The organism is Streptomyces sp. NPDC090083 (assembly GCF_044747445.1).
Taxonomy (GTDB): Bacteria; Actinomycetota; Actinomycetes; order Streptomycetales; family Streptomycetaceae; genus Streptomyces.
The window spans coordinates 111,112-168,782 of sequence record NZ_JBIVED010000015.1 but is presented as its reverse complement, the minus strand read 5'-3'; the positions used below and the strand labels follow the sequence as shown (position 1 = coordinate 168,782).

Here is a 57,671-nt window from a genome sequence, read left to right as displayed (position 1 = left end):
AGCCAGCCGAGCGCGGCCTCCGCCTGGAAGCGACTGCCGCGCGCCACAAGGAAGTTGGTGGCGCTGGAGCAGATCCAGGACACCCCGATGCCGACGAGGATGATGCGGTAGCCGGTGGCCCCGCCCTTCCACGCCAGCAGGTACACGAGCAGCGCGGTGACGAGCGCGCCGAGCAACCCCAGCGTGGACAGCCCGAGTCCGCCGGTCCAGCCGAGAACCACCGCCGCCACCACGGCGGTTCCGGCGCCCTCGGTGAGACCGATCATGTCGGGGCTGGCCAGCGGATTGCGGGTCATCGTCTGGAACACCGCCCCGGAGACCCCGAACGCGACGCCGACCAGCAGTCCGACCAGGGCGCGGGGCAGCCGCAGATCCTGGACGACGATCACCGTGCCCGCGTCGCCCGAGCCCCACAGGGCCCGGATCACGTCGGTGAAGGCGACCGGATAGTCGCCGAGGGTCAGCCCCCAGCAGAAGAGCAGGAACGCGCCGAGCGCGACCCCGACCCCGGTGAGGAGCAGGCGTGGACGCAGGACGCCGGACACCGGGGGCACGGTCAGCCGGAACGGCCGGTCGGCGAGGGCTGCGCGCGGGGGAGCGACGGATGGGGGCACGCTCATACCTCCGCGAGCTTCCGGCGGCGGACCAGGACGATGAAGAAGGGGCCGCCGAGGAAGGCGACGAGGACACCGGCCTGGATCTCGGTCGGGCGGTCCACCATCCGGCCCAGGATGTCGGCGGACAGCAGCAGGAGGGGCGCCAGCGCGGCCGAAAGGGGCAGCAGCCAGCGGTAGTCGGGGCCGATCCCGGCGTACTGCGCGAGGACTCGCGCGATGTGCGGGACGACCAGACCGAGGAAGACCACCGGACCGATGACGGCGACGGACGCGCCGGTCAACAGCACCACGGCGGTGACCCCTTGGAGCCGTACGAGACCCAACCGCCGTCCCAGGGAGGCGGCCACGTCGTCGCCGAGGGCCATGCTGTTGAGGGCGGGCGCGCTGGCCAGGGCCAGGACCGCGCCCACGACGAGGAACGGCAGGATGCGCACCAGTTCGCCCGAGTCCTGGTCGGCGAGGGTGCCGGCCGACCAGAAGCGGTAACGGTCCAGCGCGTCCTGGTCGGTGAGGACGACGGCGCTGGTGAAGGACTGGAGCAGCGAGGTGATCGCGACCCCGGCGAGCGCCAGTTTGACCGGCGTGGCCCCGGACCTGCCCATCCGCCCCAGGAAGAACACCACGACGCTCGCGACCAGCGCCCCGCCGAACGCGAACCACACATAGCCGTAGAGCGAGACCACCCCGAACACCCCGACCGCCATGACGATCGCGAAGGACGCCCCCGCGCTCACCCCGAGAATTCCCGGGTCGGCGAGGGGATTTCGGGTCAGGGCCTGCATCAGTGCGCCGGACAGTCCGAGCGCGGCGCCGGTCGTCAGACCGAGCAGGGTGCGGGGTACGCGCACCGACCAGATGACGTTGTCGACGAGGCGGCTGGGCGGATGGCCGAGGACCGAGCGCACGACCTGGTCGAGCGGCACGCTGAGTGCGCCCAGGGCGATCGAGAGCAGGGACAGCAGGACGAGGAGGGCGACGATCACCGTCACCAGCACTGTGGTGCGAAGCCTTCTGCCTGAAGCCACGTGCCGGTCTCCATGTCGTGTTCCGGGTCATCTTCCGTGCTCTGGAGCCCTGTTGGCGGACCGTCGGGCAGCCCGGCCAGCAGCTTAGGTGAGCATAACCTCAGTGGCTGTGACATGGACCGGTGGTTCCGGGGGAGGTCTATCAAGTAAGGCAATGCTTACCTTACTATGCGAGCGGTCGCGGCTCCGCTGAGCCGTTCCACACGCATTGGGAGGCACGGGCAGCTGTGGCGGGCAACACGCTTTCTTCCGCACGGGCAACGGCGACGAACGACTTCTGGCGACGGCGGTTCGCGTCACCGGTACCGGAGACGTCCCTGCCACTGGACTTCCCGCGCCCGCCACGCGGCGACGGCGAGGTGCCCCGCGCGCGACGGGTGATCCCCCTCGCCACGACGGCCGACGAGGCCACCCGACTCGGCGCCTTCGTCGCCCTGTTGCACCGCTACGGCGGCACCACGGCCACCGAGACGGCGGTCGCCCACCAGGGCCTCCCGCTCCGCGTCACCATCGACGGCGACACCCCGTTCGCCCAACTCCGCGACCAGGTCACGGCCGTTCGCGAGGAAGCCGCGGCGCACCACCTCCCGACCGCCGACCTGCTCCGGCTGCTCGCCCCCGAACCCTTCCGGGGCGGCGGCCTGTTGTGCGCCACCGGCTTCGGCGCCGACCCCTGGGACGAGACCGGCCCGCTGGACCTGGCGCTCACCGTGACCGACGGAGAGGTGGCCGCCGACTACCGCGCCGACCTCTTCTCACCGGCCGCCGTCGACCTGGTCCTCGGCCACTACGGCACCCTCCTCGCCGACGCCGTCGCCCGCCCGGACACCCCGGTCGCCGACCTCGACCTCCTCGGCGCCGACGAACGGCGGCGCATCCTGCACGGCTGGAACGACACCGGGCACGACGTGCCGGCGCTCACCTGGCCGCGCATGTTCGCCGACCAGGTCGCCGTCCGCCCGGACGAGATCGCCCTCATCCACGAGGATGTCCGCCTCACCTACGCCGAACTCGACGCCCGCGCCTCGAAGTTGGCGCACGCCCTGGTGGCCAGGGGCGCCGGACCCGAGCAGGTCGTCGCGCTCGCCGTGCCGCGCTCGGCGGACATGATCGTCGCCGAGGTCGCCGTCCTGAAGTCGGGCGCCGCCTATCTGCCGGTCGACACCGACTACCCGGCCGACCGCATCGCGTACATGCTCGCCGATGCCCGCCCGGTCTGCCTCGTCACCACCGCCGAGATCGCCCCCGACCTCCCGCCCGACCTCGACCCGCTGGTGCTCGACGCCCCCGGGACGGTCGCCGAGCTGGCCGGCCACCCGGCCCAAGGCCCGTCCACCGCGGCCGAGTTGACGACCGCCCACGCTGCCTACGTGATCTACACCTCGGGCTCCACCGGCCGCCCCAAGGGCACCGTCCTCTCCCACGCGGGCGTCGCGAAACTCGTCGCCACCCAGCAGGAACGCTTCGGCATCGGCCCGCACAGCCGGGTCCTCCAGTTCGCCTCGCCCAGCTTCGACGTCGCGTTCTGGGACCTCTGCCTCGGCCTGCTCTCCGGCGGCCGGCTGGTCGTCGTCCCCGCCGACCGCCGCGTACCCGGCGCCCCCCTCGCGGACTACGCGAACGAGCACGGCATCACCTTCATGATCCTGCCGCCCGCACTCCTCGCCGCCATGCCCGAGGACGTGCAACTCCCGCCCCAGGCAACCCTGTTGGCGGGCACGGAACGCGTCTCACCCGAACTGGTCGGCCGCTACGCCCGCGGCCGCATGATGTTCAACGCGTACGGCCCCACCGAGGCCACCACCAACTCCACCCTCGGCCTGTGCGACCCGGACACCCCGCCCGGCACCATCGTGCCCATCGGCATCCCCGACCCCGGCACCCGCGCGTACGTCCTCGACGACCGGCTGCGCCCCGTCCCCGCCGGAGTCACGGGAGAGCTCTATCTCGGCGGCGCGGGCCTCGCCCGCGGCTACCTCGGCCGCCCCGCCCTCACCGCCGAACGCTTCGTCGCCGCCCCCGCCGACCTCTCCGCCGCCCCCGGCGAACGCCTCTACCGCACCGGCGACCTGGTGCGCTGGAAGGCCGACGGCCGCCTTGAGTTCCACGGCCGCGTGGACACCCAGGTCAAGATCCGCGGCTTCCGCATCGAACCCGGCGAGATCGAATCCGTCCTGCGCTCCCACCCGTCCGTCGACCAGGCCGCCGTGATCGTCCGCGAGGACCGCCCCGGCGAACGCCGTCTCGCCGCCTACGTCGTGCCCTCCCTGGACGCCGAGGCGACCCCGGACGAGGGCGTGGCGGAGTGGAAGGACCTGCACGAACTCCTGTACTCCGCCGCCGGATCGGACGGCTTCGAGGAGAACTTCGCGGGCTGGAACAGCATGTACGACGGGTTGCCCATCCCGCTCGCCGACATGCGCGAGTGGCGCGAGACCACCGTCGACCGCATCCGCGCGCTGCGACCGCGGCGCATCCTGGAGATCGGCGTCGGCTCGGGCCTGCTGCTGTCCCGGCTCGCCCCGGACTGCGCCGAGTACTGGGGCACCGACCTCTCCGAGGAAGCCGTACGCGCCCTCGGCGCCCAGGTGTCCGCCGTCCCCGAACTCGCCGACCGCGTCACCCTCCTGGCCCGCCCCGCGCACGACCTCACCGGCCTGCCCGAGGGCCACTTCGACACGATCGTCGTGAACTCCGTCATCCAGTACTTCCCCGGGGGCGACTACCTCACGGGCGTGCTCCGGAGCGCGGCGGCTCTCCTCGCCCCGGGCGGCGCGGTGTTCGTCGGCGACGTACGCAACCTGCGCCTGCTCCGCACCCTCAGCGCGGCCGTCGAGAGCGGACGCGCGCAGGACACGGCGGACGACGACAAGGAAGCCCTGCGCGCCGCGGTGGACCGGGCCGTCGCCTGGGAGGGCGAACTCCTCGTCGACCCCGACTACTTCACCACCCTCGACGGCCTCAGCGCCGACATCCGGGTCAAGCGCGGCACCCACCACAACGAACTCACCCGCTACCGCTACGACGTCGTCCTCCGCACGGAGCCGGACACGGCCGAGGAGATCCCCGAGTCGCCCTGGCCCACGGTCGGTTCGCTCCAGGCGCTGGACGACCTGCTCGCCGGAAGCCCGGGGCCGCTGCGGATCACCGGCATCCCCAACTCCCGTCTCGCCGAAGACCTCGCCGCTCTCGCCGCCCTCGACGACAGCAGCAGGCCGGCCGCCGGACCGTACGGCGTGGACCCCGAGACCCTGCACGGGATCGCCGCGCGCCACGGTCACCGGGCCGCGCTGACCTGGAACGGGGGAGCGGAGGACGGCAGCCTGGACGCCGTGTTCGCCCCCGACGGCGACCCGCGCGCGCTCGTCCGCTACCGCCCCGGCGGCGGCCACCCGCTCGCCAACCGCCCCGCGCCCTTCCGCAACGTCAACGCCCTGATGGCGACCCTGCGGACGCACGCCACCGAGTACCTGCCCGACTACATGGTCCCGGCCGCCTTCGTCCCGCTGGACCGGCTGCCCGTCACCCCCAGCGGCAAGCTCGACGCCGCCGCACTGCCCGTCCCCGACCTCACCCGCCGGGTCGGCGCGGGCCGGGCACCCGGGACGGCCCGCGAGAAGGTGCTCTGCGACCTGTACGCGCGGGCGCTCAAGGTGCCCTCGGTCGGGGTCGACGACGACTTCTTCGCCCTCGGCGGCGACAGCATCGTCGCCGTCCAACTCCTCATCCTGGCCCGCCGCGCAGGCCTGGAACTCACCCCGCGCGACGTCTTCCGGCACCGCACGGTCGCCGAACTCGCCACGGTCGCCCGCACAGGCACGGCCGACCTCGTGGCGGAGACGCCCTGGCAGACCCTGAGCGACGACGAACTCGCCGCCGTACAGGGCGAGTTCCCCGTCACCGTCGAGGAGGTACTGCCCCTCGGCCCGCTCCAGGAAGGCTTCTTCTTCCACGCGCTCGTCGACGGCGCCGAACACGACGCCTACGTCGTCCAGCAGATCGTCGAACTGTCCGGACCCGTCGACGGCACCCTGCTCCGCCAGGCCGCCCAGCGCCTCGTCGACCGGCACGCCCCGCTGCGCGCCTGCTTCCGGCAGACGCCCGACGGACGGCCCGTCCAGCTCATCGCCACCGGCCTCGAACTCCCCTGGCGCGACGTCGACCTGGCGGCCGAGAGCGACGCCACGGCCCGCCGCACCCTCGCCGAGGCCGTCGCCGGCGAGGAACGCGCCCACCGCTTCGACCTCGCCAGTCCGCCGCTGATCCGCTGCGCGCTCATCCGCCTCGGCGAGGACCGCAGCCGGCTCGTCCTGACCTTCCATCACATCGTCGCGGACGGCTGGTCCCTGCCGGTCCTGCACCGCGAACTCCTCGCCCTCTACGGCGAGAATCCGACGCCCCTTCCGGAAGTCGCCCCGTACCGCGGCTACCTCCGCCGCATCGCCGGCGCCGACCGCGGGGCCGCCCGTGACGCCTGGCGCACCGCGCTCGCCGGCGTCGACGAACCCACCCGGCTCGTCGAGGCCCCCGCACTCCCCGGAGCGATCGAACCCGCCCAGATCCGCGTCGAGTTGACCGAGCGGGTCACCTCACGGCTCGCCGCCCGCGCCCGTGACCGCGGCGTCACCCTCGGCACGCTCGTGCAAGGGGCGTGGGGTCTGCTCGTCGGCCGGATGACGGGCCGCGAGGACGTGCTGTTCGGCACCACGGTCGCCGGACGGGACGCCGCCGTCGACGGCATCGAGTCGATGATCGGCCTCTTCATCAACACCCTGCCCACCCGCCTGCGATGGGCCCCCGGCGACACCCTCGGCGCACTCCTCGACCGGCTCCAGGAGGAGCAGAGCGCGCTCCTCGACCACCAGCACCTCGGCCTCGCCGACATCCAGCGCGCCACCGGCCACGCGGGCGACGGCGAACTCTTCGACACGCTCGTGGTGTTCGAGAACTACCCCGGTGGCGAAGGCGCCCCGGGCATCACCGACCCCACCGGCACCGTCGCGGTCGCCGGGCACGCCTTCCACGACGCCGTGCACTACCCCCTGGCCCTCATCGTCAAGCCCGGCCGCCGCCTCGACCTGCGCCTCAAGCACCACGCCCGGCGCCTGGACGCCGACACCGTCCAGTCCCTTGCCGACCGGCTGACCCTCATCCTCCACGCGCTGGCCGACGACCCCGGCGCCCGCGTGGCGGACCTCGACCTGCTGACCCCGGAGGAGTCGGCCGCGGCCCACCCGGCGGGGGAGACGCGGACGGTCGAGGCCACCACCCTCGCCGCCGCGTTCGCGGAGCGGGCCGCGCGCACGCCGGATGCCACGGCCGTGGTCTCCGACGGCGCGGGGAACCAGGAGAGGACGACTCTCACCTACGCCGAACTCGACCGCCGTGCGGCGGAGTTGGCCGTACGACTGCGGGCCGGGGGTGCCGGAAGGGAGCGGTTCGTCGCCGTCGCCGTGCCCCGCTCGGCGGAGCTGATGGTGGCGCTGCTGGGTGTCCTCAAGTCGGGGGCGGCCTATCTGCCTCTCGACCTGGACTACCCGGCGGAACGGCTCGCGTACATGCTGGCCGACTCGGGGGCGACGACCGTCGTCACGACGGAACGGGACGCGCACCGGCTGCCGCCGGTCGAGGGCCTGGCCGTGGTGCGGGTGAACGCCGCTTCCCCGGAGACGGAGACGGAGCGCGAGGACACCCCGGCCGCCCCCGCCGCCTCGGCCGCCGCTCAACTCCCCGACCCCGCACGCCCGGACGACCCCGCCTACCTGATCTACACCTCCGGCTCCACCGGCCGCCCCAAGGGCGTGGTCGTCACCCACCGGGCCATCGGCAACCGGCTGGCCTGGATGCAGGGAGCCTACGAACTCATCGCCGACGACCGGGTGTTGCAGAAGACCCCGTCCAGCTTCGACGTGAGCGTCTGGGAGTTCTTCTGGGCGCTGCGCGAGGGCGCCGCCGTGGTCCTCGCCGCCCCCGACGGACACCGCGACCCGGCCTACCTGTCCCGGCTGATCCGGTCCGAGGGCATCACGACGATGCACTTCGTGCCCTCGATGCTGGAGGCCTTCCTCGCCTCCGACGAGGTCACCGCCGACCCCGCCTGGGCGGGCAGCCTGCGCCGCGTGTTCAGCAGCGGCGAGGCCCTGTCCGGATCGGCCGCGCACCGCTGGCACGAGCTGACCGGCGTCCCGCTGCACAACCTCTACGGCCCCACCGAGGCCGCCGTCGACGTGACGTACCACGCCTACGACGGCGAGCCCGGCACCACCGTGCCCATCGGCCGACCCGTGTGGAACACCGGCCTGCGTGTCCTCGACGCCTGCCTGCGCCCGGTGCCGGACGGGGTCCCCGGCGAGCTGTACCTGACCGGCGTCCAACTGGCCCGCGGCTACCACCGGCGCCCCGCGCTGACCGCCGACCGCTTCGTCGCCGACCCGTACGCCACCGAACCCGGCGCCCGCATGTACCGCACCGGCGACCTGGTGCGCCGCCGCCCCGACGGTGCGATCGACTACCTCGGCCGCACCGACCGACAGGTCAAGCTCCGCGGCAACCGAGTCGAACTCGGCGAGATCGAGGCCGAGTTGACCCGCCTCCCGGCCGTGGCCCGGGGCGCCGTCGTCATCCGCGACCAGCGGCTCGTCGCCTACGCGGTACCGGCGTCCGGCGCCACCGCCGACCCCGCCGCGCTGCGTGCCGCCCTCGCGGACGCACTGCCCGCACCCCTGGTCCCGGAGGCGTACGTCGTCCTCGACGACCTCCCGCTCACCCCGAGCGGCAAGCTGGACCAGGCCGCGCTGCCCGCGCCCACGGCCGAACGGGCCGAACGCCGTCTGCCCGCGGGCCCGTTGGAGCGGCAGCTCACCGAGATCTTCGCGGCCGTGCTCGGCATCGCGGACGCAGGCCCCGACGACGACTTCTTCCGGCTCGGCGGCGACAGCATCAGCTCGATCGGTGTCGCGAGCCGGGCCCGGGCGGCGGGCCTGGAGCTGAGCCCGCGCGACGTGTTCACGCACCGCACCCCGGCCGCCCTCGCGACGGCGGCCGGCATCGCGACGGCGGCCCCGGTCCACCACGTCGAGGCGTTCACCCTCACCGAGGCCGAGCACGCCCGCGTCCGCGCCGTCGCGGCCCCGGCCGAGGTCGCCGACGTCTGGCCGCTGGCCCCCCTCCAGGAGGGCCTGTTCTTCCACTCGGCCTACGACGAGGCCGCGTTGGACGTCTACACCGTCCACGAGACCTTCGACTTCGCGACCCGCCTCGACACCGCGCGGCTGCGCGCCGCCGTCCGCACCCTGCTCGACCGCAACCCCGGGCTGCGCGCGGGCTTCACCAGCGACGGCCTCGACCAGCCGGTGCAGTTCATCGTCGAGGACCCGGAGATCCCCCTCGAAGAGGTCGACCTCTCCCTGCTCCCCGCGTCCGAACAGGACGCACTCCTGCGGGAGTTGACGGACGCCGAACGCAACCGCCGCTTCGACCTCTCCGCACCCCCGCTCTTCCGGCTGCTGCTGCTCCGGCTCGGTGCGGAACGCGGGGACCGCCTCGTCGTCGGCCGCCACCTGATCCTCTGGGACGGCTGGTCGGCGTGGCTGTTCCTCGACGAACTGTTCGCGCTCTACGAGTCGGGCGGCGACGCCGACGCGCTGCCCGAGCCCGGCAGTTACCGCGACTACCTCACCTGGCTGGAGGAGCAGGACGACTCGGTCGCGACGGCCGCCTGGCGCACCGCGCTGGCCGGTCTGGACGAGCCCACCCTGCTGGCGCCGACCGCGACCGACGGCCTCGAACCGGTCATCCCCGACCAGCTCGACGTACGCCTGACCGCCGAACTGAGCGACCGGCTGCGCGCGTTGGCACCGGCCCACGGACTGACCCTCAACACCCTGCTCAACGCGGCCTGGGGACTCACTCTCGCGTCGGCGACCGGCCGCGCCGACGTCGTGTTCGGCACGACCGTCGCCGGCCGGCCGAGCGAGGTCCCGGACGTCGGCGCCATCATCGGCCTGTTCCTCAACACCGTCCCGACCCGCATCGCCCTCGACCCCGCCGAGCCGGTCCTCGACCTGCTCCGCCGCATCCAGGGCGAACGCCTCGACCTCATGCCCTACGAGCACCTGAGCCTCGGCGTGCTCCAGGCCGAGACCGGCCACCGGAAGCTCTTCGACACGCTGTTCGTGCTGCGCAACAACGACACCGAGGAGCGGCTGGCGGACCTGAAGTCCCGGCACGGCGCCACGGCCGTCGCCAACGTCGACGCCACCCACTACCCGGCCAACCTCGTCATCACCCCGGGCCGCGAGATCGCCGTCACCCTCACCCACCGCCCCGACCTCGTCCCCACCGGCCAAGCGCAGGCCCTCCTCGACCGCTTCGCCCTCCTCGTCGACCGCCTCACCGCCGACCTGACGGCCCCGGTCGGCTCCCTCGACCCCCTCCTGCCCGCCGAACACGCCGCGCTGCGGGAGGAGTCGGCGGCCAGCCGCGTCCCCGACCCCGAGGACACCATCGCCGACCTGCTGGCCGCGCAGGCGGAACGCACCCCGGACGAACGCGCCCTCGTCTTCGGCGAGCGCAGCATGACGTACGCCGAACTCGACTCCGCCGTGGACCGGTTGGCCCGTCTGCTGCTGGACCGGGGCGCGGGCCCCGAGCAGGTCGTCGCCCTCGGTCTGCCGCGCTCCCTGGACATGGTGGTCGCGCTCTTCGCGGTCCTGCGCACGGGATCGGCCTACCTCCCGCTGGAGTTGGACCACCCGGCCGACCGCCTCTCCCTGATGCTGGCCGACGCCCGCCCGCTCCTGCTGCTCAGCACCACGGCCGTATCGGCCACGCTGGACGGCGAGATGGCCCGCGTCCTGCTCGACACCCCCGAGACCAGGGAAGAGCTGGCGGCCCAGCCGGACGCTCCGGTCCGGCTCCACTTCAGCCTCGAACACCCCGCGTACGTCATCTACACCTCCGGCTCCACCGGCCGTCCCAAGGGTGTCGTCACCCCCTACCGGGGCCTGACGAACATGCAGTTGAACCACCAGAAGGAGATCTTCGAACCCGCCATCGCCTCCGCGGGCGGGCGGCGCCTGCGCATCGCGCACACCGTTTCCTTCGCCTTCGACATGTCGTGGGAAGAGCTGCTGTGGCTCGTCGAGGGCCACGAAGTACACGTCTGCGACGAGGAGTTGAGGCGTGACGCCGAGGCGCTGGTCGCCTACTGCGAGCGCCACCGCGTCGACGTCGTCAACGTCACCCCCACCTATGCCCGACTCCTCATCGAGCAGGGCCTGTTGGAGGGCCACGTCCCGCCGCTCGTGCTGCTCGGCGGCGAGGCCGTCCCCGAGACGGTGTGGACGGCACTGCGCGACACCGAGGGAACGTACGGCTACAACCTGTACGGGCCGACCGAGTACACCATCAACACCCTCGGCGGCGGCACGCTCGACAGCGACACCCCGACCGTCGGCAAGCCCATCCGCGGCACCCGCGCCCACATCCTCGACGCCTGGCTGCGCCCCGTGCCCGACGGGGTCCCCGGCGAGCTGTACATCGCCGGAATCGGCCTGGCCCGCGGCTACCTGGACCGCCCCGGGCTGACCGCCGAGCGCTTCGTCGCCGACCCGTTCGGCGAGCACGGCGAACGCATGTACCGCACCGGTGACCTGGTGCGCCGCAACGCCGACGGCAACCTCGACTTCCTCGGCCGCACCGACGACCAGGTCAAGATCCGCGGCTACCGCATCGAACCCGGCGAGATCGAGACCGCCCTCAGCCGCCACCCGGCGGTCGCCCAGGCCGCCGTCGTCGTCCGCGACGAACGCCTCGTCGGCTACGTCGTCCCCTCCGGCGCCGACTCCACCGAACGCACCGCCGCCGAGGCCGCGCAGGTGGGGGAGTGGCAGGAGATCTACTCCGACGAGTACGAGGAGATCGGCACCGCCGTCTTCACCGAGCAGTACGACGGCTGGGACAGCTCCTACGACGGAGCGCCCATCCCCTTCGAGGAGATGCACGAGTGGCGCGAGGCCACCCTCGCCCGCATCGGCGCCCTCAAGCCCCGCCGCATCCTCGAAGTCGGCGTCGGATCGGGCCTGTTGCTGTCCCGCCTCGCCCCCGACGCGGAGGCCTACTGGGCCACCGACTTCGCCGCCCCCGTCATCCGCAAGATCGGCGAGGAGGTCCGGCGCGACCCCGCGCTCGCCGCCAAGGTCGAACTGCGCTGCCGCCCGGCCGAGGACCTGAGCGGCCTGCCCGTCGCCTACTTCGACACCATCGTCATCAACTCCGTCATCCAGTACTTCCCGAGCATCGACCACCTCGGCACCGTCCTGCACGGTCTGATGGGCCTGCTCGCGCCCGGCGGCGCCCTCTTCGTCGGCGACGTCCGCAACCTGCGGCTCGCCGGCACCTTCCACACCGAGATCCAGCGCACCCGGGGCACCGCCGAAGCGGACCTGGCACGCGCGGTGGAACGCGGTCTGCGTCTGGAGAAGGAACTCCTCGTGGACCCCGACTACTTCACCACCCTCGGCTACGGCGTCGACCTGCGCACCAAGCGCGCCCACCACCACAACGAACTGTCCCGCCACCGCTACGACGTCGTCCTCTACGCCGACGAACCGGATGTCCGCCTCGACAACGCCCCGTCCGTCGACTGGGCCACCGGCAACACCATCGGCGAACTCCTGCGCGGCGACTGGACGTCGGCCGAGGCCATCGGCGACCTCCTGCGCGGCAGCTGGTCCGCGACCGGGGCCACCGCCGGACGCCCGCGCGGTGAACGGCCCGAGGCGCTGCGCTTCACCGGCATCCCCGACGGCCGTACGACGGACACGGGGGTCGACCCCGAGCACCTGCACGATCTGGGCACGGCGGCCGGATACCAGGTGCTGACCACCTGGTCCGAGCGGCACGGCACATACGACGCCGTCTTCCTGAAGTCGGCCGAACTCCGCCTGACCGGCGGCCTGTTCAAGCCCGGCGGCGGCACCCACCCCTACGCCAACGACCCCACCGCCGCCCGCGGGGCGAGCGCGCTGGTACGGCGGCTGCGCGACGACCTGGGCCGGGAACTGCCCGACTACATGGTCCCGTCCGCCTTCGTCACCGTCGACGGCCTGCCCATGAACGCCAACGGCAAGCTCGACGTCCGCGCCCTGCCCGATGCCGAACCCGCCGTCGCCCTCGGCGGCGGACGCGGCCCGCGCACACCGCAGGAGGAAGTGCTCTGCCGCCTGTTCGCCGAGGTGCTGGGACTCCCCGAAGTCGGCGCCGAGGACAACTTCTTCGACCTGGGCGGCCATTCGCTCCTCGCCACCCGACTGGTCAGCCGCGCCCGCACGGAACTGGGCGCCGAACTCGCCATCCGCGACCTCTTCGAGGCCCCCACCCCGGCGCTGCTCGCGGGCCGCGCCGACCAGGCGAGCCCGGCCCGCCCGGCGGTCGCCCCGGTCGCCGAACGGCCCGCCCGCATCCCGCTGTCGGCCGCCCAGCGACGGCTGCTGCTCGTCGAGGAGATCACCGGCAGCGGTGTCGCCTACAACTTCCCGCTGGTCTTCCGGCTGCGCGGCGCCCTCGACACCGAGGCCCTGACCGCCGCCCTGCGTGACGTCGCGGGCCGCCACGAGTCCCTGCGGACCGTGTTCCCGACACACGAGGGCGAGCCGTACCAGCGGATCGTCCCGGCCGAGGAAGCGGCCGTGGCCTGCACGGTCCTCGACTGCGCCGAGCCCGAACTGCCCGCGCTGATCGAGTCGGCACAGCGCCGCCCCTTCGACCTCACCACCGAACTCCCGCTGCGCTGCGAGGTGTTCAGGCTCGGCCCGGACGAGCACGTCGTCGCCGTCGTCCTGCACCACATCACCACCGACGAGTGGTCCGACCGCCCCTTCCTCACCGACCTCGACACCGCCTACGCGGCCCGCATCGAGGGGCGGGCGCCCGAGTGGGCTCCGCTGCCGGTGCAGTACGCCGACTACACCCTCTGGCAGGACGACCTCCTCGCCCGCACCGGCGACGCCCAACTCGCGCACTGGACCGAGGCGTTGCGCGGACTGCCCGACGAACTCGCCCTGCCCGCCGACCGGCCCCGCCCCACCGCGCCGACCGGACGCGGCGGCAAGGTCCGCCTGGAACTCCCCACCGCCACCGGCCATGCCCTGCGCGACCTCTCCGGTGCCACCGGCACCAGCATGTTCATGCTGTTCCAGGCAGCCACCGCGGCCCTGCTGAACCGGCTCGGCGCGGGCGAGGACATCCCGCTCGGCGCCCCCATCGCGGGCCGCACCGACGAGGCCCTCGCCGACCTGGTGGGCTTCTTCGTCAACACGCTGGTCCTGCGCACCGATGTGTCCGGCGACGAGCTGACCTTCCGCGAACTCCTGGGCCGCGTACGGGAGTCGTCCCTCGCCGCCTTCGAGTACCAGGATCTGCCCTTCGACCGGGTCGTCGAGGCCCTCAACCCGCCCCGCGTGGCCGGCCGCAACCCTCTCTTCCAGGTGATGCTCGGCTACCACCACCGCCCCGACGGCGACCCGGACGTGCTCGGCCTCACGACCGAGTGGTTCGACATGGACACCGGCATGGCCAAGTTCGACCTGCACTTCACCTTCGTCGACGAGACGGGCAGCGACCGGATCGTCCTGCTCCTGGAGTACGCGACCGACCTCTTCGACGCGCCGACCGCCGAGCGGATCGCCGCCCGCGCGTCCCGCCTGCTGGACCACGCGGCAGCCGAACCCGACCGCCCGGTAAGGGACTTCGACCTCCTCGCGGACACCGAACGCGCCCTCGTCCTGGGCGAGTGGAACGCCACCGGGCACCCCGTCCCGGCCACCACCCTCCCGGAACTCTTCCGCGCCCAGGCGGCCCGGACACCGGACGCGAAGGCCCTGGTCTTCGAAGGGCAGGAGCTGACCTACGCCGAACTGGACACCCGGGTCGAGCACACGGCACGGGTGTTGGCAGGACTCGGCGCGGGCCCGGAGCGGACCGTCGCCGTAGCCCTCCCGCGCTCACTCGACCTCGTCGTCGCCCTGCTCGCCGTCCACCGCGCCGGAGCGGCCTACCTCCCGCTCGACCCCGACTACCCGGAGGACCGCCTCGCCCTCATGGTCGAGGACGCCCGCCCGGTCCACACCATCCGCGACACCCTGCCGACCGGCCCCGAGGGCCGACTCCCCGCGTCCTACGACCCGTCGAGCCCGGCGTACGTCATCTACACCTCCGGCTCGACCGGCCGCCCGAAGGGGGTCGTCGTCCCGCACGAGGGCATCGTCAACCGGCTGCTCTGGATGCAGGACGAGTACGGACTGACCGCCGACGACCGCGTGCTCCAGAAGACGCCGTCCAGCTTCGACGTGTCGGTGTGGGAGTTCTTCTGGCCGCTGATCACCGGCGCGACCCTGGTCGTGGCCAGGCCCGAAGGCCACCGCGACCCGGCCTACCTGGCCGCACTCATCCGCGAACAGGACGTCACCACCGTCCACTTCGTGCCCTCCATGCTCCAGCTCTTCCTGGAGGAACCCGCCGCGGCCGACTGCACCGGCCTGCGGCGCGTGATGTGCAGCGGCGAGGCCCTGCCCCTCGCCCTCACCCACCGCTTCCACGACATCCTGGCCACCACCGGACTCCACAACCTCTACGGCCCCACCGAGGCCTCGGTCGACGTCACGGCCGTCCGGATCGCCCCGGACGCGACCGGCGTCCCGATCGGCCGTCCGGTGTGGAACACCCGCACCTATGTCCTCGACGCCGGACTGCGGCCCGTACCGCCCGGCGTCCCGGGCGAGTTGTACCTCGCGGGCATCCAGCTCGCCCGCGGCTATCTCGACCGCCCCGGACTGACCGCCGAGCGGTTCGTCGCCGACCCGTACGGCGAGCCCGGCACCCGCATGTACCGCACGGGCGACCTGGCCCGCTGGAACGCCGACGGGACCGTCGAGTACCTGGGCCGCACCGACGACCAGGTGAAGGTGCGCGGCTTCCGCGTCGAACCCGGCGAGATCCAGGCCGCGTTGACCACGCACCCGTCCGTCGCGCACGCCGTCGTCGTGGTCCGGGAACAGCGCCTCGTCGCCTACCTGGTCCCGGCCGGCGACACCGGAGCGGTGGACGCGGAGGCGGTCCGCGCGCACACCGCCGCCGCACTCCCCGCCCACATGGTCCCCGCCGTCCTCGTCACCCTCGACGCGCTGCCCCTGACCCCCAACGGCAAGCTCGACCGCGCCGCCCTGCCCGCCCCCGACTTCACGCCCCTCACCGGCACCGCCCCGCGCAGCCCCCGCGAGCAGATCCTCGCCGGGCTCTTCGGCGACGTCCTCGGTCTCGAACAGGTCGGCGCCGACGACGACTTCTTCACCCTCGGCGGTCACTCCCTGCTCGCCATGCGCCTGGTGAGCCGCGTCCGCACGGCGCTCGGCGCCGACCTCACCGTCCGGACCGTCTTCGAGGCCTCCACCCCCGCACTGCTCGCGGCCCGCCTCGACGACCGGATCGGCGGACTGCCCGCCCTCGTCCCGGCCGACCGGCCCGACGAACTCCCGCTCTCCTACGCCCAGCAGCGCCTCTGGCTGCTGCACCGCATCGAGGGCCCGGGTCCGACGTACAACATCCCGGCCGCGTGGCGGCTGACCGGCGCGCTCGACCGGGACGCCCTGTCCGCCGCGCTCGACGACCTCGCCCTGCGGCACGAGAGCCTGCGCACGGTCTACCCCGAGCAGGACGGCCGTCCGCGCCAGGTCGTGCTGGACGAGGCCTCCGTCCCGCTCCACCACAGCCGCGTCACGGAGACCGAACTGCCCGACCGGCTCGCCGGGGCCGCCGCGCGCGGCTTCGACATCGACCGCGAACTCCCGCTGCGCGCCCATGTGTTCGAAGTCGGCGCGGACGAGCACGTACTGCTGCTGGTCCTGCACCACATCGCGGGCGACCAGTGGTCCGACGGCCCGCTGTGGCGGGACCTGGCCACCGCCTACGCGGCCCGCCGCGCCGGCGAGGCCCCCGCATGGGCCCCGCTGCCGGTGCAGTACGCCGACTACGCCCTCTGGCACCGCGAGGCGCTCGGCGACCCCGACGCCCCCGACAGCCGTCAGTCCCGGCAACTCGCCTACTGGCAGGATGCCTTGGCGGGCCTGCCGGACGAACTCGCGCTGCCCACCGACCGGCCCCGGCCGCTGGAGAGCAGTCACCGGGGCGGCGCGGTCGGCCTGACCCTCGACGCGCAAACGGCCGAGCAGCTGCGGGCGCTGGCCCGCCGGCACGGCGTCAGTATGTTCATGGTCACCCAGGCCGCCGTCGCCGCACTGCTGCACCGGCTCGGTGCCGGGGACGACATACCGCTCGGCGCACCCATCTCCGGACGGGGCGACGAACACCTCGAAGACCTGGTTGGCTTCTTCGTCAACACCCTGGTCCTGCGCACCGATCTGACCGGCGATCCCACGTTCGCCGACCTGCTCGCCCGCGTCCGGGACACCGACCTCGCCGCCTATGAGCACCAGGACCTGCCCTTCGAGCGCCTGGTCGAGGCGGTCAACCCGGCCCGCTCACTGGCCCGGCACCCGCTGTTCCAGGTGATGGTCGTCCACCTCGACGACGAGGGCGCCACCCCCGCCCTGCCAGGGCTCACCGCCCGCCGTGAGGAACTCGGCCAGCAGGGAGCCAAGTTCGACCTCAGCTTCGACTTCGTCGAGCAGGGCGAGGACGGCATCCGGTGCTGGATCGAGTACAGCGCCGACCTCTTCGACGAGTCGACCGCCGAACTCCTCGCCCGGCGGCTGGAGTCGCTGCTCGGCCAGATCGCCACGGACCCCGACCGCGGCATCTGCGCCCTCGACGTCCTGCGCGACGACGAACGCGCCCTCGTCCTCACCGACTGGAACGACACCGCCCGCACGATCCCCGACCTCACCCTGCCCGAGCTGTTCCGCGCCCAGGTCGCCCGCACCCCCGAGGCCACGGCGCTCGTCTTCGAGGACACCACCCTCACCTACGCCGAACTCGACCTGCGCGTCGAGCGGCTGGCCCACACGCTCGCCGCGCGCGGAGCACGGCCGGAGGCGGTCGTCGCCGTCGCCCTGCCGCGCTCCCTCGCCCTCGTGACGGCGCTCCTCGCCGTCCACCGCGCGGGTGCCGCCTATCTGCCCCTCGACACCGGCTACCCGGCCCAGCGACTCGCCCACACCCTCGCCGACGCCCGCCCGGTCTGCCTGATCACCACCGAGGGCGTCGCTCTCCCTGAGACGGACGTGCCCACCCTCACGGTCGACGCGGACGGCACCCCCGACCACCCGGCGCACGCACCCCTGCCCACCACCCACGACCCCCGCCACCCCGCCTACGTCATCTACACCTCCGGTTCGACCGGCCGCCCCAAGGGCGTCATCGTCCCCCACCAGGGCATCGCCAACCGCCTGTCGTGGATGCAGGACACCTACCGCCTCGACGCCGACGACCGGGTACTGCAGAAGACGCCGGCCGGGTTCGACGTGTCGGTGTGGGAGTTCTTCTGGCCGCTGATCACCGGCGCCACGCTCGTCGTCGCCCGCCCCGAGGGCCACCAGGACCCCGTCTACCTCGCCGAACTGATCAACCGTCAGCACATCACCACGGCCCACTTCGTGCCGTCGATGCTGCGCGCCTTCCTCGACGAGCCCGCCGCTGCCCGCTGCACCGGACTGCTCAACGTCATGTGCAGCGGCGAGGCGTTGCCCGCCCCGCTGGCCGCCCGCTTCCACCGGATCCTCCCGGGCAGCCGCCTGCACAACCTCTACGGCCCCACCGAGGCCTCCGTCGACGTCACCGCCCACGAGGTCCCCGCCGACCCGGCCATCGTGCCGATCGGCCGCCCGGTGTGGAACACCCGCACCTACGTCCTCGACGCCGGACTGCGGCCCGTGCCGCCCGGGGTGGCCGGCGAACTGTATCTGGCGGGCGCCCAGTTGGCGCGCGGCTACCTCGGCCGCCCCGGGCTGACCGCCGAACGCTTCGTCGCCGACCCGTACGCCACCGGGCCCGGCGCCCGCATGTACCGCACCGGCGACCTGGCCCGCTGGACCCGGGACGGCGCACTCGAGTACCTCGGCCGCGCCGACGACCAGGTCAAGCTGCGCGGCTTCCGCATCGAACTCGGCGAGATCGAGAGCGTGCTGGCCGCCCACGAGAGCGTCGCGCACGCCACCGTCGTCCTGCGGGACGAACGGCTCGTCGCGTACGTCGTGCCGGACGGCACCGCGGACCCGGCCCGACTCCGCGCCCACACGGCCGGATTGCTGCCCGACCACATGGTCCCGGCCGCCGTCGTGATCCTCGACGCCCTTCCGCTCACCCCCAACGGCAAGCTCGACCGCCGCGCCCTGCCCGCCCCCGACTTCGCCGCCGAGGTCACCGACACCCGCCCGCGGACCCCGCTGGAGGAGACCCTCTGCGCCCTCGTCGCGGACGTGCTCGGTCTCGAACGCGTCGGCGTCGAGGACGACTTCTTCTCGCTCGGCGGCGACAGCATCGTCGCCATGCAACTGGTCGCCCGGGCCCGCGCGGCCGGACTCGCCTTCAGCCCGCGTGACGTGTTCCGCCACAAGTCCGCGGCGGGGCTCGCCACGGTGACCGCGACCACGGTCACCACCGGCGACCCCGACGACGACGTCGTCCTGCTCGACCTCACCGACGACGAGCGCGCCGAACTGGCCGCCCTGCCCGCCGGAACCGAGGTCCTGCCCGTCTCCCCGCTCCAGGCCGGCCTGCTCTTCCACGCCGCCCTCGACTCCGGCGACGACGGCCCGGACGTCTACACCGTCCAGGTCTCCTACGACCTCGAAGGCCCCCTGGACGCCGACCGGTTGCGCACTGCCGCACAGTCCGTGCTCGACGCCCACGAGAACCTGCGCAGCGGGTTCCGGCACCTGTCCTCCGGACGGCCCGTCGCCGTCGTACCGCGCACGGCCGTCCTGCCGTGGCGGCAGCTCGACCTCACGGACGGCCCCGAGGAAGCGGAATGGGAGCGGCTGCTCGTCCAGGAACGGCGCCGCTTCGATGCCGAACGGCCGCCGCTGCTCAGGCTGTTGCTGGCCAGGACCGGTCCCGACCGGCACCGGCTCGTCCTCTCGCACCAGCATCTCCTGCTGGACGGCTGGTCGCTGCCGCTGCTCACCGCCGAACTCTGGGCGCGCTACGAGGGCCGCACCCCGGCCGCACCCGCCCCCTACCGCGCGCATCTGCGCCTGCTGGCCGCGCAGGACCCGGCCGTGTCCACCGCCGCGTGGGCGGAGGCCCTCGGCGGACTGGCCGAACCGACCCGGCTCGCGCCCGTCGACCCGGACCGCGCGGCCGTCGTACCGGCCACGCACACCGTCGAGCTGGACCCGGACCGCACGGCGGAGCTGGAGGCGTTCGCGCGTCGCCAGGGCGTCACCGTCAACACCCTCGTCCAGGCCGCGTGGGGCGTACTGCTGGGCCGGCTCACCGGCCGCGACGACGTGGTGTTCGGCGCCACCGTCGCCGGACGCTCGCCCGAACTGCCCGGCGCCGAGGCGATGATCGGCCTGTTCATCAACACCGTCCCCGTCCGGGTGCGGGTCCGCCCGCAGGAGAGCGCCGCCGCCCTCCTCACCCGGCTCCAGGACGAGCAGTCCCGGCTCATCGACCACCAGCACCTCGGCCTCGCGGACATCCAGCGGACCACCGGACTCGGCGAACTCTTCGACACCCTCGTGGTGTTCGAGTCCTACCCGGTGGCCGACGACGACGAGGCCGGCGACGGCCCGCGCGTCACCGTCCGCGACCACGAGGACTCCACCCACTACCCGTTCGCCTGGGCCGTCGAGCCCGCCGAACGCCTGCGCCTCACCGCCGAGTTCAGGCCCGACCTGTTCCGGCCCGCCGTCGTACGGCGGATCACGGACTCCCTCACCGCCCTGCTCACCGGCATGGCCGCCGAGCCGGACCGACCCGTCGGCCGCCTCGACCTGCTCGCCCCCGCCGAGCGGCACACCGTCCTGGAGACCTGGAACGACACCGCGCTGCCCGCGCCCACGGCCGAACGCCTCGGCACCGTACCGGAGTTGTTCGTCGCCCAGGTCGCCGCGGACCCCGGCGCGGTCGCCGTCACCGACGGCCGTACGACCTGGACCTTCGCCGAACTCGACGCCCGCACCGACCGGCTGGCGCGCGTCCTGGCCGGACACGGCGCGGGACCCGAGCGGATCGTGGCGCTCGCGCTGCCCCGCACCGCCGACCACATCGCCGCGATCCTCGCCGTGATGAAGGCGGGCGCCGCCTATCTGCCGCTGGACCCCGACCTCCCGGACTCCCGCCTCACCGGCATGCTCGACGACGCCCGCCCGGTGCTGATCCTGGCCACGGACGAGACGGCCGCCACGCTGCCTCCGACCACCGTCCCCGTGCTGCGCCTGGACGCCCCGGCCGACGGACTGCCGGAGGCCGAACCCGTCGCCCCCGGCCCCGACCACCCCGCCTACGTCATCTACACCTCCGGCTCCACCGGCCGCCCCAAGGGCGTCGTCGTCACCCAGCGAGGCATCGCCAACCTCTTCCACAGCCACCGGCACGACCTGCACCAAGTCGCCAGGCAGCGCACGGGACTTCGCCGGCTGCGCGTCGGGCACGCCTGGTCGTTCTCCTTCGACGCGTCCTGGCAGCCGCAGTTGTGGCTCCTGGACGGGCACGCGCTGCACATCGCCGACGACGAGACCCGGCGCGACCCCGAACTCCTCGCCGCGTTCATCCGCGACCGGGGCATCGACTTCATCGAGGTCACCCCGTCGCTGCTCACGCAGATGGCGGACAGCGGACTGATCGGCGAGGAGGGCGACTGCCCGCTCTCCGTGGTCGGCTTCGGCGGGGAGGCCGTCCCCGAGTCCCTGTGGACCCGGCTGGCCGCACTGTCCGACACCGAGGCGTTCAACCTCTACGGCCCCACCGAGGCCACCGTCGACGCCCTCGTCGGCCGGGTCCGGGACAGCGCCACCCCGGTCGTCGGACGTCCCGTCCACGAGTCCCGCGCCTACGTCCTCGACACCGCCCTGCGCCCCGTACCGCCGGGCGTCACAGGCGAGTTGTACCTGTCGGGTCCCGGCCTGGCCCGCGGCTACCTCGGCCGGCCCGAACTCACCGCCGAACGCTTCGTCGCCGACCCGTTCGGCGCACCCGGCGCCCGGATGTACCGCACCGGCGACATGGCCCGCTGGACCGAGGACGGCCTGCTGGAGTTCGCCGGCCGCACCGACGACCAGGTCAAGATCCGCGGCTACCGCATCGAACTCGCCGAGATCGAGGCCGCGTTGGACACCCACCCGGCGGTCGGACAGACCGTGGTCGTGGCCCGCGAACACCGGCCGGGCGTACGGCAGCTGATCGCCTACGCGGTCGCCGACGGGACGGACGGCGCGACACTGCGCGCCCACGCCGCCTCCGTCCTGCCCGACTACATGGTCCCGGCCGCCGTGGTCGTCCTCGACCGGCTGCCGCTGCTGTCCAACGGCAAGCTCGACCGATCCGCCCTGCCCGCCCCGGACTTCACCGCCCAGGGCGGCGGCCGGGCCCCTTCCGGCGACACCGAGCACACCCTGCGCTACCTGTTCGCGGACGCCCTCGGACTGCCCGCCGAGGCGATCGGCGCGGACGACGACTTCTTCACCTTCGGCGGCGACAGCATCGTCGCCATGCAACTGGTCGCCCGGGCCCGCGCCGCCGGCCTGCGGGTCACGCCCCGGCAGGTCTTCCAGCACCGGACCGTCGCCGCCCTCGCGGCCGTCGCGGTCCCGCTCGGCACCGGCGAACGGCACGCCGTCCACGACGACGGCACCGGCACGCTCCCGCTCACCCCGATCATGCGCGGCCTGCTGGAGCGCGGCGGACCCATCGCCGCCTACCACCAGGCGGCCCTGGTCCGGACCCCGGCCGACCTCACCGAGTCCGGTCTGCTGACCGTGCTCACGGCACTCGCCGCCCGGCACGACATGCTGCGGGCTCGACTCCTGCGCGCACCGGAGTGGGCGCTGCGGGTGCCGGCCGCACGCGACACCGACGTCAGCGGCTGGCTCACCCGAGCCGACGTGCGCGGGGCGGACGAGGACGAACTGCGCGCCGCCATCTCCCGCCACGCCGGGACGGCCCGCGCCGGGCTCGACCCGGATGCCGGGGCGATGGTCCGGGCGGTCTGGTTCGACGCCGGACCCGGACAGCCCGGCCGACTCCTCGTCCTGGTCCACCACTTGGTGATCGACGGCGTCTCCTGGCGCGTCCTGCTGCCCGACCTGGCCACCGCCTGGGCGTCGGTCAGGGGCGGCCGTACGCCCGAACTTGCCCCGGTGGAGCTGTCGTTCGGCCGCTGGTCCCGGCTGCTCGGGACCCGCGCCACCGACCCCGCCACCGAGGACGAACTGGGGTGGTGGACCTCCGCCCTCGCCGAGGGCGCCGAACTCCCGCTCTCCCGCCCGCTCGACCCGGCCCGGGACACGGTCGCCACCACCGGCTACGTCTCCGTGTCCCTGCCCGCCGACCTCACCGGCCCCCTGCTGAGCCGGGCCCCGGCCGCGTTCGGAGCCACGGTCAACGACGTCCTGCTCACCGCGTTCGCGCTGGCCGTCGGCGACTGGCGGACCCGCGTGCTGGGCGCCGAACGGTCCGGCGGTCCCGTGCTGGTGGACGTGGAGGGCCACGGCCGCGAGGAGCAGCTCGCGGGCGACGCCGACCTGTCCCGTACGGTCGGCTGGTTCACCAGCGTCGTACCCGTACGGCTCGACCCGGGTGCCGCCGAACTGGCGGACGCCGTCACGGACGGACCGGCCCTGGACGCGGCCCTGGACCGGGTCCGCGAGCATCTGGCCGCACTGCCCGCCGCCGGTATCGGCCACGGCCTGCTGCGCCACCTCAACCCCGGGACCGGCCCGCTTCTCGCCCAACTCGGCGAGCCGCAGATCGAGTTCAACTACATGGGCCGCTTCGACCGCCCGGCGGCAGCCGACTGGTCCTACGCCCCCGAGGACGACGCGGCCGACCTCGACGCCGACCCCGGCCAGCCGATGTCCCACGCCCTGACCCTCAACGCCATCACCGAGGACCGCCCGGAGGGGCCGGAGCTGAGCGCCCACTGGGCGTACGCCACCGAACTCCTCACCGAGGAACAGGTGCGGGACCTGGCCCGCACCTGGTTCCGGGCGCTGGAGGCGGTCGTACGACGTGCGGCCGTCCTCAAGAAGCCCTGACCCAGACCGACTTACCCCCGTCCGCAGCAGAGAGGCAAGGAATCCCCGACATGAGCAACCCCTTCGAGAACCCCGACGGCGTCTACTCCGTTCTCGTCAACGACGAGGGCCAGCACAGCCTGTGGCCCGACTTCGTGGACGTACCGGCGGGCTGGACCGTCGTCCATGGACCGGCCGCACGGCAGGAGTGCCTCGACCACATCGAGGCCAACTGGACGGACATGAGGCCGAAGAGCCTGGTCGACGGGGCCTGAGCACACGAAAGGGGGGGCGGGTCCGAGATGTCCTCGGACCCGCCCCCCTTTCGTGCCGCCCGACGTCAGGAAGCCGGCTGCTCCACCTTCGTCGACGTCTTGCCGTCCACTGCCGCCGCGAGCTGCGGCACCATGTGGTCCAGGACGTAGGGGATGCTCAACACCGTCGACAGGGACACCGCGTTGCCGTAGTCGCTGGACTCCTTGATGAAGACCTCGCGGCCCTGCTTCACCACGTTCAGGTCGCCGTAGATCTTGTCGCTGTGCAGCTTGGTGACGGCCGTGGTGGTGTCCGGCACGATCCACACCGCGACCTTCTGGTCGAGCAGGTCGTAGCGCTCCTTGCTGATGTTCGCGCCGAACGTGTCACCGATGACCTTGTCGAGGTCCTTCGGCAGCGAGAAGCCCAGGTCCGACAGGAGGCGCGACCGCGGGTCCTGGCTGCCGTAGACGAACACGCCCTCGTACGGGGTCGCCATCACGGCCGTCGCCCCGGCGAACGCGGGGTTGGCCTTCTTGGCCGCGGCGAACTTGGCCTCGACGCCCGACACCAGGGTCTTGGCCTCGGCGGACTTGCCCATCGCCTTGCCGATCTCCTCGGTCTGCTGCTGCCACGGCACGCCGTAGTCGTTGTAGGCCTTCGGCTGGGCGACGACCGGCGCGAACTGCGACAGGCTCTGGTACTGGGCCTTCGTCAGACCCGAGTAGACCGCCAGGATCAGGTCGGGCTTCAGCGCGGCGATCTTCTCCACCTGCGGGCCGGTGCCGGTGTCCTTGAGGACGGTCGGCGCCGGTGAACTCCCCAGCTTGTCCGTGGCCCAGGGGCCGATCGCGCCCTTGTAGCCGCCGAGCCACTCGGTCGTGCCGACGGGCACCGTGCCCAGGGCGAGGACCGCGTCCTGGTCGGTGAGACCGACCGTGACGATGCGCTTGGGCTCGGACTTGATCGTCGTGCTGCCGAACTTGTGGGCGATCGTCACCGGGAAGGCGTCCGCGGAGGCCTTCGAGTTCGACCCCGAGGTGTCTGAACTCGACGACGAGGAACCGGAGTCGGAGGAACCACAGCCGACCGCCGTGACGGCCAGCAGGAGTACGGAGGCGAGCAGGCCGGACAGCCGGGCGGCTCTGGTGGCGCGGGGCATCGGATGATCCTTCTGTTCGTCGCGATGGGTTCGGCGGGGGGTGACAGTCATCGGCGGGGGGCTAGTGGGCGTCGGGGGCGGCCTCGGTCGGGCGGCTGCCGGACCAGGCCTGCCACAGGGCGGCGTACTGCCCCTGGGCGGTGAGGAGTTCGTCGTGCGTGCCGTTCTCCACGACCCGGCCGGCGCTCAGCACGACCACCCGGTCGGCGGAGGCGGCCTGGCTGAGCCGGTGCGCCACGACCAGCGCGGTCCGGCCGCGCAGCGCCTGCTCGGCGGCCTCGTCGAGCTGCCGCGCCCCCGAACTGCCCGCCTCCGCGGTCGCCTCGTCGAGGACGACGACCGGAGGGTCGGCCAACAGGAGTCTGGCAAGGGCGAGTTGCTGCGCACGGTCGGCGGTGAGCCGGTGACCGCCGTCGCCGACGACCGTGTCGAGGCCCTCCGGCAACGCCTCGACCCAGCCGAGCGCGCCCACCGTGCCGAGCGCCTCCCGGAGTTCCTCGACGTCCGCGCCCGGACGGGCCAGCCGCAGGTCGTCCGCGAGCGGCCCGGCGAAGACGTGCACCTCCTGGGTGACGAGTCCGACCAGCCGACCGGCCTCGTCCGGCTCCGCGCCGCCGACGTCGATGCGGCCCGACTGCGGGCTGTGCAGCCCCGCGACCAGTTTGGCCAGCGTCGTCTTGCCCGCACCGGTCGTACCGACCAGCGCCACCCGCTCCTTGGGCCGGATCTCCAGGCCGACGTCGTGCAGCACCGGGCGGCCCTGCACATACGCGTGGGAGACACCGGTCAGCGTCACGGACGGCGGACCGCCCGCCGTCGTACGGTCGTCCGCGCCCGCGGCGGCCACGGTCGCGGGCTCGTCCACGACCCCGACGAGCCGGGCCAGTCCGGCCGTTGCCGACTGGGCGTCGTCGAGCAGCACCAGCGCGGTGTTGACCGGGCCGAAGAGGCTGTGGAAGTAGAGCGCGGCGGCGGTGGCCGTACCGACGGACGCGGAACCGTCGCGCACCAGCAGGAAGCCGGTGACCAGCACGGCGGACAGCCCCAGGTACTCGGCGATGTGCAGCCGGCTGTAGAAGCGCAGCATCAACTGCACGCCCCGCATGGTCAGTTCGACGGCGGACCGCGAGCGCTCGGTGACGCGTCGGCTGTGATCCCGCTGGAGCCGGTACGCCCGTACGGTCCGCGCCCCGCCGATCGTGTCCAGCAACTGCTGCTGCTGGCTGCCGGTGGCGATGCGCTCCTTGGCGTACAGGGGAACCGCGTTGCGGACGTACCAGCGCGCGGTGTGCGCCTGCACCGGCACCGCGATCAGCGCGGCCAGCAGGAACCGCCAGTCCAGCAGGGCGAGCGCGCCGAGCGTCAGCACGATCGACAGCGCGGACCGCGCCAGCTCGGGCAGCGCCCCGCGCACGGCGTCGGCGACTCGTGAAACGTCCCGTGTGACGCGGGAGTTGAGGTCACCGGAACCGGCCTTCTCCACCCGGTCCAGCGGCAGCGACAGGGCCCGCTCGACGAACAGTTCACGCAGCCGGGCGAGCGCGGTCTCGCCGAGCCGGGATATCAGCGACATCCCGAGCGCGGTGGTCACGCCCTGCACCACCGCCACCCCGGCGAGCGCGACCACCGGGTAGGTGAGCGCGTCGGGGGAGCGGTGCTCGGTCACGACGTCGACGATGTGGCCCAGCAGCGGCTGGGTGAGCAGTCCGACGGCCGTGGCGACCACCATCAGACCGAACCCGGCGACGGCCAGCCCCCGCTGCGGGCGCAGGAGTTCACGGACCGCGGCGCGGGTGCGGGCGGGGGTGGCGGTGGGCAGGAGGGCGCGGTCCGGGTCCGCGTGCCCGGCCGCTGCCTCTTCGCCCGCTGTTGCCTGGGCTCCCGTCGTCATGCCAGTACCGCCGTCCGGTAGGTCGCGTCGGTTCGTACGAGGTCCGCGTGGGTGCCCTCGGCCCCGACGCGGCCGGCGTCGAGCAGGATCACGTGGTCGGTGACGGCGAGCAGGGCCGGGCTGTTGGTCACCACGATCGTGGTGCGCCCCTCCCGGAACTCACGCAGGCCGCTCGCGATCCGGGCCTCGGTCACCGTGTCGACGGCGGTGGTCGGATCGTGCACGACCAGGACGGGCGGTTCCGCGCGCAACGCCCGTGCCAGCAGCACGCGTTGACGCTGCCCGCCCGACAGCGACCGGCCGCCCTCGCCGACGCCGGTCGCGGTGCCGTGCGGCAGGGAGTCGGCGACCTCGTCGGCGCGGGCGGCGGCCATGGCGCGCTCGGTCCGCAGACCGGACCCGCCGTCCGCCGCAGCGCTCCCGGAGTCCTCGTCCGGTGTCACGTTCGCCGCCAACGAGCCCTCGAACAGCGCCGCGTCATGGGTGGCGACCAGCACGGCCGCCCGAAGTCCCGCCGGATCGAGGCGAGTCAGCGGAACACCGTCCAGCTCGACCGAACCCGACTCCGGGTCCGTCTCCCGCCCGAGGCACCGCAGCAGGGCCTCGGCACCGGCCGGGTCCGTCACCGCGATACCCGTCAACCGCCCGGCGGGCAGGTCGAGATCGAGGCCGTCGAGGCCGCCGAGGCGCACCCCGCGCAGCCGCAGTTCCCCGCGCACGGGCTCGGCGACCGGGTCGTCGCCGTCCACCACCGCGTGCCCGGTGGCCAGTACCTCCGCGACCCGCGCGGCCGAGGCGCGGCCCTGCGCCAGCTCCGCGTTGACCCAGGCGAACGTCTCCAACGGCCCCAGCAGGAAGAGCGCGAGGCCCACCGCCGACACCAACTGCCCCAAGGTGAGGGATCCGTCGAGGGCGAGCCGCCCGCCCACGAGGGCGATCAGCGCGATGAACCCGCCGGTGAGTGCGAGCACGAGCCCTGTCTGCCAGGACTCGGCACGCGCCGAACGCAGCGTCGCGGCAAGGGAGATACGGCTCGTGCGGCGATACCGCTCGACGGCGGCGTCCTGCGCGCCGAGCCCCTTGAGTACCCGCAGCCCGGCCACCAGGTCGGCGGCCACGCCCGAGGCGTGGGCGGCCTTGTCCTGCTCGGCCTCGCTGCGGCGCTCCAGCGGCTTGCTCAGCAGATGCCCCAGCCACAGCAGCACGGGCGTGCCCAGCAGCACGATCAGCCCGAGTGTCACGGACGTCAGCAGCAGCGCGACGGCGGCCACGGTGACACCGGCCATCGCCCACATGCCGCTCATCAGCGCCATGTTGACCGCGCCGACCCGCTTGGCGTCCTCGGTGGCGACGTTGGCGAGTTCCCCGGGCAGCCGGCCCTCCTCGGCGCCGCCACGGGCGTCCAGCACCCGGTCCACGATCGCCAACCGGAGGGTGTGCGCGGCCTCTTCGGCGCCGCGTTCACCGGCCTTGGCGCCGAGCCGGAAACTCCACGACAGCGTCACGTACATGACGGCCAGGACGCCGAGCCAGAGCGCCAGCCGGCCGGCGTTCTGCCCGTCGACGGCCTGGTCGATCAGGACACCGATGAGCACCGGCACCAGGGCTTCCCCCAGTTGGTGCACGCTTCCGAGCGCCGAGCCGAGCGCGACGCGCCGCAGCTGTCCCTTGACCGAGCGCGTCAGGACGTCCCGTCCCGACAGTTCCCCTGCTCCCACCAGCCACCCTCCGGAAACCGCCGAACTTAGGCAAGGCTACTCTAAGTGAATCTCGGGTAGGTGACGCCCTTTCGGGCCGCCCGGGACGTAACGGAGCGGTTTCGATGCGGTCGTCCGAGGGGCGCTGCCGTTCGATGCCGGGCGGTAGGCTTCCCGGGTGCGCCCGTTCCACGCTTCGCGGCGCACGCCGGCAAGTCAGACAGTCCGCGCGTTCAGGAGGACCGGCGTTGCACGTCCAGGAATGGCTCGACTCGGTTCCGGCGGTGGCCGTCTACGCCGTGGTGGCGCTCGTCATCGGGGTGGAGAGCCTGGGCATCCCGCTGCCGGGCGAGATCGTCCTGGTCTCGGCGGCGCTGCTCTCCTCCCAGCACTCGGGCATCAACCCGTTCGTCCTCGGCGCCTGCGCGAGCCTCGGCGCGGTGATCGGCGACTCCATCGGCTACGCGATCGGCCGCAAGGGCGGACGCCCGCTGCTCGCCTGGCTGGCGGCGAAGTTCCCGAGACACTTCAGTGAGGGCCATGTGGCCACCGCGGAGCGGTCGTTCGAGAAGTGGGGCATGTGGGCCGTCTTCTTCGGCCGCTTCATCGCCCTCCTCCGCATCTTCGCGGGCCCCCTCGCGGGCGTGCTCCACATGCCCTACTGGAAGTTCCTGATCGCCAACGTCCTCGGCGGCATCGTCTGGGCGGGCGGCACCACGGCGGTCGTCTACTACGTGGGGATCGTCGCCGAGGACTGGCTCAAGCGCTTCTCGTACTTCGGCCTCGCGGCGGCGGTCCTGGTCGGCCTGGCCTCCATGCTGATCGTGCGCCGCAGGGCGCAGAAGATGTCCGCCGAGCAGAACGAACCCGAACCGGTGAGCGCCGCCGAGTGAGGCGCCCCTGAAGGGGTGCGGGGAACTGCGCGACCAGCCGCGACGCACCCGCACCCGCCAGCGGTCTACTCGTGCACTTCGCGATGCGCCTTCGCCAACTCCGCGTACATCGTTCCGTTGAGGGTCAGCCCTTCCCGCTCCTCGGAGGCCAGCTCCCGCCGCACCTTCGCGGGCACACCGGCGACCAGCGACCCGGCCGGCACCACCATCCCCTGCGGCACCAGCGCCTGCGCCGCGACCAGCGAACCCGCCCCGATCACCGCCCCGTTGAGCACCGTGGCCCCCATCCCGATCAGGCAGTCGTCCTCGACGGTCGCGCCGTGCACCACCGCGTTGTGCCCCACGGACACCCGCTCCCCGACGCTCACGGGGAACCCGGGGTCGGCGTGCAGCGTGCAGTTGTCCTGGATGTTGCTGCTCGCCCCGACCGAGATCCGCTCGACGTCACCGCGCAGCACGGCCCCGTACCAGACGCTCGCCCCCGGGCCCACCGTCACGTCCCCGATCACCGAAGCCGTAGGAGCGACGAACGCCGTCTCGTCGACCTTCGGTTCCCGGCCGCCGATGCCCGTGATCAACGCCTTGTGCGCCATCGTGCTCTCCCTCTCGTCGAAGACACCCGCACGCTACGTCATCCGGTGGGGCGAAGATCACAGCGGCCCGACCGCATGGGCACGGCTCGCGCTGAGTACCGTGAGCGGGTGCCCAAGCGCAAGAACACGTTCTCGAAATGGCCGCGCCACCTCGCGCAGCGCGCCGTCCACACCGGCTGGGCCTGGGTGCAGCGCACGGGCTCGGTGACGGCCGAGAACCCCGGCCGTTTCCACTTCGGCTCCATCGGCGAGGCCACCCGGCTCGCCTTCCCGCTGGGCACGGTCTTCGGCGAACCCTGGATCCACCTCGGCTCCCACTGCATCGTCGGCGAGCAGGTCACCCTCACCGCCGGCCTGATGCCCGACCTCGACCTCGGCCCGGACCCGATCCTGCGCCTGGGCGACGGCGTGGTCCTCGGCCGCGGCAGCCACGTCATCGCCGACACGACGGTCACCATCGGCAGCGACTGCTACTTCGGGCCGTACGTCTACGTGACGTCCACGAACCATTCCTACGACGACCCGCACGAGCCCATCGGCAAGCAGTGGCCCCGCATGGAACCCGTCGAGATCGGCTCGGGCTGCTGGATCGGCACCGGCGCGGTGATCCTGCCGGGCGCGCGGATCGGCCGGAACGTGGTGGTGGCGGCCGGTGCGGTGGTCCGGGGCACGGTCCCCGACCACGCCGTGGTGGCGGGGGCGCCCGCCCGCGTCGTGCGCCGCTGGACCCCGGCGGAGGGCTGGCAGCCGCCGCTCCGCACCCCCGCGCCGGTGCCGATCCCGGCGGATGTGACCCCGGACCAGCTGCGCGCCCTGGCGGACCTGGACGAGGCGGGCGCGGCGCGGCTCGCCGAACTGGACGACAACGCCATCGCGAGACTGGCGGAACTGGACGCGGACGCCTGACCGGGCAACTTGCAGCGGGTCAGCGGTAGTTGACGCCCGGCACGGGGACAGCACCGGGGCGGCCCGACTCCGGACCGTCCTCACCCCGTGGCCAGCAGCAGTGTCCCCACCAGCGCCAGCCCCGCCCCCGCCGCCTGGATCATCCGCAGCCGCTCGCTCAGGAAGCCCCGCGCCGCCAGCGCCGTGACCACCGGATACAGCGAGGCCAGCACCGCGGCCACCGTCACCGGCCCGTGCTGCGCCGCGATCGAGTAGGTCCCGTTGGCCGCCACGTCGGCCAGTCCCACGAAGGCCAGCGCCGGCAGCGAGGCCCAGGGGAAACCGCCCTCCGGCAGCGCGGCACCGCCCCGCCGTACGGAGAGGCGGAGCGCGGCCCCGCCCGCCGCCACGTTGGTGAGCCGCTGCACGAACAGCGCGAGGAACAGTCCGGTCACCGTCGTCGACGCCTCGGCGATCAGGGCGAACACCGTGCCGAAGCCGAGCGCGGCGACCAGGGTCAGCAGGACCGCCTGCCGCTGCACGGGCGCGCCCCGCAGCTGGGGGCCGCCCGCGAGGACGACTCCGGTGACGGCGACCGCGATCCCGGCCGCCTGCGTCAGGCCCGGCCGCTCGCCGAGGAACAGGCCCACTCCGACCGGTACGGCCACGCTCAGCGTCGCGAGCGGGGAGACGACACCCATCGGTCCCAGGGCGAGTGCCTTGTAGAAGCTGAACAGCGCGACCGGCCCCACCAGCCCCGCCGCGAACGCGAACCACAACCGCGGCCCGGCCTCGCTCCAGCCTCCGGTGGCCAGCACGACCGCGCCGAGCACGGCCGCCGCGATGCCCTGCGAGACCACGACGACCGTCAGCGCCGGACTGCGCCGGGTGAGCAGGCCGCCGCCGAAGTCGGCCAGCCCCCACAGGAGGCTGGTGGCCAGGGCGAAGAATGCTGTCACGGGGTGCCTCGCAGTACAGTTCGGTGAACGAGCGGGTGCACCACACCGTAGTTCGATCAATTGAACTCTGTCATCCATAATATTGAACTGAAGGTACAGGCGGAACGTGTCGGACCTCGACCTGCTGACCCAGTCCCTGGCGCGCAACGTCAAGCACTGGCGCTCCGTGCGCGGCTTCACCCTGGACGTGCTCGCCGCCCGGGCCGCCGTCAGCCGGGGCATGCTCATCCAGATCGAGCAGGCCCGCACCAATCCCAGCATCGGTACGGTCGTCAAGATCGGCGACGCCCTCGGCGTCAGCATCACCACCCTGCTCGACTACGAACAGGGCCCGAAGGTCCGCGTCGTCCCCGCCGAGCGCGCCGTACGGCTCTGGCACACCGACGCGGGCAGCTACAACCGCCTCCTCGCCGGCACCGAGGCCCCCGGCCCGCTGGAGATGTGGGACTGGCGGCTGATGCCGGGGGAGTCCAGCCCGTCCGAGCCCCACCCCACCGGCACCGTCGAACTGGTCCATGTCACCTCGGGCGAGCTGACCCTCACCGTGGACGGCGAGGACCATCTCGTCCCGGCCGGCGCGAGCGCCACCTTCGAGGCCAACACCCCGCACACGTACGGGAATCGGGGCGAGGAGCCGATGGAGATGATGATGATGGTGTCGGTGCCGCCCGTGCGCGGAGACACCCCGTGAGCTGCGGCCGCACGCCTGTTAGCGTGCCGTCATGCACGCACCCATCGGACACTTCGACCACGCCGTCCCGGCCCCCGACTGCCTCGACGAGCTGACCCGCCCGGTCGCCGACGCCGTGCGCGCCTGGCGCGGCAGCGTCCCCGCCGAGCAGTTCGTCTACGTCGACACCGACCCCGAGTGGGCCGACACCGCGACCTTCGTCGAGCACTACGGCCAGGACCTGCTGGAGCGGTCCGCCAACTGCGTGGTCGTCGCCGGGAAGCGCGGCGGCGAGACCATGCTCGCCGCCTGCGTGGTCCTGTCCACCACCCGCGTCGACGTGAACGGCGTCGTCCGCCGCCAACTCGGCGCCCGCAAGGCCTCGTTCGCGTCGATGGACACCGCGACGGGCGAGAGCGGCATGGAGTACGGCGGCATCACCCCCGTCGGACTCCCCGCCGACTGGCCCGTGCTGGTGGACTCGGCCGTCGTCGACCTGCCCTACGTCCTGGTCGGCAGCGGACGCCGCCGCGGCAAACTCCTCGTCCCCGGCAAGGCGTTCGCCGAACTTCCGGGCGCGGTGGTCCTGGAGGGCCTGGGCGTCGCCTGACCGCCCTCGGCCTCAGACCATGCTGTGGTGGGCCAACTCCCCGTGCGGGTCGGCCTCCCCGGGCACCGGCGCCGGATCGGCGTGCACGAGAGCGGCCGTGAGCCGGGGCACCGCGTGCAGCAGCGCATGCTCCGCCGCCACGGCCACGGCGTGGGCCTGCCGTACCGTCGCCTCCCCGTCCACGACCACCGCCACCTCCGCGCGCAGCCGGTGCCCGATCCACCGCAGCCTCAACTCGCCCACTCCGCGCACCCCTTCGACCTCCCGCAGGGCGTGCTCGGCCCGGTCCACCAGCTCGGGGTCGACGGCGTCCAGCACACGCCGGAACACCTCGCGGGCCGCGTCCCGCAGGACCAGCGCGATGGCGGCCGTGATCACCAACCCCACGATCGGGTCGGCGAGTTGCCACCCCAGCGCCGAACCGCCCGCGCCGATCAGCACGGCCAGCGAGGTGAACCCGTCGGTGCGCGCGTGGAGTCCGTCGGCGACGAGCGCGGCCGACCCGATCTCCCGGCCCACCCGCATCCGGTACCGGGCCACCCACTCGTTGCCCACGAACCCGACCAGCGCCGCGACGGCGACCACCGGGACGTGTGTCATGGGCCGCGGGTCGAGCAGCCGGTCCACGGCTGCCCAGGCCGCGAAGGCGGCGGACCCGGCGATCGTCAGCACGATCGCGATCCCGGCCAGGTCCTCGGCGCGCCCGTAGCCGTACGTGAAGCGGCGCGTGGCGGCCCGGCGGCCGAGGACGAACGCGATGCCCAGCGGTACGGCGGTCAGCGCGTCCGCCGCGTTGTGCACCGTGTCGCCGAGCAGCGCGACCGACCCGGACACGACCACCACGACCGCCTGCGCCAGCGCCGTCACCCCGAGCACCGCGAGCGACACCCACAGGGCGCGCATCCCGCGGGCCGAGGACTCCAGCGCGGAGTCGAGCTTGTCGGCGGTCTCGTGGGAGTGCGGGGCGAGGAGGTGGCCGAGGCGGTGACGGAGGCCCGTGGGGGAGTGGTCGTGGGGATGCGGGTGGTCATGGCCGTGGCCGTGGTGGTGCTCGTCGTGCGGGTGGCCGTGTTCGTGGTGGTGCTGGTCGCTCACGTGGATCCCCTTCCGGCGCGCGGCTGGACGCGTCGCGCCCAGGGAACCATTATGTGCGTATGAGCGCACGCATGCACCTGTCACCTGCGGACGATGCGCATCCGCGCACTCCCGGCGAGGAACAGTTCGCCCTGGCCGCCGAACTCCTCGCCCTGCTCGGCGACCGCACCCGGCTGACCCTGCTGCACGCCCTCACGGCGGGCGAGGCCGACGTCACCACCCTCACGGAGGCCTGTGACGCGGCCCGCCCGGCCGTCAGCCAGCACCTGGCGCGGCTGCGCCTCGCCGGCCTGGTGACCACGCGCAAGGAGGGCCGCCGGGTGATCTACGCCTTGAGCGACGGTCACCTGCGACGGCTCGTGGACGAGGCGTTGAACGTCGCCGACCACCGGCTCACCGACCGCCCGCCGCACGACTGACCGCCGGACCCCGGGTGCCGCGCACGCCTCAGGAGGCGGGGTCCTTTCCGAGGTAGCTCTCCGCGAACGCGAGGCCCGCGGCCGGGGACGCGAAGACGCGGCGGAGCCGGGCGAGGGTGGTGCCCGCGCGGTACGGGTCGCCGGACGAGGCCCCGTGGTACACGTCGGAGAGCCACTGGGAGAACTCCTGGTAGTCCCAGACGCGGCCCAGGCAGGCCTCCGAGTAGCCGCCCAGGCCCGCGGAGTCGCCCCTCGTGAGCCGGGCGACGAGGGCGTCGCCGAGCAGGAACGCGTCGTGCAGGGCGAGGTTCATGCCCTTCGCCGCGATGGGGGCGGTGAGGTGGGCCGCGTCGCCCGCGAGGAAGAGGCGGCCGAACACCATCGGTTCGACCACGTAGTCGTGCATGTCGAGCACGCGCTTCTCGATCAGCCGGCCCTCGGTCAGCGGCGGGGCGCCGGTCGCGGCGAGCCGGTGCCGCAGCTCGGACCAGACGCGCTCGTGCGGCCAGGCGTCGGGGTCGTCGCCCGGCGGGCACTCCAGGTAGTAGCGGGTGACCTCCGGACTGCGCGCCATGTGCCCGGCGAACCCGCGCGGATGGACGCCGAACACCACGCAGTCCGAGGACGGCGGCGCCTCCGCGAGCAGCGCGAGCCAGCCGATGCCGTAGTCGTGCCGCGCGATCCTTACCCGCTCCGGCGGCAGCGCGGCCCGGCTCACCCCGCGCGCACCGTCGCAGCCCGCCACGAAGTCACCGCGCACGAACCGCCGCCGACCGGTCTCCGGGTCCGTGTACGACACCGTCGGGCGGTCGGTGTCCAGGTCGTGCAGCTGGACGTCCCGGACGCCGAAGCGGATCGCGCCGCCCCGGACGTCCGCGTACTCGCGCACGAGGTCCGTCACGAGCAACGGCTGCGGATAGACGTAGTGGTGATGACCCGTCAGTTCGGTGTACCCGAACCGGTGCCGCCGCCCCGCGAACCGGAACTCGCACTCGGTGTGGGGCAGCGCCCGCTCCAACAGCCGCTCGGCGAGCCCCCGTTGCCGAAGTCCGCGGACGACGCCCTCCTCGATCACACCGGCGCGCGGTCGACGTTCGATGGACTCCCGGGTCCCGGTCTCCAGCACGAGGCAGTCGATCCCGGCGGCGCGGAGGATGTTGCCGACGGTGAGTCCGGCGGGTCCGGCGCCCACGACGACGACCGGAAAGTGGTCCGCGGACGGGGAGTCGGGGTGGGGGGAAGCCAAGGTCACCCGCCCAGTATGACGGTGTGCAGACAGCCGAGACCGGCCCCCTGGACGGCGGCCGGTTCGGGCATCGGTGGAGCGGGACCGGCGGCGCGGGCCCAGCGGTGGAGATCCGCCCGGGTCAGCCGAGGCGCGGGATCTCGATCGCCGGGCAGTGGTCCATGACCATGTCGAGACCGGCCGCGCGGGTCCGGTCGTACGCGGACGCGTCGATGACCCCGAGCTGGAACCAGACGGCCTTCGCGCCGATGGCGACCGCCTCGTCGGCGACCGGGCCCGCGAGGTCGCTGTTGACGAAGACGTCCACGACGTCCACCGGGAAGGGGATGTCCGCGAGGGAGGCGTACCCCTGCTCGCCGTGCACCGTCTCCGCCTTGGGATGGACGGGCACGATGCGCTTGCCGAAGCGCTGCAGCACCTCCGCGACGCCGTAGGCCGCCCGCGACCGGTTCGAGGACAGGCCCACGACGGCCCAGGTGTCGCCGGACTCGGTGAGGATCTTGCGGATCGTTGCTGAGTCGCCGTACATGCTCGGTCTCCTTGGAATCGTGCGCGCCCGCTGCTGCCCGCGACAACAACGGACGCAGGAGCCTGATTCCGCGGCGGACGAAGATCGGTGAGGGGTACGGCGGTGGCGCGGGCGACCGGATGGGGCGCCGTCGGCCTATCGGGGGTGCCGTAGCGCTGCGGCGAGATCGTCCAGGTGACGCGCCACCGGGCCCAGGGTGAGCAGGCCGCTGCCCGCCCCGGCCGCCTCGGCCGCGGCCGGCGTCAGTTCGGCGTGGGCGCGCTCCATCGTCGCCCGGTCGTCCACGGCGAGCGCGGCGCGGGCGGTCAGACACCACAGCGCCTCGAAGAGGAGATCGCGGGGCGGGTCCGGGAGCGCGTCGAGTGCGGTCCTCGCGTCGGCGGGGCGGTCCTGGGCGAGCAGCACATGCGGGCGGGCCCACGGTGCGTACGGTCCCCAGTCGAGGTGCTCGTCGGCCTGGGCGGGCCGGCCGTGCCGTAGTCGCAGGCACAGCAGGGCCAGCGGCAGCAGCCCGTGTTCCAGGCCCGGCATGCCGGCTCCGTCCAGGCGGCGTGCCGCCTGCCGGTAGGCGGTCGCCACCTCGGCCGGGTCCGTGCCGCCGGTCGCGGAGAGCCGCAGGACCCGGTACCAGTCGGTGAACACGCCCACCAGAGGCAGTTCGTGACGCTCCGAGAGCTGATCCGCTGCCGCCGCGTGTTGGTCGGCCCCGGTGAAGTCCGCGAGGGCGCTGCGGGACTGGAGCCGGACGAGATGGCCGAGGACCTGGTAGGTGACCATGCCGTGCCGGGCGGACAGGGCGATCAACTCGGCGCCGATCCGGTCGCGTTGAGGGGCGAGACCGGCACGGTGGAACGTCTGCATGAAGGTGCCGTTGAGGGCGAAGGCGAGCAGCGCGGGGTCGTTCAAGCGGCGGGCGATGTCCTCCGCCCGGCGGGCGGCCTGGGGTCCGCGGGCGGAACGGGTGCCGCGTGACTCCAGCGCGACGGTGGCCAACAGGCGGGCCCGCGCGGCGGGATGGGCGTCCTCGGGGAGTGCGGCCAGGGTGAGTTCGGCCGCCCTCACGGTGTCCGCCGCCTGGTGCGGGTCGTCGACGCGGGTCCAGATCGCGGGGACGTCGTAGGCGCCGATGACGCGGGCCGTGAGCTCCGGGTCGCCCAGTTCCTGCGCCGCCGCGATGGCGGCCAGGCGGTGTCCGCGGGCCGCCTCCAGTCCGCCGCCTCCGGTGACGGCGAGATCGCGGAGCAGGCCGACCGTCGACTCCAGACGAGCGCGCGCACCGGACGCCACGGTCCGGTCGTAGGCGGCGGTCGCCTGGGTCCACACGCGGTCGGCGGGGTCCGCCGACCGGGCCCGTTCCTGGTTCCCGGGGCCACCGGGGCCCGGGTCCAGATGCGCCGCCTGGTCGAGGATGTCCGCCTCCAGGCGGCGCAGCGCCGGGCCGGGGTCCGCGCCGAGCTGTTCCACGAGGAGGGTGCGTGCCCGGCGCAGCACCGCGAGCGCGTCACCCTGGCGGCCGGTGCGGTAGAGGGCCAGGGCCAGGAGCCGCCAGGCGTCCTCCCGCCAGGGGTGTTCCGCCACCTGCGCGTCGAGGTCGGGTACCGCCATCGCGGCCCGCCCCAGGGCGAGTTGGGCCTCGGCCCGGCGTTCGACGGCGTGCAGCCGGAGTTCGGCGAGGCGGGAGCGTTCCGCGCGGGCCCAGGGCGCCGCGTCGAAGTCGGCGTAGGCCGGGCCGCGCCACCAACTCAGCGCCTCCTCAAGGTGGTTGACCGCGTCCAGGTCCGGCAGGGTGGCGGCCGTGGTCACCGCCCGCTCGAAGCGCCAGGCGTCCACGGCGGCCGGCTCGGCGCGCAGCGCGTACCCCGGGCCCTCGGTGACCAGCAACCGGGCCCGCGTGCGCGGTGGACGCTCCGGTTCCAGGGCCCGGCGCAGCGCGGCCACGAAGGTGCGCACCGCGCCCACCGCGTCGGCGGGCGGTTCGCCCTGGTCCGCCCACAGATCCGCGACCAGCCGCCCGACCGGAACGACCCGGCGCCGGGCGACCAGCAGCCGGGCCAGCACCGCACGGTGCCGGGGGCCCTTCAGCGCGATGGCGTCCCCGGCACCGTCCCAGGCCGCCACCGGCCCCAGCACCCCGAACCCGACGTCCATCGCCGACCACCCTTCCCGGGGCATCGCCCCAGGTCACGGTAGCGCGCTCACCCACTGCTCATTCGCGCCCGGCAGGCTCTACGGCATCGGCACCGGCGTCCCTCCCGACGCCCGTACCGACCTCGCCATCAAGGAAGGGCGCCCCATGTCACCCGTCATCCCCGGCTTCACCTACCACCGCGTCCCCGTCGCGGACGGCGTGTCCCTGAACGCCGCCGTGTCCGGTACCGGCAGCCCGATCGTGCTGCTGCACGGCTTCCCGCAGACCCACCTCATGTGGCGCCATGTCGCCACCGACCTCGCGGCCGACCACACCGTGATCTGCCCCGACCTGCGCGGCTACGGCGCGAGCGACAAGCCCGCCGAGACCGACGGCTCCGGTTACGCCAAGCGCACCATGGCCGCCGACATCGTCGCCCTGGCCCGTGCCCTGGGCCACGACCGGTTCGCGCTCGCCGGGCACGACCGCGGCGCCCTGGTCGCCTTCCGCGCCGGACTCGACCACCCCGACACGATCACGCACCTTGCCTGCCTCGACGTCCTGCCCACCCTGGACATGTGGGACGCGCTCCACGGTGTCACCGCCGCCGTCGGCTTCCACCTCTACCTGATGGCCCAACCCCCGGGCCTGCCCGAGGAGTTGATCGCCGCCGCGCCCGACGCGTTCTTCGGCCACTTCCTCGACCTGTGGACCGGCGACCCGCAGGCGATCCCCGCCGGGATCCGCACCGCCTACCTCGACGCCTGCCGCGCCGCCGTCCCCTCGATCGTGGCCGACTACCGCGCCTCCGCCGGCATCGACGTCACCCACGACCTCGCCTCCCGCGACAGCGGCGACCGGCTGCGGATGCCGGTCGCCGTCCTCCAGCAGGACTGGGGTGCCGCCCTCGGCTTCGACGCGGCCGCCCTGTGGAGCGCCTGGGCACCCGACCTGCGGCACGAGACCGTCACCTGCGGCCACTTCATGGCGGAGGAGGCCCCCGTCGTCGTGGCGAAGTCACTGCGGGACCTCGTCGCCGGCCGCTGAGCGCCCAGTCCTCAGGCGTTCGCGGTCACGGTGAAGTCGACGTCCTCGCCGACCGCCGACACCCCGTTGAAGGCGGCGCTCGCGTGCAGTCGGTTCGCGCCCCTCGGCAGAGGGGTGTCCGGCGTGCAGGACCAGGTGCCGTCGGCGTGCGCGACACCCGCGCACACCTGGTGCTCGGTGGCGTCCAGGACCGTCACCCGGGCCCCGGGATACGACGTCCCGGCGAGCCGCGCCGCGCCGGACACGAAGGTGCCGCCCGCCGGTTCGGTCAGCGTCGGGCCGGGCATGCCGACGGTCACGGAGCAGCCGCCGGAGGCGCGACGCCTGCCCCCGGCGTCGGTCAGCAGGACGGTGCACCCGGGCAGCCGCGTCCCCGGCACCGCCCGCGCGTCCACGGCGAGCGCGAACGGATAGCCGCTGTCCCGCCATGAGCCGGACCCCGAGTCACGGACGTAGGTGTACGTGCCGCTCGCCCCGTCGGTGGCGACCGAGCCCTGGAACCCGGCGGCGTCGGCGAGCGGCGTCCCGGTGACCCGGGCACCGTCGGGCGCCGTCAGCCGCAGCGAGGACCCGGCCGGCAGGGCGGCACCCTTGTACCCGCTGATCTCCACCAGCCCGGACCGCCCCGGCACGATGGTCGCCGCGCCGCCCAGCACCCGCGCGGAGACGTCCCCGGAACCGGAACCGGAACCCGAACCGGAGCCGAAGCCGGAGGGGAGCGGTGCGGCGGAGGCGACGGTGGGTGCGAGCAGCGCGGTACCCGCGAGGAGCGCGGCGGTCAGGAGTCCCAGCCGCCGCCGGAAGGGTCTCGGCGACGGGGGTCCCGGGCGGAGCGAGGACGTGTCGCCGGTCATGGGCGACGAGGGCTCGTGGGGGAAGGCGCGGTCGGTCATGGGGAGTCTCCGGGATCGTCTCGTCATGGGGCGGGCCGGCTGCTCCCACCCCACACGCCCGACCGCCCCCGGCGAAAGGCGAGCTGGGCGAACGGGTGAACGGGGGAACGCCGGTCGGGCGACAGGGACGGCCGGAAGAGTGCAATCGGCGCGGAAACCCCGCTCCCGGCTGCGGGACGCGCGCACACCCGGACCCGTTCGGGAAGCGTGACCCCGTGAACCCGAGCCGCCGTACCACCGACCGCCTCCCTGCCCCTCTCGTCGCCTCCCTTCTCGTCCCCCTTCTCGCCCTGTGCCTCGGCGCGGGCACTCCGCCGACCGCCCCGCGCACCGCGCTCACCGTCACGGAGACCGCGTCGCAGCCCACCTACCAGCCCGGTGGCCGGCTGCGGTTCACCGTGGTCGTGGCCAACACCGGACCCGCCCGCGCCACCGGACTGCGCATCACGGCCGCTCCGCCACCCGAACTGCACACGCCCGCAACGGAGTTCACCCGCACCTGCACACCGGCCGGCCGGGGCACGAACTGCGGCGGCGCACCCGCAACCGCCGCCATCGGCCCGCGCGGCACCCTGACCTACACGCTCACCGGCACGGTGCCCCCGTCCGTCAGCGGCGAACTCACCGCCTCCGCCGCCGTACGCGTCCCCGCGACCGCCATCGATGCCCACTGCCGGCCGGTCTGCCGCGCGAGCGTCACCGTCGGCGGCCCGCGCGTCCACATCCGGACGACCGCCGCCACCGAGCCGGACGGGACCCTCGCCCTCACCGCGACCCTGGACAACACGGGCTCGGGCGACGCCCGCCGCTTCCGGTTCACGGACGACCTGAGGGACGTGGCGGACGACGCGGCCTTCGTCCCCGGTTCGCTCGACTCCGGTCCGCCCGAAGCCGGTTCGGGCGGGTACGACGCCCACGCGAGAACGGTGACCTGGACGGGCGCGGTCCCGGTCGGCCAGGCCGTCACCGTCACCTACCGCGTCCGCCCGCCGGACCGGCCGCACGGCGACGGCGTCCTGACGCACCGCGTCACCGCCCCCGGCACCAACTGCGCCCCGGACTCCTCGGACCAGGCCTGCACGACGACGACCTTCTGGAAAACCGGACGAACATGCGTGCGCACCGCCCTCTGCCCGCCTACGCTCAGGCCGTGCTGCGCATCACCGACGCCCGAACCGGCGAGCCCGTCGAAGCCGCCCCCGCCCGCCGTGGCCTGACCAGGGTCCAGGCGCACGCGCCGGGCCTCGACGCCACCGCACTCCGCGTCCTCCTCGTCTCCGACCTCCTCGTCCGCGCCCTCGAACTCGGTGGCACCCCCGTCTGGTCCCTGCTCACCGGCGACCACCAGCAGGCCGAACTGCGCGCCGCCGCCGGTGCGTTGGGCGTCCGCCCCTTCGAGGACGGCAGCGACCTCGGCTCCGGCCTCGGCGAGGCCCAGGTCCTCCACGTCACGGCCCAGGGAGGCCCGGCCCCCGAGGAGGCGGGGGGAACCCTCGCCGGGACGATCGGGAGAGCCGTGGTCGCCGTAGCCCCCGTCGACGCGCCCACGGCCGCAGCCCCCGACCTCTCCGACCCGGGCGCGCTCCGGCTCGTCCTGCTCTCGCACCCCCGGGACCTGCCGGTACGGCTCGACGGGGAGGCGCTGGAGGAGGCGCGGCGGACGCTCGCGCACTGGCGCGGTGCGGTCGCCGACTGGGCGCGGCGGCCCTCGCGGCCGGTGCCCGACGAGGTGCGGGTGGAACTGCGGACCGCATGGGAGGACGACCTGGACGTGCCCGCGGTGCTGCGGGTGCTGCGCCGGGTGGAGACCTGGCCGGACCTGCCGGACGGCGCCCGCTTCGAGACGTACGCCTACGCCGACCGGCTGCTCGGGCTCGAACTCACCCGTGACATCGGGTCGCTCGCGTGAACGCCCGTGCCGGGGCCCGTCCGCCGCGCCGGCTGGTCGTGCTGCGGCACGCCAAGTCGGCCTGGCCGACGGGCGTTCCGGACCACCAGCGGCCCCTCGCCCCGCGCGGGCGCCGGGACGCCCCGGCCGCCGGTGCCGCCCTCGCCGGGACCGACGCGCTGCCCGACCTCGCGCTGTGCTCCACGGCCGTACGGGCGCGCCAGACCTGGGAGTTGGCGTCCGCCGAGTGGGAGACACCGCCGCCGGTGCGGTTCGATCCGGGGCTGTACGCGGCCGACGTGACGGAGTTGCTCGACGCCGTGCGCCAAGTGCCGCCCGAGGTCGCGACGTTGCTCCTGATCGGGCACAACCCCGGGCTTGAGGAACTGGTCCTCGAACTCGCCGGTGACGGACTCGGCGACGCGCTCGACGAGGTCCGGGTGAAGTTCCCGACCTCGGCCATCGCGGTCCTGGCCTGGCACGGTGACACCTGGCGGGAACTCGCCCCGGGCACGGCCCTGTTGACCGGGCTGACCGTGCCGAGGGGCAGGAAGGAGTAGGCCGCGACCGGTACGCGGTGAGCGGATTCAGGTGCGCGGGGTCCGGGACCAACTGGCCAGCAGCTGAAGGCGTTCCGCGGACGGGGAACCCGGTTCGGCGGTGGAGACGCCGAGGATCTGCTCGGGGTCGTCGGTGGGGGCGAACGCCTCGTAGGCCAGGACGAGGTCGCCGACGACGGGGTGGCGGAAGTGCTTCGTGCCGTGGGTGCGCCGGAACACGTCGTGGTCGGCCCACCAGCGCCGGAAGTCCGCGTCCTGGACGGAGAGTTCACCGACCAGCTGGGCCAGCGCGGGGTCGTGCGGATGACGTCCCGCGTACAGCCGGAGTGAGGCGACGAGGCCGCGTGCGGCGCCCTCCCAGTCGGCGTACAGGGAGCGGAAGGCGTCGTCGAGGAAGACCAGTCGCGCCAGGTTGCGGTCGCGGGCGGGCAGCGCCTCGAAGTCCGTGTACAGGGCGCGGGCGAGGTCGTTGGCGGCCAGGACGTCCATACGGCGGCCGTAGACGAGGGCGGGGACCTCGGTGAGGCTGTCGAGCAGCAGGCGCAGACCGGGGCGGACGCGCTGCGGGGGCAGCGGGCGGGCGCGGGTGCGGGAGGGCCTGGCGATCCGGGACAGGTGGGCGCGCTCCAGGTCGGTCAGGCGCAGGGCGCGGGCCAGCGCGTCCAGGACGGACGCCGAGACGTTCAGATGGCGTCCGCGCTCCAGGCGGACGTAGTAGTCGACGCTGACGCCGGCCAGCTGGGCGACCTCCTCGCGCCGCAGGCCCGGAACGCGGCGGGTGCCGGGCTGAGGGGCCAGGCCCGCCTCCTCGGGGGTGAGCCTGGCGCGGCGCGAGCGGAGGAAGTCCCGCAGCTCGCCGTTGGGTTCCTGGGCCATGCCTCCACCGTAGACCGGGTGACCCGGTGAGCGGCCGAGCGAGAGGGGGTCTGTCGGACCCCCGGTCGGAGCGGGACTCCCACCCCGGCCGGGAGCGGTGGTCGGCTGGTGGGGGAGACACGGCGAAGCACGCACCTGGAGGCCCCTGATGAAGCGCAGGATTCTCGGCGGCACCGGCATGTCGGTGAGCGAGTACGCGCTCGGCACGATGATGTTCGGCGCGATGGGCAACACCGACCACGACGAGTCGGTCCGCATGATCCGCACGGCGCTGGACGCCGGGATCAACCTCGTCGACACCGCCGACGTGTACTCAGGCGGCGAGTCCGAGGTGATCGTGGGCAAGGCGCTGAAGGGCCGCCGCGACGACGTCGTCCTGGCCACCAAGTTCGGGCTGGCGATGGGCGAGGACCCCAACCGCCGCGGAGGGTCGGCGCGTTGGATCCGCCGCGCGCTGGAGGACAGCCTGCGCCGCCTGGACACCGACCACGTCGACCTCTACCAGATGCACCGCCCGGACCCGTACACCGACGTCGACGAGACCCTCGCCGTCCTGTCGGACCTGGTGCGGGACGGCAAGGTGCGGGCGATCGGCGGTTCGTTCTTCTCGCCCGAGGAGATCGTGGAGGCCCAGTGGACGGCCGAGCGCCGGGGGCATCACCGGTTCCGCACCGAGCAGCCGCCGTACTCGATCCTCACCCGGGGCGTGGAGAGCCGGGTGCTGCCCACCGCTCAGCGGTACGGCATGGGTGTGCTGACCTTCGGGCCGCTCAACTCCGGCTGGCTGTCCGGCCGTTCGGATCCGACCGGCGGGCATCGCAGCGCCGGCGCGGGGGCGCGGATGTTCGATCTCCGGCTGCCCGGTGTGCGGGCCAAGGCCGACGCCGTGCGCGCGCTGGCCGAGGTGGCCGCCGAGGCCGGTCTGCCGCTGCCGCAGCTGGCCACCGCGTTCGTCCGGGCCCATCCGGCGGTCACCGCGGTGCTCATCGGCCCGCGCCGCCCCGAGCAGCTGACCGATCTGCTCGCCGCGGCCGACCTGGAACTCGGCGACGACGTCCTCGACCGCGTCGACGAGATCGTCCCGCCCGGCGTCGACGTGAACCCCGGCGACTTCTACGTCGACCCCACCCCGCCGCTCACCGACACACGCCTGCGCCGCCGCCGGCCCGCCGCCGGTCAACACCCCTGCTCCTAGCGGTCGTTCAACCGACGTGGACGCGCGGTCGCCGGTCCGGGTCCGGTTCCGCGCGGCGCAGGACCTCGCGGGTGACCGGGGCGACCTCGCCGTCGCCGAAGATCAGGAAGCGGATCAGATGGCTGACCGGGTTGCCCTCGGTCCAGGTGAAGTAGGCGTGCGGGACCTCGCCGGTGCGGTCGCGGAGGGAGAGCAGGACGGCGGCGATGGCGTTCGGGACCGTGGGGCCGGCCACCCGCAGCCGTCGTACCCCGTGCTTCTTCTCGCCGTGCACGGTGATGTCCGCCGAGAAGTCCGAGGAGTCGCGCAGCAGGACCTCCAGGAAGAGCACCGGGCCGCCGTCCGGGATGTGGGTCTCCTCGCGCTGGCTGTACTCCTTGGCGCGGTACTCCCGGCTGCTGTGCTCCTGCGGCTCGTTCGCGATCAGCCGGAGCGGCCCGTGCTCGGCCGCCTCGTCGATGAAGCGGGCCGCGGTGTCGTCGAACGTGACCTCGGCGGCGCGGAGTTCGAAGGCGCGGTGCACCCGCGAACCGAACGACGTCACCAGGATCAGCACGATGAAGATGCCCGCGATCTTGATGCCGTCGGGCCGTTCGATGACGTTCGTGACCAGGGTGTACGCGAACACGGCGGTGATCAGGCCGAACCCGAGCGTGGCCCGGCGGTGGCCCCGCTTGTGCACGGTCACCGTGGACGCGAAGGCCGCCGACAGCATCAGCACCAGCACTCCGGTCGCGTACGCGCCGCTCTGCGCGTCGACGCTCGCGTGGAACCACAGGGTGATGAGGACGGCCGTCACCATGAAGACCAGCACCAGCGGACGCACCGCGCGGGTCCACTCCGGCGCCATGCCGTAGCGCGGCAGATAGCGCGGTACGAGGTTCAGCAGTCCGGCGAGCGCGGAGGCGCCGGCGAACCACAGGATCGCGATCGTCGAGACGTCGTAGAACGTGCCGAAGACCTGGCCCAGATGCTCGTGCGCGAGATAGGCGAGGGCGCGGCCGTTCGCCGGGCCGCCCGTCTTGAACGCGCTCTGCGGGATGAGGATCGTCGTCGCCAGGCTGGACAGCAGCAGGAAGCCGGACATGATCACGGCGGCCGTGGTGAGCAGCTTGCGGGTCTCGCGGATCCGGCCGGTGGGCTTCGCCCAGGTGTCCGTGTCGTCGCCTTTGACCTGCGGCATCACCGCCACCCCGGTCTCGAAGCCGGACATGCCGAGGGCGAGTTTCGGGAACACCAGCAGGGCGACCCCGACCATCGCGAGCGGCGAGGAGTGCGCGGCCGTCATCGCGTCCGTCCAGTCGCCGATCCTCACCGGATGGCTCAGCACCTCCCACGCGGACACCGCGAGCACGACCAGGTTGAGGGTGAGATAGACGCCCACCAGGACCACGGCGATCCCGATGGCCTCCCGGAACCCCTTGAGGAAGACCGCGCCCAGCGCCCCGACGAGCACCAGCGTGATCCAGGTGTTCTCGCCGTGCATCCAGCCCGGCGCGAACGGGTTCTCCACGACGTGCGCCGCCGCGTCCGCCGCCGACAGAGTGACCGTGATCATGAAGTCCGTCGCCGCGAAGCCCAGCAGCACCAGGACGAAGATCTTCCCCGACCACCACGGCAGCAGCCGCTCCAGCATGGCGATCGACCCCTCGCCGTGCGGGGACTCGTGCGCCACCCGCCGGTACACAGGCAGCGCCCCGAGCAGCGTCAGCCCGATCAGCACGACGGTCGCCAGCGGGGACAGCAGTCCGGCCGCGAGGGCGGCGATGCCCGGCTGGTAGCCGAGCGTGGAGAAGTAGTCGACGCCGGTCAGGCACATGACGCGCCACCAGCGGTGCCCCTCGTGCTCCGGGTTCGGCGTGGCGTGCGGGCCGGGGTGCCGGGCGCTCTGCTCGCTCAGCCCGTCCAGGAGCCAGGCCCGGCAACGCTCCGCGGCGGACTCCGGCTCCCCGGACCCCGTGCGATCCGTGGGGTCCACCTGCGCGCCCGTCATGCCGAGTACTCCCTGTGATCGAACGACCGTGCCCGGTGCCCGGGCGACGCGGAGCGAGTATCCACCACATCGTCACCCGCACCGGGACCCGGGGCGACCTCTGGCCTTGCGCTTAGGCTGGGCGGATGCAGGACGAGTACCGCACAGTGGCCCGACCGGGCGTGCACGAGACCGAGGTCAACCGCTCCCGCTTCCTGTGCGCTCTCGCCCCGGCGGCCACCGAGCAGGAGGCCCAGGACTTCATCGCCGGTGTGCGCAGGGAACACGCCGACGCCAGCCACAACTGCTTCGCCTACGTCATCGGCGCCGACGCCGCGATCCAGAAGGCGAGCGACGACGGCGAACCCGGCGGCACCGCGGGCGTCCCGATGCTCCAGATGCTGCTGCGCCGCGACATGCGGTACGTCGTCGCCGTCGTCACCCGCTACTACGGCGGCGTCAAGCTCGGCGCGGGCGGCCTCATCCGGGCCTACGGCGGCTCGGTCGGCGAGGCCCTCGACACCCTCGGCACGCTCACCCGCCGCCGCTTCCGCCTCGCCACGCTGACCGTCGACCACCAGCGCGCCGGCAAGATCCAGAACGACCTGCACGCCACCGGCCGCGCGGTACGCGACGTCCGCTACGGCGAGGCCGTCACCATCGAGATCGGCCTGCCGGACGCCGAGGTGGACGCGTTCCGGGGCTGGCTGGCCGACGCCACGGCGGGGACGGCGGAACTGGAACTGGGCGGGGAGGCGTACGGGGACGCGTGAGCGGCTCCCGCAGGAGTGCCGTCGGTCCGCCCGGGTGCCCAGGTGGTCGGTTCGGTAGGTGGCGGTGCGTCAGGGAATCCGGGCCGCGGGGCGAGGTGGAGGCGGCCCGCGGTGCCGTGCCCGACCCCGGCGGGCCGCCCCGCGACACCACCCGCCGATCCGCCTATTTCCGCCCATAAGGGCTTAGATGAGTGGGAACTCCGAGGTCAATGGTGGGCCAGGGGCCGACAGGCGCTAGCGTGGTGGCCCGATGAGACTGCTGCACACCTCCGACTGGCACCTGGGCCGGGCCTTCCACCGCGTGAACATGCTGGGGGCCCAGGCCGACTTCGTGAGCCACCTGGTCACCACCGTGCGCGAGCGTGACGTGGACGCGGTGGTCGTGTCGGGGGACGTGTACGACCGGGCGGTGCCACCGCTGGCCGCGGTCGAGTTGTTCGACGACACCCTGCACCGCCTCGCCGACCTCGGCGTGCCCACGGTGATGATCTCCGGGAACCACGACTCCGCCCGCCGCCTCGGCGTCGGCGCCGGTCTCATCGACCGCGCGGGGATCCACCTGCGCACCGAGCCGTCCGCCTGCGGGACACCCGTGATCATTCCGGACGCGCACGGCGACGTGGCCTTCTACGGTCTGCCCTATCTCGAACCCGCCCTGGTCAAGGCCGAGTTCGGAGTGGAGAAGGCCGGGCACGAGGCCGTGCTCGCCGCCGCCATGGACCGGGTCCGCGCCGACCTCGCCACCCGCGCCGCCGGCACCCGCTCCGTGATCCTCGCGCACGCCTTCGTCACCGGCGGCGAGGCCAGCGACAGCGAGCGGGACATCACCGTCGGCGGGGTCGCCGCCGTACCGGCCGGGGTCTTCGACGGCGTCGACTACGCGGCGCTCGGCCATCTCCACGGCTCCCAGACCATCACCGGCCGCGTCCGCTACTCTGGCTCGCCCCTCCCGTACTCCTTCTCCGAGGCCGACCACCGCAAGACCATGTGGCTGATCGACCTGGACGCCGAAGGCACCGTCGCCGCCGAACGCCTCGACTGCCCGGTACCGCGTCAACTGGCCCGTATCCGGGGCACGTTGGAGGACCTTCTCGGCGATCCGGAGCTGGCCCGGCACGAGGAGGCGTGGGTCGAGGCGACGCTCACCGACGCGGTGCGCCCGGCCGACCCCATGGCCCGCCTCGCCGAGCGCTTCCCGTACACGCTCAGCCTCGTCTTCGCCCCCGAGCGCTCCCCGGACGACCCCGACGTGTCGTACGCCCGCCGTCTCGCGGGCCGCGACGACCGGGAGATCGCCGACGACTTCGTGGCCCATGTGCGCGGCGCCGGACCCGACGAGGACGAACAGGCCGTGCTCCAGGAGGCGTTCGACGCGGTCCGCGCGGACTCGGCCGTACGGGAGGTGACGCCGTGAGCGTGCGGCGAGGCATGGCGGACCGGCGGTGCGCCGCCGGGTTCGCGCGGCGGGCGGGCGAAGGGGGCGGGCGCCGATGAGGCTGCACCGGCTCGACATCACCGCCTTCGGTCCCTTCGGCGGCTCCCAGACCGTCGACTTCGACGAACTGTCCGCCGCCGGGCTGTTCCTGCTCCACGGTCCGACCGGCGCCGGAAAGACCTCCGTCCTCGACGCCGTCTGCTACGCGCTCTACGGCTCCGTGCCCGGCGTCCGCCAGTCCGGGCAGGGGATCGGGCTGCGCAGCGACCACGCGGAGGCCGGCACCCGCACCGAGGTGCGGCTCGAACTCACCGTCGCCGGAAGGCGGTTGGAACTCACCCGGCAGCCACCCTGGGAACGCCCCAAGAAGAAGGGCCGCCCAGGGACCACGGTCGACAAGGCGCAGAGCTGGCTGCGCGAGTACGACGCGGGCGGCGGCGCCTGGAAGGACCTCAGCCGCTCCCACCAGGAGATCGGCGAGGAGATCACCCAGCTGCTCGGCATGAGCAGGGAACAGTTCTGCCAGGTCGTGCTGCTGCCCCAGGGCGAGTTCGCGCGCTTCCTGCGCTCCGACGCCGAGGCGCGCGGCAAGCTGCTCGGCCGGCTCTTCGACACCCATCGCTTCGCCGAGGTCGAGAAGCGGCTCGCCGAGCGGCGCCGGGCCACCGAGGCCCAGGTCCGCGAGGGCGACGCCGAGTTGCTCGCCGACGCGCACCGCATGCAGCAGGCCGCCGGTGACGCCATGGAGCTGCCGGACCTCGCCCCGGGCGAACCCGGCCTCGCCGCCGCCGTGTTGGGTGCCGCGGCCATCGCCCGCAGCACCGCACGCGAGCAACTGGAGGTCGCGCAGGGCGGGTTGACCGCCGCAGAGTCCGCCCAGGCCGCCGCCGACCGGACCCTGGCCGACGTACGCGAACTGGCGCGTCTGCAACAGCGGTTCACCCAGGCGCGGGAGCGGGCCACGCTCATGGAGGAGCGGGCCGACGGCTATCGGCAGGCCCAGGCGCGGATGGAGCGGGCCCGGAAGGCCGAGGCGGTGGCACCCTCGCTGGAACTGCGGGAGTCCGCCGACGCCGAGCACCAGCGGGCCGCCCGCGCCGAGGCGCGCGCGCTCGACCTGCTGCCGGACACCCTCGCGGGCGCCGGAGCCGCCGGGCTCGCCGCCGCCGCACGCCGGGCCGCCGAGGAACTGGGCGGACTGGAATCGGCCCGCCGCGCCGAACAGCGCCTCACCGAACTCGGCGCGGAGCGTGCCGAGTTGGAGCGCCAGGAACGCGCCGACGAGGACGTGCGGCAGGAGGCCGAGGCCTGGCTCGACGGGTGGGACACCACCCGTGCGGAACTCCAGACCCGGATCGAGTCGGCCCAGGAGGCCACCACCCGGGCCGAACAGCTCGCCGTACGGCGGGAACCCGCCGAGCGGCGGCTCGGGGCGGCCCGGCAGCGGGACCAGTTCGCCGGAGACACCGAGGACGCGCACCGCCAGGTGCTCACCTCGACCGAGCAGGCCCTGAAGGCCCGCACCCACTGGCTCGACCTCAAGGAGCAGCGGCTCAACGGCATCGCCGCCGAACTGGCCGCCCACCTCACCGACGGCGCCCCCTGCGCCGTCTGCGGAGCCACCGAACACCCCGCCCCTGCCCGCAAGTCCGACGGACACGTCGACCGCGCGGCCGAGGAACAGGCCCTCACCGCCCTCCAGCGCGCCGAGGAACAGCGCACCGAGGCCGAGCGCCGCCTCGGCGTCGTACGCGAAGCCCTCGCCGCCGCCACCGCCGAGGCCGGTGACGCGCCGACCGGCCAACTCGCCGACGAGGTCGCGGAGTTGGAGCAGCTCTACGAGCAGGCCCGGCGGGACGCCTCCTGGCTGCACCCCGCGGCCGAGGAGCTGCGCCGGGCCGAGCAGGAGCACGAGCGGCGGACCCGGGTCCAGCAGCAGGCCGCCCTCCGGGCCGCTTCCCGGACCACCCTGCGCGACCTCCTGGACCGCGAACAGGCCTCCCTGGAAGGGGAGTTGACGCAGTCCCGGGGTGCCGCCGACAGTGTGGCCGCGCGCGCCGCCCAGCTGGAGCGGCAGGCCGCGCTGCTCACCGACGCGGCCGACGCCGTCCGGGCGGCCGAGGACACCGCGCAGCGCCTCAAGGACGCCGACGCCCGGCTGGCCGACGCCGCCTTCCGCGCCGGGTTCGACACCCCGCAGGCGGCGGGGGACGCGCTCCTCGACGACACCGCGCACCGCGAACTCCAACGGCGCCTGGACGCCTGGCAGTCGGAGGAGGCCGCCGTACGGGCCGTGCTCGCCGAGGCCGACACGGCGGCGGCAGCGCAACTGCTCCCCGCCGAGCTGGACCTGGCCGAGCGTGCCGCGACGGCCGCCGTGCAGCGGACCCGGGCCGCGGCCTCCGCGTGCGACGCGGCGCACCGGCGCTGCGCCGAACTCGACCGGCTCTCCGCCCGATCCGCCGCCGGAGCCCGCCAACTCGCCCCGCTGCGCGAGGAGTACGACCGGGTGGCCCGCCTCGCCGCCCTCACCGCGGGCACCTCGGCCGACAACGAACGCCGGATGCGCCTGGAGTCGTACGTCCTCGCCGCCCGCCTGGAACAGGTGGCCGCCGCCGCGACCGTACGGCTGCAGCGCATGTCGTCCGGCCGCTACACCCTCGTGCACTCGGACGACCGGGCCGGGCGCGGCCGTAGCGGACTCGGGCTGCATGTCGTCGACGCGTGGACCGGGCGGGAGCGGGACACGGCGACGCTGTCCGGCGGCGAGACGTTCTTCGCGTCCCTCGCTCTCGCGCTCGGGCTCGCGGACGTCGTCACCGACGAGGCGGGCGGGGTCCGGCTCGACACCCTCTTCATCGACGAGGGTTTCGGCAGCCTCGACGAGCAGACCCTGGACGAGGTCCTGGACGTGCTCGACTCCCTGCGCGAGCGGGACCGCAGCGTCGGCATCGTCAGCCATGTCGCCGATCTGCGGCGCCGTGTCCACGCGCAGCTGGAGGTCGTGAAGGGGCGGGACGGGTCGGCCGTACGGCAGCGGGGTCAGTGACCCAGGGGGCGGCGGGGGAGCGGTGACGAGTAGACGACGCTGGTCGTGACCGATCCGAGGGCGCCGATCTTCCCGGAGACCTCCTCCAGGTGGCGCATCGAACGGGCCGCGACCTTGATCATGAAGCAGTCGTCGCCCGTGATGTGATGCGCCTCCAGGATCTCCGGGGTCACCGCGACCAGGTCGTGGAAGGGCTTGTAGTTGCCGTTCGGGTAGCGCAGCCGCACGAACGCCAGGATCGGCAGGCCGAGGCGCTCCGGGTCCACGACCGCCGCGTACCCCTCGATCACCCCGGCCTCCTCCAGTCGCCGCACCCGCTCGGTCACCGCGCTCGCGGACATGGAGACGGCCCGGGCCAGCTCGGCGAAACTCGCCCGGCCGTCCCGCTGGAGCACGTCGAGGATGCGCCAGTCGGTGGCGTCCGGAGTGTAAGGGGAATCCACGGTCATCCCTGATGAATAGCAGGGGAAACCCCGGCCGATCAAGGGGGACGGCGGGGATCGTCCCTTCAGAGACGTGGTCGACGACCGTAGATTTTCGGTCGTAGGACACGTCGGTGGAGACACCCTTCCGCTTTTCGAGAGGCCGGACCATGAGCAGTGCCACGACCGTCAACCCCGTTCTGCGAGTCGCTCCCGCCGCGCCCGCGGAAGCGGCCGCCCACTTCCGCGCGAGCCTCGCCTTCCACGCCGACGTCTCCGACGTGGCCGCCGCGCTCGCCGTCGGCGGTGACCCCGGTTTCGTCGTCCTCGACTCGCGGTCCACCGCGTCCTGGGAGCAGGGGCACGTCCCCGGAGCGGTCCACCTGCCCACCGCGCTCATCGCCGAACAGGCCGAGGGCCTCCTCGACAAGTCGGTGCCGGTGGTGACGTACTGCTGGGGTCCGGGCTGCAACGGCGCCGCCCGGGCCGCCCTCGCGCTCGCCCAACTCGGTTACCAGGTGAAGGAGATGCTCGGCGGGTTCGAGTACTGGGTGCGTGAGGGCTTCGAGTTCGAGACGTGGGAAGGCCGTGAGAAGGGTGCGGTCGATGCGTTGACGGCGCCGGTGGGCGCGGGCGACTGCGGCTGCTGAATCCTGTAGGTGGCCGTCAACTCGGCCTGCCGGAAGGTGAGTTCGTCGGTCTGTCGGCTGTGTGGGAGTTCGCGGGCTCCGAACATGTGGGATCGCTGTGCGTGTAGGTTCTGCGCATGGGGCGATACGCGGAGCCGGGTACGGCGGTGCAGTGGGTGGAGTCGGGCGGCGGGCCGCTCATAGCGGTGCCGGAGACGGTGCTGCCGTTCTGGACGGGAGCCGACGGCGACGAACTCGCCTCGGACTACGACCGGGCGTGCGAGGTCGGCGGGTACGCCGGGCTGCTGCCCGTGGGGGACAGCGCGGCGCTGGTCCTGGGCGACGATCCCGCGTCGACCGCCTTCCTGCCGGAGCACGGCGCGTTCGTCCGGTGGTGTGCGGCGAACTCCGAGGACGAGGTGCTGGCCGGCGTGCCCGCCGCGCTCGCCGGGGCGATGTGGGAGGCCGAGGTGCAGTGGGACGTACCCGGGCCGGTCGTCCTCTTCGACTCCGCGTGGCCGGGCCGGGAGTCGGAGGGCACGGAGCACCTGAAGGTCGATCTGGAACCGGGGCGGTACGCGGTGCGGGCGGGGCGGGCGCAGCCCGGGCCGGAGACCTGGCTCGGGCTTGTCCAGCTGCGGCGGCTCGCCAACTGAACCGGCCGTAACGCGCGCGGAGTTGCCGACGGCCGGGTCCTCGGTTCAGGACCCGGCCGCCGTGGTGTCCCGCCGTGCGTCAGAGCTGTGACAACTCGTCCAGCAGGTCGTCCAGTCCCAGCGAACCCTGCGACAGCGCGGCCATGTGCCAGGCCTTCAGGTCGAAGGTGTCGCCGTGCCGCCGGCGCGCGTTCTCACGGCCCAGCAGCCAGGCCCGCTCGCCGAGCTTGTAGCCGATGGCCTGGCCGGGGATCGTGAGGTAGCGGGTCAGTTCGCTCTCCACGAAGTCGGCCGGGCGGCTGCTGTGCGCGCCGAAGAACTCCTCGGCCAGCTCCGGCGTCCACCGCTCACCGGGATGGAACGGTGACTCCGCCGGGATCTCCAGCTCCAGATGCATGCCGATGTCGACGATGACCCGGGCCGCCCGCATCATCTGGGCGTCGAGATAGCCGATCCGCTGCTCGGCGTCCTCCAGGAAGCCCAGCTCGTCCATCAGCCGCTCTGCGTAGAGCGCCCAGCCCTCCGCGTTGGCGCTGACCTGGCCCACGGAGGCCTGGTAGCGGGACAGGTTCCCGGCGACGTGCGTCCACTGGGCGAGTTGGAGGTGATGACCCGGGACGCCCTCGTGGTACCAGGTCGAGACGAGGTCGTAGACCGGGAAACGGGTCTGGCCCATCGTCGGCAGCCAGGTGCGGCCCGGACGGGAGAAGTCCTCCGACGGCGAGGTGTAGTACGGCGCCGCCGCGCTGCCCGGAGGCGCGATGCAGGACTCCACCTTCCGTACCCGCTCGGCGAGTTCGAAGTGCGTGCCGTCCAGGTTCTCGATCGCCCTGTCCATCAGGCTCTGCAGCCACACGCGGACCTCTTCGACGCCCTCGATGTGCCGGCCGTGCTCGTCGAGATGCGCGAGCGCCACCCACGGGGTCTCGGCGCCGGGCAGGATCTTCTCGGCCTCCTGCTTCATCTCGGCGAGCAGCCGGTGGTACTCGGACCAGCCGTACGCGTACGCCTCGTCGAGATCGAGGTCCGTACCGTTGAAGTAGCGCGACCAGCGTGCGTACCGTTCGCGGCCCACCGTGTTCGGGGCGCCCTCGACGGCCGGCGCGTACACGTCGCGCATCCAGTCGCGGAGCTCCACCAGGGCCGCGGTCGCCGTCCGGGCGGCCTCGTCCAGTCCGGGGCGGAGCGACGCGGGGCCCGCCGAGGCGAAGTCCTGGAACCAGCCGCGTCCCTGGCCGTCGGTGTCCGACCACTCGGTGAGCTGGTCGATGAAGGTGGCGGTCGGACGCGGGCCCGCGTACAGCTTGCGGTCCAGGCCCAGTTGGAGGGACTCGCGGTACCCGGCGAGCGCCGTCGGTACCGCGCGCAGCCGCTCGGCGATCGCCGCCCAGTCCTCGTCGGTGTCCGCCGGCGTCAGCGTGAACACCTCACGCACCGAGTGCGCCGGGGTGGACATGTTGCCCACCGCGCGCAGGCTCTCCTCGGCGTCGTGCACCGCGAGCTCGGCGCTGAGCCGCTCGCGCAGCAGGCGCGCGCACCGGCGCTCGCTGTCACTGTCCGCGCCGGGCAGGCGCTCGGCCTCGTCGAGCTTCGCGAGGGTCGCCCGCTGAAGCTCCGCGAGTCGTTCCTGACCTGCGGGGGAGAGGTCGGCCAGGCGGCTCGAACTCTCCTTCACGCCGAGATACGTGCCGGTGACCGGGTCGAGGGCGATGAGGTCGTCGACGTAGGCGTCGGCGACCTGCCGGGGCAGCGGAGTGTTGGTCTGCGACATGAGGACCATCCTCATACGCGGAACTTGCCCCCGTCACCCCGATTCAGCTGTGGGCGTGGCAAGCGGCAGCAGGGGTCCGCAGTCCCACTGCTGGAAGATCAGCCGGGTCTCCACCCGCGCCACCTCGCGTTGTGACGTGAACTCGTCGAGGACCAGCCGCTGCAGGTCCGCCATGCCGGCGACGGCCACATGGACGAGGTAGTCGTCCGGCCCGGTCAGATGGAACACGGTCCGCGACTCGGGCAACGCCCTGATCCGCTCCACGAACGGCCCGACCAGCTCCCGCCGGTGCGGGCGTACCTGCACCGACAGCAGCGCTTCGAGTCCGCGCCCCAACTTCGCCGGATCGACCCGCAGTTGATGCCCGAGGATGACCCCGGCCCGGCGCAGCCGCGCCACCCGGTCGAGACACGTCGACGGCGCGACCCCGACCTCCGCCGCGAGCTCGCGATAGGTCGCCCGTGCGTCGTTCTGCAGCAACCGCAGGAGATGGAGGTCGACCGGATCCAGTACGACAGATTCCGTCATGAGCCGAACAGTATACGGATCACCGGCCGTGCATCCCGGTGACTGTTCACTCTTACGTCCATGGACGCAACGAAGCCCCACACCGCCCCGGCCCTCCGCCCCCGGGCCCTGGCCACCGAAGCCGTGCACGCCGGTCGCGACGACCTCGCCCGGCAGGGTCTGCACGCCGCGCCGATCGACCTGTCGACCACCTACCCGTCGTACGACAGCCGCGGTGAGGCCGCCCGCGTCGACGCCTTCGCCGCCACCGGCGCCGAACCGGACGGCCCGCCCGTCTACGGCCGCCTCGGCAACCCCACCGTCGCCCGCTTCGAGACCGCTCTCGCCCGCCTCGAAGGCACCGAGAGCGCGGTCGCGTTCGCCAGCGGCATGGCCGCCCTGACGGCGGTGCTCCTGGCCCGCGGCGCGACGGGCCTGCGCCATGTGGTCGCGGTACGGCCCCTCTACGGCTGCAGCGACCATCTGCTCACCGCCGGGCTGGTCGGCTCCGAGGTGACGTGGACCGACCCGGCCGGGGTCGCCGACGCGCTGCGCCCGGACACCGGCCTGGTCGTCGTCGAGTCCCCGGCCAACCCGACCCTGGCCGAACTGGACCTGCGCGCCCTCGCCCACTCCTGCGGCTCGGTGCCCCTCCTCGCCGACAACACCTTCGCGACCCCGGTCCTGCAGCGCCCCGCCGAGCACGGCGCGCGTCTCGTCCTGCACAGCGCCACCAAGTACCTGGGCGGGCACGGCGATGTGATGGCGGGCGTGGTGGCCTGCGACGAGGAGTTCGCGGGGCGGCTGCGCCAGGTGCGGTTCGCCACCGGCGGCGTACTGCATCCGCTGGCCGGCTATCTGCTGCTGCGCGGCCTCGCGACCCTGCCGGTCCGGGTACGGGCCGCGTCCGCGACGGCCGCCGAACTCGCCCGCCGCCTCGGCGCCGACCCGCGCGTGGCCCGCGTGCACTACCCGCGCATCGGCGGCGCGATGATCGCCTTCGAGGTCCACGGCGACCCCCACGAGGTGATCGCCGCCGTCCGCCTCATCACCCCCGCCGTCAGCCTCGGCAGCGTGGACACCCTGATCCAGCACCCGGCCTCCATCAGCCACCGGGTGGTGACCGAGGAG

At 73.5% G+C, this 57,671-nt stretch carries 35 protein-coding genes (2 of these 35 only partly in view); 18 read left to right on the top strand and 17 right to left on the bottom strand.

What is annotated here, in order from left to right:
- On the bottom strand, positions 1-620 hold the 5' portion of the coding sequence (locus ACIPTO_RS37980; protein WP_401199673.1) for a FecCD family ABC transporter permease. It extends 460 nt beyond the left edge of the window; the window shows 620 of its 1,080 coding nt (coding positions 1-620); its start codon is at positions 618-620; the stop codon falls past the left edge of the window.
- Positions 617-1,612 carry a FecCD family ABC transporter permease gene (locus ACIPTO_RS37975; protein ID WP_401199783.1) on the bottom strand — a complete coding sequence of 332 codons (996 nt, stop codon included), beginning with the start codon at positions 1,610-1,612 and terminating at the stop codon, positions 617-619. The genes ACIPTO_RS37980 and ACIPTO_RS37975 overlap by 4 nt, the downstream gene beginning before the upstream one ends.
- Before the next feature lie 257 nt (positions 1,613-1,869).
- Here ACIPTO_RS37975 and ACIPTO_RS37970 point away from each other — a divergent pair, with 257 nt between their 5' ends.
- Complete coding sequence (locus tag ACIPTO_RS37970) at positions 1,870-23,856, top strand: non-ribosomal peptide synthase/polyketide synthase (protein ID WP_401199671.1); 21,987 nt, start codon at positions 1,870-1,872, stop codon at positions 23,854-23,856.
- Between the two features lie 50 nt (positions 23,857-23,906).
- Positions 23,907-24,110: an MbtH family protein gene (locus ACIPTO_RS37965; RefSeq protein WP_401199669.1), complete on the top strand. Its 204-nt coding sequence runs from the start codon at positions 23,907-23,909 to the stop codon at positions 24,108-24,110.
- 65 nt (positions 24,111-24,175) lie between these two features.
- On the opposite strand, the gene ACIPTO_RS37960 is transcribed toward ACIPTO_RS37965, so the two are convergent.
- The 3 genes from ACIPTO_RS37960 to ACIPTO_RS37950 all read right to left on the bottom strand — a co-directional run bounded on the left by ACIPTO_RS37960 (position 24,176) and on the right by ACIPTO_RS37950 (position 28,861).
- Entirely contained in the window at positions 24,176-25,252 is a 1,077-nt protein-coding gene (locus tag ACIPTO_RS37960; RefSeq protein WP_366321988.1) for an iron-siderophore ABC transporter substrate-binding protein, read from the bottom strand.
- Between the two features lie 61 nt (positions 25,253-25,313).
- A complete protein-coding gene (locus tag ACIPTO_RS37955; RefSeq protein ID WP_401199667.1) occupies positions 25,314-27,143 on the bottom strand; it encodes an ABC transporter ATP-binding protein in 1,830 nt (609 codons plus the stop codon).
- Complete coding sequence (locus tag ACIPTO_RS37950) at positions 27,140-28,861, bottom strand: ABC transporter ATP-binding protein (RefSeq protein WP_401199665.1); 1,722 nt, start codon at positions 28,859-28,861, stop codon at positions 27,140-27,142. The genes ACIPTO_RS37955 and ACIPTO_RS37950 overlap by 4 nt, the downstream gene beginning before the upstream one ends.
- A 227-nt stretch (positions 28,862-29,088) precedes the next feature.
- On the opposite strand from ACIPTO_RS37950, the gene ACIPTO_RS37945 reads away from it, so the two are divergent.
- The gene (locus tag ACIPTO_RS37945; RefSeq protein WP_366321982.1) at positions 29,089-29,733 is read left to right on the top strand and encodes a DedA family protein; all 645 of its coding nucleotides are present in this window, start codon (positions 29,089-29,091) and stop codon (positions 29,731-29,733) included.
- Between the two features lie 65 nt (positions 29,734-29,798).
- On the opposite strand, the gene ACIPTO_RS37940 is transcribed toward ACIPTO_RS37945, so the two are convergent.
- The gene (locus tag ACIPTO_RS37940; protein ID WP_366321980.1) at positions 29,799-30,326 is read right to left on the bottom strand and encodes a gamma carbonic anhydrase family protein; all 528 of its coding nucleotides are present in this window, start codon (positions 30,324-30,326) and stop codon (positions 29,799-29,801) included.
- A gap of 108 nt (positions 30,327-30,434) precedes the next feature.
- On the opposite strand from ACIPTO_RS37940, the gene ACIPTO_RS37935 reads away from it, so the two are divergent.
- Positions 30,435-31,232 (top strand): acyltransferase, encoded by a 798-nt coding sequence (locus ACIPTO_RS37935; RefSeq protein ID WP_401199662.1) that lies wholly within the window; start codon positions 30,435-30,437, stop codon positions 31,230-31,232.
- Positions 31,233-31,312: 80 nt separating this feature from the next.
- Here ACIPTO_RS37935 and ACIPTO_RS37930 read toward each other — a convergent pair whose 3' ends face one another.
- Entirely contained in the window at positions 31,313-32,170 is an 858-nt protein-coding gene (locus ACIPTO_RS37930; protein ID WP_401199660.1) for an EamA family transporter, read from the bottom strand.
- A 106-nt stretch (positions 32,171-32,276) separates the two neighbouring features.
- Between ACIPTO_RS37930 and ACIPTO_RS37925 the strand changes: the two genes are divergently transcribed.
- Complete coding sequence (locus ACIPTO_RS37925; RefSeq protein WP_366321974.1) at positions 32,277-32,861, top strand: XRE family transcriptional regulator; 585 nt, start codon at positions 32,277-32,279, stop codon at positions 32,859-32,861.
- Positions 32,862-32,892: 31 nt separating this feature from the next.
- Positions 32,893-33,450, top strand: coding sequence for a YbaK/EbsC family protein (locus tag ACIPTO_RS37920; RefSeq protein WP_328832827.1), 558 nt, complete (start codon positions 32,893-32,895; stop codon positions 33,448-33,450).
- Between the two features lie 12 nt (positions 33,451-33,462).
- On the opposite strand, the gene ACIPTO_RS37915 is transcribed toward ACIPTO_RS37920, so the two are convergent.
- Entirely contained in the window at positions 33,463-34,545 is a 1,083-nt protein-coding gene (locus ACIPTO_RS37915; protein ID WP_366321970.1) for a cation diffusion facilitator family transporter, read from the bottom strand.
- A 59-nt stretch (positions 34,546-34,604) separates the two neighbouring features.
- Here ACIPTO_RS37915 and ACIPTO_RS37910 point away from each other — a divergent pair, with 59 nt between their 5' ends.
- Positions 34,605-34,964 carry an ArsR/SmtB family transcription factor gene (locus ACIPTO_RS37910; RefSeq protein ID WP_401199657.1) on the top strand — a complete coding sequence of 120 codons (360 nt, stop codon included), beginning with the start codon at positions 34,605-34,607 and terminating at the stop codon, positions 34,962-34,964.
- Between the two features lie 28 nt (positions 34,965-34,992).
- On the opposite strand, the gene ACIPTO_RS37905 is transcribed toward ACIPTO_RS37910, so the two are convergent.
- From ACIPTO_RS37905 to ACIPTO_RS37895, 3 genes are all read right to left on the bottom strand, one after another.
- Positions 34,993-36,216, bottom strand: a complete 1,224-nt coding sequence (locus ACIPTO_RS37905) for a 4-hydroxybenzoate 3-monooxygenase (RefSeq protein ID WP_401199655.1) — start codon at positions 36,214-36,216, stop codon at positions 34,993-34,995.
- A 115-nt stretch (positions 36,217-36,331) separates the two neighbouring features.
- Positions 36,332-36,739: a CoA-binding protein gene (locus ACIPTO_RS37900; RefSeq protein ID WP_401199653.1), complete on the bottom strand. Its 408-nt coding sequence runs from the start codon at positions 36,737-36,739 to the stop codon at positions 36,332-36,334.
- Positions 36,740-36,874: 135 nt separating this feature from the next.
- Positions 36,875-38,887: a BTAD domain-containing putative transcriptional regulator gene (locus ACIPTO_RS37895; RefSeq protein ID WP_401199651.1), complete on the bottom strand. Its 2,013-nt coding sequence runs from the start codon at positions 38,885-38,887 to the stop codon at positions 36,875-36,877.
- Between the two features lie 145 nt (positions 38,888-39,032).
- On the opposite strand from ACIPTO_RS37895, the gene ACIPTO_RS37890 reads away from it, so the two are divergent.
- Positions 39,033-39,914, top strand: a complete 882-nt coding sequence (locus tag ACIPTO_RS37890; protein ID WP_401199649.1) for an alpha/beta fold hydrolase — start codon at positions 39,033-39,035, stop codon at positions 39,912-39,914.
- Between the two features lie 11 nt (positions 39,915-39,925).
- Here ACIPTO_RS37890 and ACIPTO_RS37885 read toward each other — a convergent pair whose 3' ends face one another.
- The gene (locus tag ACIPTO_RS37885; RefSeq protein ID WP_401199647.1) at positions 39,926-40,807 is read right to left on the bottom strand and encodes a carboxypeptidase regulatory-like domain-containing protein; all 882 of its coding nucleotides are present in this window, start codon (positions 40,805-40,807) and stop codon (positions 39,926-39,928) included.
- Between the two features lie 215 nt (positions 40,808-41,022).
- Here ACIPTO_RS37885 and ACIPTO_RS37880 point away from each other — a divergent pair, with 215 nt between their 5' ends.
- The 3 genes from ACIPTO_RS37880 to ACIPTO_RS37870 are packed head-to-tail and all read left to right on the top strand — an operon-like array spanning position 41,023 to position 43,255.
- Positions 41,023-42,024, top strand: coding sequence for a hypothetical protein (locus ACIPTO_RS37880; protein ID WP_401199645.1), 1,002 nt, complete (start codon positions 41,023-41,025; stop codon positions 42,022-42,024).
- Positions 41,919-42,716, top strand: coding sequence for a hypothetical protein (locus tag ACIPTO_RS37875; protein WP_401199643.1), 798 nt, complete (start codon positions 41,919-41,921; stop codon positions 42,714-42,716). The genes ACIPTO_RS37880 and ACIPTO_RS37875 overlap by 106 nt, the downstream gene beginning before the upstream one ends.
- On the top strand, positions 42,713-43,255 hold the full coding sequence (locus ACIPTO_RS37870; protein ID WP_401199641.1) for a SixA phosphatase family protein: 543 nt from the start codon (positions 42,713-42,715) through the stop codon (positions 43,253-43,255). The genes ACIPTO_RS37875 and ACIPTO_RS37870 overlap by 4 nt, the downstream gene beginning before the upstream one ends.
- A 27-nt stretch (positions 43,256-43,282) precedes the next feature.
- Here ACIPTO_RS37870 and ACIPTO_RS37865 read toward each other — a convergent pair whose 3' ends face one another.
- Complete coding sequence (locus ACIPTO_RS37865; protein WP_401199639.1) at positions 43,283-44,131, bottom strand: helix-turn-helix domain-containing protein; 849 nt, start codon at positions 44,129-44,131, stop codon at positions 43,283-43,285.
- 148 nt (positions 44,132-44,279) lie between these two features.
- On the opposite strand from ACIPTO_RS37865, the gene ACIPTO_RS37860 reads away from it, so the two are divergent.
- A complete protein-coding gene (locus tag ACIPTO_RS37860) occupies positions 44,280-45,326 on the top strand; it encodes an aldo/keto reductase (protein ID WP_401199637.1) in 1,047 nt (348 codons plus the stop codon).
- Between the two features lie 7 nt (positions 45,327-45,333).
- On the opposite strand, the gene ACIPTO_RS37855 is transcribed toward ACIPTO_RS37860, so the two are convergent.
- Positions 45,334-47,319 (bottom strand): amino acid transporter, encoded by a 1,986-nt coding sequence (locus ACIPTO_RS37855; RefSeq protein WP_366321947.1) that lies wholly within the window; start codon positions 47,317-47,319, stop codon positions 45,334-45,336.
- Between the two features lie 125 nt (positions 47,320-47,444).
- Here ACIPTO_RS37855 and ACIPTO_RS37850 point away from each other — a divergent pair, with 125 nt between their 5' ends.
- From ACIPTO_RS37850 to ACIPTO_RS37840, 3 genes are all read left to right on the top strand, one after another.
- Positions 47,445-48,071, top strand: coding sequence for a YigZ family protein (locus ACIPTO_RS37850; protein WP_401199635.1), 627 nt, complete (start codon positions 47,445-47,447; stop codon positions 48,069-48,071).
- A gap of 250 nt (positions 48,072-48,321) precedes the next feature.
- A complete protein-coding gene (locus ACIPTO_RS37845) occupies positions 48,322-49,485 on the top strand; it encodes an exonuclease SbcCD subunit D (RefSeq protein ID WP_401199633.1) in 1,164 nt (387 codons plus the stop codon).
- Positions 49,486-49,561: 76 nt separating this feature from the next.
- Positions 49,562-52,555: an AAA family ATPase gene (locus ACIPTO_RS37840; protein ID WP_401199631.1), complete on the top strand. Its 2,994-nt coding sequence runs from the start codon at positions 49,562-49,564 to the stop codon at positions 52,553-52,555.
- Here ACIPTO_RS37840 and ACIPTO_RS37835 read toward each other — a convergent pair.
- Positions 52,549-53,004, bottom strand: coding sequence for an Lrp/AsnC family transcriptional regulator (locus tag ACIPTO_RS37835; RefSeq protein ID WP_366321939.1), 456 nt, complete (start codon positions 53,002-53,004; stop codon positions 52,549-52,551). The two genes, ACIPTO_RS37840 and ACIPTO_RS37835, sit on opposite strands and share 7 nt — an antisense overlap.
- 143 nt (positions 53,005-53,147) lie before the next feature.
- Between ACIPTO_RS37835 and ACIPTO_RS37830 the strand changes: the two genes are divergently transcribed.
- Both ACIPTO_RS37830 and ACIPTO_RS37825 read left to right on the top strand, forming a co-directional pair.
- Positions 53,148-53,627 carry a rhodanese-like domain-containing protein gene (locus ACIPTO_RS37830; RefSeq protein WP_366321937.1) on the top strand — a complete coding sequence of 160 codons (480 nt, stop codon included), beginning with the start codon at positions 53,148-53,150 and terminating at the stop codon, positions 53,625-53,627.
- A 116-nt stretch (positions 53,628-53,743) separates the two neighbouring features.
- Complete coding sequence (locus ACIPTO_RS37825; RefSeq protein ID WP_401199628.1) at positions 53,744-54,262, top strand: immunity 21 family protein; 519 nt, start codon at positions 53,744-53,746, stop codon at positions 54,260-54,262.
- Positions 54,263-54,341: 79 nt separating this feature from the next.
- Here ACIPTO_RS37825 and ACIPTO_RS37820 read toward each other — a convergent pair whose 3' ends face one another.
- Positions 54,342-56,033, bottom strand: a complete 1,692-nt coding sequence (locus tag ACIPTO_RS37820) for a DUF885 domain-containing protein (protein ID WP_401199626.1) — start codon at positions 56,031-56,033, stop codon at positions 54,342-54,344.
- Between the two features lie 33 nt (positions 56,034-56,066).
- Positions 56,067-56,561, bottom strand: a complete 495-nt coding sequence (locus tag ACIPTO_RS37815) for an Lrp/AsnC family transcriptional regulator (RefSeq protein ID WP_366321931.1) — start codon at positions 56,559-56,561, stop codon at positions 56,067-56,069.
- Positions 56,562-56,621: 60 nt separating this feature from the next.
- Between ACIPTO_RS37815 and ACIPTO_RS37810 the strand changes: the two genes are divergently transcribed.
- Positions 56,622-57,671: the 5' portion of a PLP-dependent transferase gene (locus ACIPTO_RS37810; RefSeq protein ID WP_366321929.1), read on the top strand. Its footprint extends 153 nt past the window's final position; the window shows 1,050 of its 1,203 coding nt (coding positions 1-1,050); it begins with the start codon at positions 56,622-56,624; the stop codon falls past the right edge of the window.

Bases quoted from the DNA above. Each gene is read 5' to 3' on its own strand.
- ACIPTO_RS37965 (WP_401199669.1), top strand. From the start codon at position 23,907: ATGAGCAACCCCTTCGAGAACCCCGACGGCGTCTACTCCGTTCTCGTC.
- ACIPTO_RS37960 (WP_366321988.1), bottom strand. From the start codon at position 25,252: ATGCCCCGCGCCACCAGAGCCGCCCGGCTGTCCGGCCTGCTCGCCTCC.
- ACIPTO_RS37955 (WP_401199667.1), bottom strand. From the start codon at position 27,143: ATGACGACGGGAGCCCAGGCAACAGCGGGCGAAGAGGCAGCGGCCGGG.
- ACIPTO_RS37940 (WP_366321980.1), bottom strand. From the start codon at position 30,326: ATGGCGCACAAGGCGTTGATCACGGGCATCGGCGGCCGGGAACCGAAG.
- ACIPTO_RS37920 (WP_328832827.1), top strand. From the start codon at position 32,893: ATGCACGCACCCATCGGACACTTCGACCACGCCGTCCCGGCCCCCGAC.
- ACIPTO_RS37910 (WP_401199657.1), top strand. From the start codon at position 34,605: ATGAGCGCACGCATGCACCTGTCACCTGCGGACGATGCGCATCCGCGC.
- ACIPTO_RS37900 (WP_401199653.1), bottom strand. From the start codon at position 36,739: ATGTACGGCGACTCAGCAACGATCCGCAAGATCCTCACCGAGTCCGGC.
- ACIPTO_RS37895 (WP_401199651.1), bottom strand. From the start codon at position 38,887: ATGGACGTCGGGTTCGGGGTGCTGGGGCCGGTGGCGGCCTGGGACGGT.
- ACIPTO_RS37890 (WP_401199649.1), top strand. From the start codon at position 39,033: ATGTCACCCGTCATCCCCGGCTTCACCTACCACCGCGTCCCCGTCGCG.
- ACIPTO_RS37885 (WP_401199647.1), bottom strand. From the start codon at position 40,807: ATGACCGACCGCGCCTTCCCCCACGAGCCCTCGTCGCCCATGACCGGC.
- ACIPTO_RS37875 (WP_401199643.1), top strand. From the start codon at position 41,919: ATGCGTGCGCACCGCCCTCTGCCCGCCTACGCTCAGGCCGTGCTGCGC.
- ACIPTO_RS37865 (WP_401199639.1), bottom strand. From the start codon at position 44,131: ATGGCCCAGGAACCCAACGGCGAGCTGCGGGACTTCCTCCGCTCGCGC.
- ACIPTO_RS37860 (WP_401199637.1), top strand. From the start codon at position 44,280: ATGAAGCGCAGGATTCTCGGCGGCACCGGCATGTCGGTGAGCGAGTAC.
- ACIPTO_RS37855 (WP_366321947.1), bottom strand. From the start codon at position 47,319: ATGACGGGCGCGCAGGTGGACCCCACGGATCGCACGGGGTCCGGGGAG.
- ACIPTO_RS37850 (WP_401199635.1), top strand. From the start codon at position 47,445: ATGCAGGACGAGTACCGCACAGTGGCCCGACCGGGCGTGCACGAGACC.
- ACIPTO_RS37845 (WP_401199633.1), top strand. From the start codon at position 48,322: ATGAGACTGCTGCACACCTCCGACTGGCACCTGGGCCGGGCCTTCCAC.
- ACIPTO_RS37840 (WP_401199631.1), top strand. From the start codon at position 49,562: ATGAGGCTGCACCGGCTCGACATCACCGCCTTCGGTCCCTTCGGCGGC.
- ACIPTO_RS37835 (WP_366321939.1), bottom strand. From the start codon at position 53,004: ATGACCGTGGATTCCCCTTACACTCCGGACGCCACCGACTGGCGCATC.
- ACIPTO_RS37830 (WP_366321937.1), top strand. From the start codon at position 53,148: ATGAGCAGTGCCACGACCGTCAACCCCGTTCTGCGAGTCGCTCCCGCC.
- ACIPTO_RS37825 (WP_401199628.1), top strand. From the start codon at position 53,744: ATGGGGCGATACGCGGAGCCGGGTACGGCGGTGCAGTGGGTGGAGTCG.
- ACIPTO_RS37820 (WP_401199626.1), bottom strand. From the start codon at position 56,033: ATGTCGCAGACCAACACTCCGCTGCCCCGGCAGGTCGCCGACGCCTAC.
- ACIPTO_RS37815 (WP_366321931.1), bottom strand. From the start codon at position 56,561: ATGACGGAATCTGTCGTACTGGATCCGGTCGACCTCCATCTCCTGCGG.